Source organism: Mesorhizobium cantuariense (genome assembly GCF_042647205.1).
GTDB lineage: Bacteria > Pseudomonadota > Alphaproteobacteria > Rhizobiales > Rhizobiaceae > Mesorhizobium > Mesorhizobium cantuariense.
This window is the reverse complement of the sequence record NZ_JBHRVD010000001.1, coordinates 288,358-346,028: the sequence shown is the minus strand read 5'-3', so window position 1 is coordinate 346,028 and position 57,671 is coordinate 288,358. Positions and strand designations below refer to the sequence as shown.

The 57,671-nt window shown below is 59.9% G+C and carries 36 protein-coding genes and 15 pseudogenes (2 of these 51 only partly in view); 26 read left to right on the top strand and 25 right to left on the bottom strand.

Annotated features, from left to right (window positions below):
- Positions 1–817: pseudogene (locus ACFOJ9_RS01595) on the bottom strand (IS110 family transposase) (its annotated part extends 275 nt beyond the left edge of the window); the annotation flags it as partial.
- A gap of 227 nt (positions 818–1,044) precedes the next feature.
- On the opposite strand from ACFOJ9_RS01595, the gene ACFOJ9_RS01590 reads away from it, so the two are divergent.
- A complete protein-coding gene (locus tag ACFOJ9_RS01590; RefSeq protein ID WP_378976624.1) occupies positions 1,045–2,076 on the top strand; it encodes an IS110 family transposase in 1,032 nt (343 codons plus the stop codon).
- Between the two features lie 212 nt (positions 2,077–2,288).
- Here the strand turns inward: ACFOJ9_RS01590 and ACFOJ9_RS01585 are convergent.
- Positions 2,289–3,170: pseudogene (locus ACFOJ9_RS01585) on the bottom strand (IS701 family transposase); the annotation flags it as partial.
- 73 nt (positions 3,171–3,243) lie between these two features.
- Between ACFOJ9_RS01585 and ACFOJ9_RS01580 the strand changes: the two are divergent.
- Positions 3,244–4,323: an IS5 family transposase gene (locus ACFOJ9_RS01580; RefSeq protein WP_378976622.1), complete on the top strand. Its 1,080-nt coding sequence runs from the start codon at positions 3,244–3,246 to the stop codon at positions 4,321–4,323.
- A gap of 98 nt (positions 4,324–4,421) precedes the next feature.
- On the opposite strand, the pseudogene ACFOJ9_RS01575 reads toward ACFOJ9_RS01580, so the two are convergent.
- From ACFOJ9_RS01575 to ACFOJ9_RS01560, 4 genes and pseudogenes are all read right to left on the bottom strand, one after another.
- A pseudogene (locus ACFOJ9_RS01575) lies at positions 4,422–5,016 on the bottom strand (IS701 family transposase); the annotation flags it as partial.
- 8 nt (positions 5,017–5,024) lie between these two features.
- A complete protein-coding gene (gene tnpC, locus ACFOJ9_RS01570; protein ID WP_378976620.1) occupies positions 5,025–6,665 on the bottom strand; it encodes an IS66 family transposase in 1,641 nt (546 codons plus the stop codon).
- 75 nt (positions 6,666–6,740) lie between these two features.
- A complete protein-coding gene (gene tnpB, locus ACFOJ9_RS01565; RefSeq protein WP_378976391.1) occupies positions 6,741–7,085 on the bottom strand; it encodes an IS66 family insertion sequence element accessory protein TnpB in 345 nt (114 codons plus the stop codon).
- Entirely contained in the window at positions 7,082–7,252 is a 171-nt protein-coding gene (locus ACFOJ9_RS01560; protein ID WP_378976618.1) for an IS66 family insertion sequence element accessory protein TnpB, read from the bottom strand. The genes tnpB and ACFOJ9_RS01560 overlap by 4 nt, the downstream gene beginning before the upstream one ends.
- On the opposite strand from ACFOJ9_RS01560, the gene ACFOJ9_RS01555 reads away from it, so the two are divergent.
- A complete protein-coding gene (locus ACFOJ9_RS01555) occupies positions 7,240–7,530 on the top strand; it encodes a hypothetical protein (RefSeq protein ID WP_378976616.1) in 291 nt (96 codons plus the stop codon). The two genes, ACFOJ9_RS01560 and ACFOJ9_RS01555, sit on opposite strands and share 13 nt — an antisense overlap.
- Before the next feature lie 214 nt (positions 7,531–7,744).
- Positions 7,745–9,031, top strand: a complete 1,287-nt coding sequence (locus tag ACFOJ9_RS01550) for an ATP-grasp domain-containing protein (protein WP_378976614.1) — start codon at positions 7,745–7,747, stop codon at positions 9,029–9,031.
- A gap of 72 nt (positions 9,032–9,103) precedes the next feature.
- Here the strand turns inward: ACFOJ9_RS01550 and ACFOJ9_RS01545 are convergent.
- A pseudogene (locus ACFOJ9_RS01545) lies at positions 9,104–9,593 on the bottom strand (aspartate aminotransferase family protein); the annotation flags it as partial.
- A gap of 237 nt (positions 9,594–9,830) precedes the next feature.
- Here ACFOJ9_RS01545 and ACFOJ9_RS01540 point away from each other — a divergent pair.
- The 9 genes from ACFOJ9_RS01540 (at position 9,831) to ACFOJ9_RS01500 (ending at position 21,267) form a co-directional block, all read left to right on the top strand.
- Positions 9,831–10,814: an ABC transporter substrate-binding protein gene (locus tag ACFOJ9_RS01540; protein WP_378976612.1), complete on the top strand. Its 984-nt coding sequence runs from the start codon at positions 9,831–9,833 to the stop codon at positions 10,812–10,814.
- A 428-nt stretch (positions 10,815–11,242) separates the two neighbouring features.
- A complete protein-coding gene (locus ACFOJ9_RS01535) occupies positions 11,243–12,439 on the top strand; it encodes a serine hydrolase domain-containing protein (RefSeq protein WP_378976610.1) in 1,197 nt (398 codons plus the stop codon).
- Between the two features lie 416 nt (positions 12,440–12,855).
- Positions 12,856–13,971, top strand: coding sequence for an ABC transporter ATP-binding protein (locus tag ACFOJ9_RS01530; RefSeq protein ID WP_378976608.1), 1,116 nt, complete (start codon positions 12,856–12,858; stop codon positions 13,969–13,971).
- Positions 13,968–14,882, top strand: a complete 915-nt coding sequence (locus ACFOJ9_RS01525; RefSeq protein WP_378976606.1) for an ABC transporter permease — start codon at positions 13,968–13,970, stop codon at positions 14,880–14,882. The genes ACFOJ9_RS01530 and ACFOJ9_RS01525 overlap by 4 nt, the downstream gene beginning before the upstream one ends.
- A 1-nt stretch (position 14,883) precedes the next feature.
- Positions 14,884–15,699 (top strand): ABC transporter permease, encoded by an 816-nt coding sequence (locus ACFOJ9_RS01520; protein ID WP_378987493.1) that lies wholly within the window; start codon positions 14,884–14,886, stop codon positions 15,697–15,699.
- 337 nt (positions 15,700–16,036) lie between these two features.
- On the top strand, positions 16,037–17,104 hold the full coding sequence (locus ACFOJ9_RS01515; RefSeq protein ID WP_378976604.1) for an ABC transporter substrate-binding protein: 1,068 nt from the start codon (positions 16,037–16,039) through the stop codon (positions 17,102–17,104).
- A gap of 81 nt (positions 17,105–17,185) precedes the next feature.
- Positions 17,186–18,556, top strand: coding sequence for an MmgE/PrpD family protein (locus ACFOJ9_RS01510; RefSeq protein ID WP_378976602.1), 1,371 nt, complete (start codon positions 17,186–17,188; stop codon positions 18,554–18,556).
- Between the two features lie 84 nt (positions 18,557–18,640).
- Positions 18,641–20,014: an aminotransferase family protein gene (locus ACFOJ9_RS01505; protein WP_378976578.1), complete on the top strand. Its 1,374-nt coding sequence runs from the start codon at positions 18,641–18,643 to the stop codon at positions 20,012–20,014.
- A gap of 98 nt (positions 20,015–20,112) precedes the next feature.
- The gene (locus ACFOJ9_RS01500; protein ID WP_378976600.1) at positions 20,113–21,267 is read left to right on the top strand and encodes a M20 aminoacylase family protein; all 1,155 of its coding nucleotides are present in this window, start codon (positions 20,113–20,115) and stop codon (positions 21,265–21,267) included.
- A 1,104-nt stretch (positions 21,268–22,371) separates the two neighbouring features.
- Here the strand turns inward: ACFOJ9_RS01500 and ACFOJ9_RS01495 are convergent.
- The 5 genes and pseudogenes from ACFOJ9_RS01495 to ACFOJ9_RS01475 all read right to left on the bottom strand — a co-directional run bounded on the left by ACFOJ9_RS01495 (position 22,372) and on the right by ACFOJ9_RS01475 (position 28,685).
- The gene (locus ACFOJ9_RS01495) at positions 22,372–22,752 is read right to left on the bottom strand and encodes a PaaI family thioesterase (protein ID WP_378976598.1); all 381 of its coding nucleotides are present in this window, start codon (positions 22,750–22,752) and stop codon (positions 22,372–22,374) included.
- 367 nt (positions 22,753–23,119) lie between these two features.
- A complete protein-coding gene (locus ACFOJ9_RS01490; protein WP_378976596.1) occupies positions 23,120–24,055 on the bottom strand; it encodes a BKACE family enzyme in 936 nt (311 codons plus the stop codon).
- Positions 24,056–24,339: 284 nt separating this feature from the next.
- Positions 24,340–25,681, bottom strand: a pseudogene (locus ACFOJ9_RS01485) (IS1380 family transposase).
- 206 nt (positions 25,682–25,887) lie between these two features.
- Positions 25,888–27,210 (bottom strand): group II intron reverse transcriptase/maturase, encoded by a 1,323-nt coding sequence (gene ltrA, locus ACFOJ9_RS01480; RefSeq protein WP_206073813.1) that lies wholly within the window; start codon positions 27,208–27,210, stop codon positions 25,888–25,890.
- Positions 27,211–27,713: 503 nt separating this feature from the next.
- Complete coding sequence (locus ACFOJ9_RS01475) at positions 27,714–28,685, bottom strand: helix-turn-helix transcriptional regulator (protein WP_378976594.1); 972 nt, start codon at positions 28,683–28,685, stop codon at positions 27,714–27,716.
- Positions 28,686–29,903: 1,218 nt separating this feature from the next.
- On the opposite strand from ACFOJ9_RS01475, the gene ACFOJ9_RS01470 reads away from it, so the two are divergent.
- Complete coding sequence (locus ACFOJ9_RS01470) at positions 29,904–30,884, top strand: reverse transcriptase domain-containing protein (protein WP_378976592.1); 981 nt, start codon at positions 29,904–29,906, stop codon at positions 30,882–30,884.
- A gap of 206 nt (positions 30,885–31,090) precedes the next feature.
- Positions 31,091–31,640 (top strand): annotated as a pseudogene (locus ACFOJ9_RS01465) (transposase); the annotation flags it as partial.
- 331 nt (positions 31,641–31,971) lie between these two features.
- On the opposite strand, the pseudogene ACFOJ9_RS01460 reads toward ACFOJ9_RS01465, so the two are convergent.
- The 3 genes and pseudogenes from ACFOJ9_RS01460 to ACFOJ9_RS38780 all read right to left on the bottom strand — a co-directional run bounded on the left by ACFOJ9_RS01460 (position 31,972) and on the right by ACFOJ9_RS38780 (position 34,524).
- Positions 31,972–33,033, bottom strand: a pseudogene (locus tag ACFOJ9_RS01460) (IS110 family transposase).
- A gap of 16 nt (positions 33,034–33,049) precedes the next feature.
- Positions 33,050–33,952, bottom strand: coding sequence for a reverse transcriptase domain-containing protein (locus ACFOJ9_RS38785; protein WP_449288652.1), 903 nt, complete (start codon positions 33,950–33,952; stop codon positions 33,050–33,052).
- Positions 33,922–34,524 carry a maturase gene (locus ACFOJ9_RS38780; protein ID WP_449288642.1) on the bottom strand — a complete coding sequence of 201 codons (603 nt, stop codon included), beginning with the start codon at positions 34,522–34,524 and terminating at the stop codon, positions 33,922–33,924. The genes ACFOJ9_RS38785 and ACFOJ9_RS38780 overlap by 31 nt, the downstream gene beginning before the upstream one ends.
- Positions 34,525–35,154: 630 nt before the next feature.
- Here ACFOJ9_RS38780 and ACFOJ9_RS01450 point away from each other — a divergent pair.
- From ACFOJ9_RS01450 to ACFOJ9_RS01430, 5 genes and pseudogenes are all read left to right on the top strand, one after another.
- A pseudogene (locus ACFOJ9_RS01450) lies at positions 35,155–35,874 on the top strand (IS110 family transposase); the annotation flags it as partial.
- A 307-nt stretch (positions 35,875–36,181) separates the two neighbouring features.
- Positions 36,182–37,212 (top strand): annotated as a pseudogene (locus tag ACFOJ9_RS01445) (IS110 family transposase).
- Positions 37,213–38,282: 1,070 nt separating this feature from the next.
- The gene (istA, locus tag ACFOJ9_RS01440) at positions 38,283–39,782 is read left to right on the top strand and encodes an IS21 family transposase (RefSeq protein ID WP_095090781.1); all 1,500 of its coding nucleotides are present in this window, start codon (positions 38,283–38,285) and stop codon (positions 39,780–39,782) included.
- Entirely contained in the window at positions 39,772–40,548 is a 777-nt protein-coding gene (gene istB / locus ACFOJ9_RS01435; protein ID WP_206073656.1) for an IS21-like element helper ATPase IstB, read from the top strand. The genes istA (ACFOJ9_RS01440) and istB (ACFOJ9_RS01435) overlap by 11 nt, the downstream gene beginning before the upstream one ends.
- Positions 40,545–40,766, top strand: coding sequence for a hypothetical protein (locus ACFOJ9_RS01430; protein WP_095085189.1), 222 nt, complete (start codon positions 40,545–40,547; stop codon positions 40,764–40,766). Before istB (ACFOJ9_RS01435) ends, ACFOJ9_RS01430 begins: the two co-directional genes overlap by 4 nt.
- A 263-nt stretch (positions 40,767–41,029) precedes the next feature.
- Here ACFOJ9_RS01430 and ACFOJ9_RS01425 read toward each other — a convergent pair whose 3' ends face one another.
- From ACFOJ9_RS01425 to ACFOJ9_RS01410, 4 genes and pseudogenes are all read right to left on the bottom strand, one after another.
- Positions 41,030–42,370 carry an IS701 family transposase gene (locus tag ACFOJ9_RS01425; protein WP_378925689.1) on the bottom strand — a complete coding sequence of 447 codons (1,341 nt, stop codon included), beginning with the start codon at positions 42,368–42,370 and terminating at the stop codon, positions 41,030–41,032.
- Positions 42,371–42,776: 406 nt separating this feature from the next.
- A pseudogene (locus tag ACFOJ9_RS01420) lies at positions 42,777–43,116 on the bottom strand (transposase); the annotation flags it as partial.
- A 303-nt stretch (positions 43,117–43,419) separates the two neighbouring features.
- Positions 43,420–44,460, bottom strand: a complete 1,041-nt coding sequence (locus tag ACFOJ9_RS01415; protein ID WP_378976588.1) for an IS110 family transposase — start codon at positions 44,458–44,460, stop codon at positions 43,420–43,422.
- Positions 44,461–44,560: 100 nt separating this feature from the next.
- Positions 44,561–44,947 (bottom strand): annotated as a pseudogene (locus ACFOJ9_RS01410) (transposase); the annotation flags it as partial.
- Between the two features lie 325 nt (positions 44,948–45,272).
- Between ACFOJ9_RS01410 and ACFOJ9_RS01405 the strand changes: the two are divergent.
- The 3 genes from ACFOJ9_RS01405 (at position 45,273) to ACFOJ9_RS01395 (ending at position 49,591) form a co-directional block, all read left to right on the top strand.
- Positions 45,273–46,382 carry an ABC transporter substrate-binding protein gene (locus ACFOJ9_RS01405; protein ID WP_378976586.1) on the top strand — a complete coding sequence of 370 codons (1,110 nt, stop codon included), beginning with the start codon at positions 45,273–45,275 and terminating at the stop codon, positions 46,380–46,382.
- A 155-nt stretch (positions 46,383–46,537) separates the two neighbouring features.
- Positions 46,538–47,920 carry an amidohydrolase family protein gene (locus ACFOJ9_RS01400; protein ID WP_378976584.1) on the top strand — a complete coding sequence of 461 codons (1,383 nt, stop codon included), beginning with the start codon at positions 46,538–46,540 and terminating at the stop codon, positions 47,918–47,920.
- 66 nt (positions 47,921–47,986) lie between these two features.
- Positions 47,987–49,591 (top strand): phytoene desaturase family protein, encoded by a 1,605-nt coding sequence (locus tag ACFOJ9_RS01395; RefSeq protein ID WP_378976582.1) that lies wholly within the window; start codon positions 47,987–47,989, stop codon positions 49,589–49,591.
- A 78-nt stretch (positions 49,592–49,669) separates the two neighbouring features.
- On the opposite strand, the gene ACFOJ9_RS01390 is transcribed toward ACFOJ9_RS01395, so the two are convergent.
- Both ACFOJ9_RS01390 and ACFOJ9_RS01385 read right to left on the bottom strand, forming a co-directional pair.
- Positions 49,670–50,416 (bottom strand): class I SAM-dependent methyltransferase, encoded by a 747-nt coding sequence (locus ACFOJ9_RS01390; protein ID WP_378976581.1) that lies wholly within the window; start codon positions 50,414–50,416, stop codon positions 49,670–49,672.
- A gap of 149 nt (positions 50,417–50,565) precedes the next feature.
- Positions 50,566–50,817, bottom strand: a pseudogene (locus ACFOJ9_RS01385) (iron-sulfur cluster biosynthesis family protein); the annotation flags it as partial.
- A 648-nt stretch (positions 50,818–51,465) separates the two neighbouring features.
- On the opposite strand from ACFOJ9_RS01385, the gene ACFOJ9_RS01380 reads away from it, so the two are divergent.
- The 3 genes and pseudogenes from ACFOJ9_RS01380 to ACFOJ9_RS01370 form a co-directional block, all read left to right on the top strand.
- A complete protein-coding gene (locus ACFOJ9_RS01380; protein WP_378976580.1) occupies positions 51,466–51,675 on the top strand; it encodes a hypothetical protein in 210 nt (69 codons plus the stop codon).
- 141 nt (positions 51,676–51,816) lie between these two features.
- Positions 51,817–53,190, top strand: coding sequence for an aminotransferase family protein (locus ACFOJ9_RS01375; RefSeq protein ID WP_378976578.1), 1,374 nt, complete (start codon positions 51,817–51,819; stop codon positions 53,188–53,190).
- Positions 53,191–53,809: 619 nt separating this feature from the next.
- Positions 53,810–54,400, top strand: a pseudogene (locus ACFOJ9_RS01370) (transposase); the annotation flags it as partial.
- Between the two features lie 94 nt (positions 54,401–54,494).
- On the opposite strand, the pseudogene ACFOJ9_RS01365 reads toward ACFOJ9_RS01370, so the two are convergent.
- The 4 genes and pseudogenes from ACFOJ9_RS01365 to ACFOJ9_RS01350 all read right to left on the bottom strand — a co-directional run.
- Positions 54,495–54,764, bottom strand: a pseudogene (locus ACFOJ9_RS01365) (IS481 family transposase); the annotation flags it as partial.
- A gap of 70 nt (positions 54,765–54,834) precedes the next feature.
- The gene (gene istB / locus ACFOJ9_RS01360) at positions 54,835–55,605 is read right to left on the bottom strand and encodes an IS21-like element helper ATPase IstB (protein ID WP_378987490.1); all 771 of its coding nucleotides are present in this window, start codon (positions 55,603–55,605) and stop codon (positions 54,835–54,837) included.
- A gap of 22 nt (positions 55,606–55,627) precedes the next feature.
- Positions 55,628–57,169, bottom strand: coding sequence for an IS21 family transposase (gene istA, locus ACFOJ9_RS01355; RefSeq protein ID WP_378976576.1), 1,542 nt, complete (start codon positions 57,167–57,169; stop codon positions 55,628–55,630).
- Positions 57,170–57,292: 123 nt separating this feature from the next.
- Positions 57,293–57,671, bottom strand: a pseudogene (locus ACFOJ9_RS01350) (IS481 family transposase); its annotated part runs 89 nt beyond the window's last position; the annotation flags it as partial.

Genomic DNA, 57,671 nt, shown 5'->3' with positions numbered 1-57,671 from the left:
AGACGCTCTCGCCGCTCGATCGCTCGCCCGGGACCAAGCCGAAATAGGCCATGAGCTGACGTGGGTTTGAGAAGCGTGTGAAGTCACCGACCTCCGCGACCAGCACCACGGCATTGATCAGCGCGATCCCGCGCATCGCCTGCAAGGCGTCAACGACCGGGCGCTGGTCCCATTCCGGGAGAAGGCTGAGTATCTGTTCCTCGACCTGCCGCAGGCGCCGTTCCGCATCCATGACGGCATCGACGTAGTCCTGAAATGCGATCTGCTGAGCGGGATGTTCGAAGGCCAATGTCGAAAGCCATCGCCGATAAGCCATTCGCCAGGCGGTTCCCCGCTCGTGCTTGCGTCCGTGACGCAGCAGAAATCCTTGAAGATGTTGGCGCGCTCGCGTCACCACTTGTCGCACGACGCTGCGCAGCCGGATCAGGTCGCGCATGGCTTCATGATCGGCGTCGGGCACCCAGACCGGCGTCAACTCGCCGGCCCGGTGGAGGCGGGCGAGCATGGTCGCATCGCGACGGTTCGTCTTCACGCGATCGCCGGGCTTCTTCGGAATCAGTGACGGCGCCACCACGTCGCATCGATGGCCGAGGCTTGTCAGTTGGCGATGAACGCCATAGCCGCACGGTCCGGCCTCATAGCAAAACACCAGCGGTTTACCGGACTTCCCCAGACGATCGCACAGCTTGCTGATGGCATCAGGGTCATTCGCAATCTCGCCAAGATACTCCACCGAACCGGAGCGCCCGTTCTCCGCCACCGCGATTGAAATCCGTTCTTTGTGAATATCCAAACCGACAAATCGGGTATGTTCCATGTGGCCCGTCTCCTATGCATGAGGCTCTGTGCCGGCCCAGCCGGCTTAACCCTCGTACCGTTGCATATCGGATGACGGGCCGCCCTCAGGCCCAGCAATCATAGGGACTAGATGCCGTAATGGGCCGGCCTTCGCGAGCATAGCCAGGTTGGGTGGCTGTCCCTCAGAATGATGGTGTTGAAACGGAGTCCGAGCGATCGGCTCCAAACATCATGAGAGGAACAGCCATGGAACATTATGCGGGAATCGATGTCTCTCTGGAAGAGAGCAGCGTGTGCATTGTTGACGCGACCGGAACGATCATGCGCGAGGTCAAGATCGCCAGCGAGCCGGAGGCGCTGGTCCGCTATTTCGACGAACTGGAATTGTCTGTTAGTCGCATTGGGCTCGAGGCCGGGCCATTGTCGCAATGGCTGCATGCCGGGCTTGTGGCCGCCGGACGCGATGCGATTTTGCTCGAGACGCGGCACGTGAAGGCGGCGCTCTCGGCTATGACGGTGAAGACCGACCGGAAAGATGCACGCGGGATCGCCCAACTGCTGAGGATGGGATGGTACCGTCCGGTTCATGCCAAATCGGTGACTTGCAAGGATAGCCGAGCCCTTCTTGTTGGACGCAAGCTTCTGCAAGGCAAGCTTCTCGACGTCGAACTTAGCATCCGCGGGATCTTGCGCGGCTATGGGCTGAAGGTCGGAGAGGTCAGTCGTGGAAAGTTTGAGACGCGCATCCGGGAGCTGACAGCAGGCCACGTCACTTTGGAGACGGTGATTGGTGCGATGCTGGCGGCGCGGATGGCGTTGTGGTGCGAGTTCAGCAAGCTCCATCGCGAGATGCTGAAGATCGCGCGCGCTGATAAGGTCTGCCACAGATTGATGAGCACACCTGGCGTTGGGGCCTTGGTCGCCCTGACCTATCGCTCGGCGGTGGACGACCCGATGCGGTTTGGAAAATCCAGTACGGTCGGAGCCTACTTCGGGCTTACGCCCAAAAAATATCAATCCGGTGAGACCGATCGGGACGGTGGTGTCAGCAAGGTCGGCGACGCCATGGTGCGAACTGCGCTCTTTGAAGCTGCGCACGTCATGCTGACGCGGGCGATCCGCTTCTCGAGCCTGAAGCACTGGGCGCTCGACGTGGCGAAACGCCGGGGCATGAAGCGCGCCAAGGTGGCCCTTGCCCGCAAGTTGGGCGTCGTGCTCCATCGCATGTGGGTGGATGCGACCGATTTCCGCTGGAGTAAGGCCGCAGCGATGGCATAGGAGATAGAGCGTTCGGAGCGAGCCGAAACGGCAGCGCTCTCCTGAGGTCCCGTCGCCGGGACGAGGGCTTGGCAAGGTCGTGTGTAGTGCTGTGAATGCTTCGGCAAACCACGCTTCCTAGATTGACCTGTCAGCTCTGGATCTGATGGCATAGTGTGGCGGCCTTCGCGCTGACCACGGACAGAAGCATGATCCTGGCGACGAGATATCGTTCAGAGAGGACTTGACGAACGAAGGCCCATTACAGAAGCATTACTTTGGCAGTTTAGGTTTGAGGGCGTGTGCGAGCAGCTTCTGACAGTGAGGACATCTGCGGGGTGGCGACCGCGTGAAGAGGTCGAGAATGGCTTGTCTAACAGCTGGCATGCTCGGTTTGTGGCGGTGGTCCGCCGACTCTTTTTTTTCCGTCCCGCTGCTTTGAGGCGGCGGGCTTGGAGAAAGGCGTAGGCGATCATGGTCATCAAGGCGTGTCGATGTAATCCAGTCCATGATCGGCCTTCGAAGTGGTCGAGGCCGAGTTCCTCCTTCAATTGCTGATGTGCCTGCTCACAGACCCACCTGGCCTTGATCGTGGCGGCGAGCATCTTGAGGCTCGCATCGGCCGGTAAGTTCGACACATAGTATTTTTGCTCGCCAGTCGACCGGCGTTCGCCGACGAGCCAGACCTCCTCGCCTGGCATGCACTGCACGCGATTGTCGAGCATGCGGTGCTTATGACCATCCGCAACGCGGACACGGCGAGCCGCAAACAAACAAGTCAGCCGACCTTTAGTGCCGCGCCGCCAGCTTATCTTGTGCCATCTCTCACCAGACAGCATCACCTCGGCAGAGACCGGCGGCTGGTCCGGGATGTGATATTGGCGACGCCTGCCGGTGGTCGCGACCGGGAAGATCAGATCAACATCGGCCGGATAGACGTTTTGGCGCCGCGATAGTCCTACCGCCCACAGCAGACCGCGCTCACTCAAAGCCTGACGAAAAGAGCTGCTCGACCCGTAGCCCGCGTCGGCAAGCACACAGCCGAAACGCGCGCCGGAGGCGATGACACGATCGATCTCTTCGATGGCGATCTCCGGCTTTGTCAGAGCGACCTGGAGGTCTCGAAAAACCTCTCCATTTTGACCGGTTTGTGATTCACTGCCGTTGCGATTTGGAAGGAGGGATTGGATGCGGGGACAGGCCGGGTTCTGGGATATCGATGAGCGCTATGCTCGGCTAAGCGAAGCCGGCGATCCCCTGGAGAAGTTGAACGCCGTTGTGCCGTGGGAGGTTTTCCGCAAGCCTTTGGCCAAGGTGCTGAAGCGCTCGGACGGCGCCAGGGGCGGTCGTCCTGCCTACGCCCCGGTGATGATGTTCAAGATCATGGTGCTGCAGGCGCTCTACGGGCTGTCCGACGACCAGGCCGAGTTCCAGATCCAGGACCGGCTGTCCTTCATGCGCTTCCTCGGACTGGGGCTCGGCGACAGAGTGCCAGACGCCAAGACGATTTGGCTGTTTCGCGAGCATCTGACGCAGGCCTGCGCGGTGGAGAACCTGTTTGCCCGCTTCGACAAGCACCTCGCCAAGGCCGGCTATCTGGCGATGGGCGGGCAGATCGTCGACGCCACCATCGTGGCGGCGCCGAAGCAGCGCAACACCGACGCCGAGAAGGCCGACATCAAGGCGGGCAAGGTGCCGGACGCATGGAAGGAGAAGCCGGCCAAGCTGCGCCAGAAGGATCGCGATGCCCGCTGGACGGTGAAGTTCTCCAAGGCCAAGGTCGCCGAGGAGGGAAAGGCGCAGCAGCGCGACATCGCCATTCCCGCTTTCGGCTACAAGAACCATGCCGCCATCGACCGCCGGCACGGCTTCATCCGCGGCTGGAACGTCACGAGCGCATCCGCCTATGACGGCGCGCAGCTTCGCAACGTGCTCAACCGCGCCAATACCGGGTCTACGGTCTGGGCCGACACCGCCTATCGCTCGAAGAAGAACGAGGAGTGGCTCGACCGGAACGGATATGTCTCCGAAATCCACCACAAGAAGCCGAAGGGCCGGCCTATGAGCGAAGCGACGTCGCGGGCCAACGGCCGGCGCTCAAAGACCCGAGCCTTCGTCGAGCACGTCTTCGCCCGTCAGAAGGCGCAGATGAAACTCTTCATCCGCACGATCGGCATCGCCCGCGCCAGGACCAAGATCGGCATGACGAACCTCGCCTACAATCTGATGCGCTACGTCTGGCACCAGGGGCGAACTGCGCCTGCATGACGCCAAAAGCGGCGGAAAACGCCGCCGCGACGCCAAACTCGGCACCCAGCATCAACCTCAACGACCAAAACCGAAGCCACTTCCCGCCATCAGCCCGGGCCGAACCGCTTTGCCGCCCCACAGGTCTCGGAAATGCCGTAGTTCGAGGTGCCCACCTGTCGATCCTTCGGGACGCGCGCCCGCATCATCCGCTCGGGATCATTCGTCCAGGTGTCGGGCAGGAAGAGCCGAAGGCCCACCATCACCGGCACTTCGCGCGAGGCCAGGGTCACCGACACCAGTGACTGGCAATTGGACGTCTTGCCAAGCGACGAAGCGTATTGAGGCGCGACACCAACCGAATGTTGTCCCTTCTTCGGTAACGCTGTGTCGTCGATGACGAGAAAACCCGCCTCATCGCCGACCAGGCGATCTGCCTCCTTCAGCAGGGCGGCCTCGAGCGGAGCGCTGTCCCAAACCCCTGCCGCGACGAAATGATGAAGCTGATCGTAGCCGACCTCGCCAGTGCGCGCGGCCATCGGTTGTACGCTCTTACGGTCGCCCGGCCCGATCAGACCAGCAATGTACAGCGGACACATCCGGCGCCGAGCTGGATGCGAAAGACCTGCCAAAAACGGTTGAAGCCAGTGCTCGAGATCGGCTTGCCAGTCCACATCCATTGATCGGCCCTCCACAAGCCGACCTCCCATGAATGTAAGCGGTTAGCTGACGGCGTCTGGTTTGAAGTTCCAGGGCATGAGCATTTCGATTTTGGCTGCGGGCCAGCGCTGAGCGATGCGGGTCAAGGTCTGGGAGAGCCAGGCGAGTGGGTCGACGCCATTCATTTTACAGGTTTGCAGAAGTGTCGCGACGGTGGCCCAGGTGCGTCCACCGCCCTCGCTTCCAGCGAAGAGACTATTTTTTCTCGTAATTGTCTGGGGCCTGATTGCACGCTCGACGATATTGGAGTCGATCTCGATACGACCGTCCATCAGAAAGCGTTCCAGCGCCTCCCGCCGGGTGAGCGCGTAGCGGATCGCCTCGGCAGTCTTGGATTTTCCGGAGACCTTGTGCAGTTCTTTTTCCCACAGGTCGAAGAGGCTCGCGACAATGGCCGCGGACTTTTCCTGACGCAGCGCGGCGCGGCTCCCAGCATCCTTGCCGCGAACCTCGTCCTCGACCTTCCACAATTCGGTCATGGCGGTGATCGTTGCCGTCGCGGCCTGTGAGATCCCGCTGATGTGCAGATCGTAAAACTTGCGCCGCAGATGCGCCCAGCACCCTGCGAGCCGGATTGTTTCATTGCCGCCGGCTTTGGCCCGTGCCTTGACCAGGTTAGTATAGGCCGAGTAGCCATCCACTTGCAGGATGCCCCCGAATCCAGCGAGGTGACGCGCCACGCAATCGGCGCCCCTGCTATCTTCAAAGCGATAAGCAACCATCGGTGGGCTGGTCCCGCCGAACGGTCGATCATCACGCGCGTAGGCCCACAACCAGGCTTTCGTGGTTTTCCCGGACCCAGGGGCAAGGGTGGGCAAGGTCGTCTCGTCGGCGAAGACCCTTTCGCCCTCCTTCACACGCTCCAGGATATAATCGGCGAGCATCTGCAATTCAAAGCCCAGATGTCCCATCCACTGCGCCATCAGCGACCGGCTGATCTCGACACCGTCGCGCAGATAGATCGCCTCCTGCCGGTAAAGCGGGAGGCCATCGGCGTATTTCGAGACAGCGATATAGGCGAGCAACCGCTCCGTCGGCAGGCCGCTTTCAACGATGTGCGCCGGCGCCAGAGCCTGGACCACGCCGTCACGGCCCCGGAAGGCGTATTTGGGACGGCGCGTGACGATGACCCGGAACTTCGGCGGCACGACGTCCAGCCGTTCAGAGCGATCCTCACCGATCAGAACCTTTTCCAACTCCTCGCAGTCGGCCGGGATTTCCGGCTCGATAACGTCCTCGATGCGTTCGAGGTGGGCGGCAAAACCCTTGCGCGGGCGCGGGGCACGCTTCGGCTTTTCCCCGGCCGCGTGAGCAAGTTCGCTCCGGATCGCCGAAAGGCCGGTCTCGACCTCCTCGAAGACAAAGGAGGCCTGCTCGTCGTCGATGGCCAGGCGTAGCCGCTCGGAACGCGTGCCATGTTGCGTGCGCTGCAAAACTTTCAGGATCGACGTGAGGTTGGCAATACGCTCGTTGGCGCTTTTCTCGACGGCTTTCAGCCGGGTGACCTCCGTCTCAGATGCTGCGATCCGAGCTTCGGCGACTGCGATCCGGGCCTCGCTCGCAGCCTGCTCGCGAGCCATGGAAAGGATCATCGCCTTCAGCGCATCAACGTCGTCGGGAAGGGCAAGATCCGGTAGAACCATGGCAAGCAGCAGAGCACAAAAACAGCCGCTTTCCCAACCGTTACAGCCCCATGATTCATCTTGCCGCAGCCGGTTTCAGCCCGTCGATAACGGCCGCCTGACCCTGGCCGGACGGATCTTTTTCCAGTCTAGCCCGGCCAGAAGCGCCATCAACTGGGCGTGGTCGAGACGCATGCGCGCGGCCGATATCGCAGACCAGCAGAAGCTGTGCTCTTCCAACGTTTTCGAATAAAGGCACACCCCGCTGCCGTCCCACCACACGATGCGAACCCGGTCCGCACGCTTCGAACGGAATACGTGAAGCGCCCCCGAGAACGGGTCCAGGCCGCCGTCCCTGACCAGCGCCATCAAAGATGCCGCGCCCTTGCGGAAGTCGACCGGCTGGCACGACACGTAAACAACCACACCGGAAGCGATCATGCCTTGCGAACCGCGCGGATGATCCTCGCCAGGCGATCGGGATCAACATCGCCGCCGGCGCGCACCACGGCATCGCCAATGACGATTTCCACCGTGTCGCTGCCCACCGCTTCAAAGCGCGTGAACTTCGCCGGCTTGCTCGCTGCCTCCGTCAGTGGCGCAACCATGCCCGAAAGCGCCTTGCGGCGGACCCGCCACGATCACCATCAGGGCCGACAATAGTGGTGAGATCGCCTTTGGCGCTCTGCAAGCCGGCCTCGATCTGAGCTACAGCCCCTCGACGGTCTGCTTCACGTGGGCCGGCTTCGACGAAATGGACGAAGCCACAGGTGATGGCTCCGCCGAACTGCTCGACGACGGCTCCATCGAGATCGCATTCGCCTATCACAATGGCGATGAGGCCATCCTCAAAGCCAAGCGCGACACTTCTTCAACAGCCTGCTAGCGCAACCACCATCATCTTGAATGTACGGCGAGCATAATGGCCGCCAGTAAATCAACACATGGCAACACATCCTTCAAATAACTTCACAGAATCTTTGCGACCGCAGATTGCTGACAATGATATATCACCGCGGTGTCTGAGGTCCGGCACGCGTAAAAGACTGGTGCCGATTTATGTCCAGACGCCGGACAAAATGCAACGGAGGGCAACGCCCATGGCAAGAAGAGCGCTCATCATAGTTGAAGGCCATAGGCGTCTTGGTCTGCTGTTCGTCCAAGCGGCCCAGCGTCTTGGTCTTCATCCAATTACCCTGTCAGCTGATCCAGCTCAGTACGACTATCTTGCGGCGGTAGGCATTGAGGCAATCCGTGTTGATACGGATAACCTCGATGCGTTGATCCACGAATGTTCCCGGCTAAGCGCGAGCTATGACATTGCTGGCATTACGGGCGCCGAGGAGGAGGTCTATGCGACAGTTGGCAAGCTCTGCCGGTATTTTGATCTGCCGGGACCCAACCCGGAGTTGGTTGAACGATGCTGCGACAAATTCGCTCAACGTCAGCTCCTGGCGGAGGCCGGCGTGCCAATGCCTGCTTACCGTGTGGCAGCGAATGCGACGGAGGTTGAAAGCGCTGCCGTGGAAATCGGCCTGCCGGTAGTTCTTAAGCCAGCCGTGGGCACCGGCAGCAGCGGTGTCCGATTGTGCGGCAACATCGATGAATTAGCCGAACATAGGACCTATCTGTTGGGCGGGAAGCACATATGGCGGTCTTCGCCGAGGATACTGGTCGAAGAATTCGCGCAAGGCCCATTCTATAGCACCGATATAATAGGAAATGAGGTCATTGGGATTTGCACCGCTGACTTCGACCGACCACCGCATTTCATCTTCCGTGGGTGCACCCATCCGGCCCCGCTGACTGATGACGAGTATAAACGTATCGCCGATGTTTCGCTGAGCTGCTTGCAAGCTCTCGGCCTTGGCTGGGGGCCAACAACCGTTGAACTCCGATGGACGGAACGTGGCCCAGTCGTCATCGAAGTCAATCCGCGTCTTGCGGGTGGGACCAATCCTAAACTGGTTCAGCTGGCTTACGGCGTCGATCTCGTCACCGAACATCTCAAGCTTGTCATCGGCGACAGCTGCGATTTGCGCAGACGGCATTCCCACGCTGCTGCCATGCGGAACCTACTTCCTGATCGCGATGGCATCCTCGATTGGATCAGCGGCGACAGTCGGGCGGCTGCTGTACCAGGCGTCGCCGAGGTCGAATTGTTTGTTGAACCCAACACCCCAATCGTCAGGAAAGGAGATTACCGAGATACCATCGGATGTGTCATCGCCGCTTCACCCAACCCAGCTCGGACCGAGGCGATACTTCAGCGTGCCGTCGACTTGGTCGATTGGTCGATCACACCATTTCCGAGTCTTGGCGAAAAGGAACAATCAGCGCGCCATGACCTCCCCGCACCAGCGGACGTGCCGCCACGTAAGAGGTGATGTTCGCAGTCGCGCCGTTCGCCGCCGCTTTGCCACCGTACCGGTCCCTAAATGCGGGTAGTTCGAGGTATCCAGTTGATCGAGTTCGACGGCTCGTCCCGCGGAAAATTCGCCTTCGGTCTCCCCAGGGTTTGCGCCCCAGTAATGATGCGGAACACCGGTGTGGACGACCTGCGAAAGCGGGCGTCCATATTGTCGCAATAAAAGCTCATGCCCGTCATTGAACCAGATACGACAGAGCAACCGTGACACCCAACTCACCCGAGATGATCTTGTTCGGCTTGCCGCGGAGGTTGTTATAATATCAGACGAGCTTAGCCTGGGAGGCGATCGGAGAGGATCGCGAGTTCGTCCGTCGTCTGGGCAGCGTAAGAATGGTAATAAGCAAGACGATAAGCCTAGCGGACATCGCTTCAGCGACTTCGGCACGGCTGTAGCGGACATTCAGGCAACAAAGGCCGGCGAACCCGCCGATCAGTTGGTTGCCATGCGCGTCCTGGATGCGAATACCCTTGCCCGTTTCGACGATGGTTGGTTCACCCAGCCTGCCGGTAGCGACATCATAACAAAATAAGGTCCGAGCATAACAAATCTGGTCTAACCAACAGGCGTCGTAAGGTTGAAGTTCAACGCTAATAATCCATGTCAAAAGGGGAGCTTTCTCATGCCTAACAGACGCCGATTTATGAAAAGCGCCGCGGGGTTAGCGTTCATTTCGGCGACCCCTGGCCTCTGGCCTTCGCACGCCGCGGGCGCCTCCACTGACGACCTAGTTGCCGCGGCCAAGTCGGCGGGACAGATGAAGGTGGTCCTGACTGCCGGCACCGGGGTCTATTACGACGCGCTCAAGGAATTGTTCTACGACCCCTTCACCAAGGAGACCGGGATCGAGACAGTCCTTGTCAGCACCGGCGGCTATTCTGAGGTCCAAACAAAGGTGCGCGCCATGAGCGAAGCGAATAACATGGAATGGGACGTCTTCGCCACGACCTACGACACTGTGCGGTCGCCGGCGTTCGCGAACTATGTCGAGGATCTGGGCGATTGTTCGGAGTTGCCCAATGTTGAGTCCGAGGGAGTCGACGGGTCGTGCTTAGGGAAGGCGGTTCTCTGGGCCGCGACGGGCAACGGCATCGCCTACGATGAAAGCGAGTTTCCGAACGGAGGCATGAAGAACTGGCCCGATTTCTGGGACGTAAAGGCGTTTCCGGGTCCACGGGCCCTCCCCAATTTCGGCAGCCCTTGGTACGTGCTGAGCGCCGCATTGCTTGCGGACGGCGCCGACCCAAAGGATGTCTACCCACTGGACGTCGACCGCGCGTTCAGGAAGCTCGACGAACTCAGGCCGAACATCGCCGTATGGTGGACCAGCGGTGACCAAGCTCAGCAATTGCTGCGGACCCGAGAAGTGGTTGCAACAATGGTCTGGAATGGACGTGTCGCAACGCTTCGCAAAGAAGGATTCCCGATTTCCTTCGTGTGGAACGGTGCCATGCTCGACGCAGATGCGCTTGGTATCACAAAGGGCGCGCCGCATAAGATTGCCGCTATGGCACTGCTCAACTATATCTACGCGCGCCCAAAAGCAGCCGCGGAATTCGCCAAGCGGCTGAACTACGCGATACCTAACAAGCATGCCGACGATTTCCTGGATGCCGATGTGGCGTCGAATCTGCCGACCGCACCAGAGAATTGGTCCAAACTCGTGAAGTCGGATGCGGCTTGGCTGGCGGAAAACAGCCAAAAGCTTATCGAGCGCTGGACTGCGTGGATTAGCGGCTAGACAAAATTGCACTCTGTTCTCGAATCACCGCGGACGGCTGGAGTAAAAAATTCACGAGTTGCTCCGGTCGTTAGTTTGTAATTTTGGCGACCACTAATCGGCAGTTGAGCCTGCTATAATCGCAGTTTGAGGTTTGAGGCTGCGGGCTGGAAGTTGCAACGGAAACCGAACGTCTGTGATTTTACGAAATGTCTCGTTGCGGGATCATCTGTGCCTCGTCAGGTAAACCGCGCACCACCTATCTCGATCATAAACGTCCGTAACTCTGGTTGCTCATGCGCTGACGGTGATTCCGAGTAAGTTAGTCCACTCAATCTCGTCAGCACATCCGGCGTGAACGGGAAGGCGCGCCTCTGCGCCGGTCGCGAAAACGGCGAGGGTGGCCAGAATTGCCGGCATGATCCGGAATGGGATTGGAGGAGGAAAGCGTGAACGATACCAGCCCCGACTGGCAGCCCGATCCGATGGGTCCCGGCGCGCCGATCATTCCACCAACTGAGTGGGATCTTGCGCCCTACAACCGCTGGACGTTTCAGCGTGTTCGTGAGTTTATGCCGACCGCGTCGATCTGGCGTGGCCGGGGACCTGTCTTGCCGTTGCAGGAGCGGATCAAGGACATCGATGGCATCGAGTTTGAGGTTGGCAGACGGCGTTCCACCATTCGCGAATTTTTGGACAAGAGCCTTACCGACGGATTCCTCATCCTGTCCCGCGGCGAGGTCATAGCTGAAAGATATATGAACGGACTAAGGCCGCACTGCCAGCACCTCGCCATGTCGGTATCGAAGTCGATTACGGCTACCGTATGCGGCATACTTGTCCACAGGGGGCTCATCGACACGGAGAGCCGGGTGACACGGTATCTGCCGGAGTTGGAAGCGACAGCCTATCGCGGCGCCACGGTGCAGCAGGTGCTGGACATGACGACCGGTGTGGTGATCACCGGACCCTACACGAAGGCTTATACTCATCAACACATGCTCATGCAGGCTGCAGGATGGAGGCCGGTTGAATACCACGATTACCCACAGACCACATGGCAGCTCCTCCTGAGGCTGACCGAGCAGGAGAGCCCGCATGGCGAACGGTTCAATTACCGTTCGCCCGAGAACAACGTGTTGGGTTTCATCGTGCAGCGTGCGAGCGGAAAGCGGTTCCCGGAGCTCGTCAGTTCCGAACTTTGGGCGCCGATGGGAGCGGAGCAAGATGCCTATGTCACCGTCGACCGTGGCGGCTTTCCCTGCACCGACGGCGGCTTCAATGCGACTCTTCGTGATTATGCTCGCTTCGCGCTACTGCACCTGCGCGGCGGAAAGCTGAATGGAAAGCAAATCGTCCCGTCGGAATGGGTCGAGGAGACGCGAAGTGCTAGTCGCGATCTATTCCGAATGTTTCAGGGCGCTAGAGAATATTTGCCGAAAGGCGCCTACCACAACTCATTCTGGATCGAGGATCCCGAGCAACGGGCCTATATATGCAGCGGGAATGGCGGACAGCTCATCTACATCGACCCGCAAACCGATTTTGCGGCGGTGAAACTGTCGTCTTTGCCGGGACCCGAGATTGGTGGAATCGAGGCGCTGCAGGCTATCCGCGCCATCAGGGATGCGTGCTTGGCCCGCTGAGTTGGTGACCGGAACGACAGCTGCGTGGATCCGCCTGACCGGGCAGTCCAAGCTCAGTAAGACGACAGTTGGGAAAAGGCTACAATCTAAGAGGTGCATGGCGTTGCGGCTCGCACCCGTTGATTTCGACCCGCTTGTGATAGGTGGCGACCGGCGAAGGCGATCACACCCCGTTGAGGCGCTCAACTCCGCAATTCACACTTTTGCGCTACTCTGTCGCCAGCATGATCATTGATGCACCGTAGTGGAGCAAAGATCCTCCAGCCATAATCAATATGGCATTATCATAATGTGTGTGGGCTTTGTGCTGAGCGTCCCGATGTCTAGCATGATAAAATGGAAGACCATTCGGATCGGGATCAAGGCGAACTGTGATGACACAGGTCTGATTCAACTGAACATAAATGGGGAACGTAATGAAAGGTGAAAGGGTCACGGTCCGTGAAATCCTGAAACGCTACGGATCTGTCACCGCGGTCGAGGATGTGTCGGTCGATGTGGAAGCGGGAGAGTTTCTCTCGCTCCTCGGGCCCTCGGGTTCCGGCAAAACGACCCTCTTGATGATGATCGCGGGCTTTGATCTGCCGACAGCGGGGCTCATTGAAATCGGTGCGAGGGACCTGACCTACGTCGCGCCCAACAAGCGCAATGTAGGCATGGTCTTTCAGAAATATGCCCTCTTCCCCCACATGTCGGTGCACGACAACGTCGCATTCCCCCTGCGCATGCGTAAGATCGATCGCGCGCAGATCGCGCGCCGGGTCGGCGATGCCCTCGCCATGGTCCAGCTCGATGCCTATGGCGACCGGATGCCCACCCAATTGTCCGGGGGGCAGCAGCAGCGTGTTGCCCTCGCGCGGGCGCTGGTCTTTGAGCCCCCCGTGCTCCTGATGGACGAGCCGCTCGGCGCGCTCGACAAGAAACTGCGCGAACAGCTGCAGATCGAGATCAAGACTCTTCAGCAGCGTCTTGGCGTTACGGTCATATATGTGACCCACGATCAGGAAGAAGCCTTGACCATGTCGGACCGCATTGCGGTCATGAACGATGGTCACATTGTCCAGATCGGTAGTCCGGCCGATCTCTACAGTGAGCCCGCCTCCCCATTCGTCGCGGATTTCATCGGCAAGATGAACTTCCTGTCGGTCGAATATCTGGGATCCGAGAAGGCCGGCCACCAGATCAGGGTCGCCGACGCCTCGACGCTCAGCGTGACGCGTTCGGTCAACGGACGCGCCGTTGAGCTTTCTCCCGGACTGTCGCTGCAGGCTGCGATCAGGCCAGAGAACATCTCCCTTGCCGCACGCGGGTCCGGCGGTCCTCACGCCATCGCCGGAACCGTCGACACATCGATCTATCTCGGCACACACCAGATTCTTCTGGTTAACATCGATGGACGCAACGGCCCTCCACTGCATATCCAGACATCGGCAAGCCGAGACCTGTCGGCATTCGCGCGGGGCGATGCGGTCGACATCCTGTTCCAAGCCGATTCTATTCACCTGTTTTCAGGCAAGGACGGCGTTCAATGAACAGTCTGGACGTGTCTCCCGTCAGTCCCGCCCCCGCGTCACGTTTTGGGCGGCTCTTCGTGGTCACCGGAACCGGCGGCAGATATCCCCCGCTCTTGACGGCTTTGCTGCTGCTGCCCCTCCTTCTGCTTTTATTCTTTAGCTTTCTATACCCGGTTGGCCGCATGCTGGTCGGTAGCCTGTTCGACCCTGGCTTCACCTTCGACAACTATGTCCGCATGTTCATCGAACCACTTTATCTGAAGGTTCTGCTGCGTACGCTCTGGATCGCATTTGCGACGACGGTCGGCGCGTTCGTCCTTGGATATCCGGTTGCCTTCGCCATGGCGCGCGCGGGCGGCAAGCTCAGCCTCTGGATTGGAGCCTGCGTCCTGATCCCGTTGTGGACGTCGGTTCTTGTGCGCTCCTATGCCTGGATCATTCTGTTGCAGCGCAGGGGCGTCCTCAACGATATCCTTATTGGAACCGGCATCATCGAAGAACCGCTCAAGATGATCTATACCGTAGGCGCGGTGATCGTCGCCATGACACATGTGATGCTGCCATTCATGATCCTGCCGATCTATGGCGCCCTACGGACCATTCCAAAGGAACTGACCCAGGCCGCCGCAAACCTCGGCGCCGGCGTCTTCGCTACCTTCTTCAAGGTGACCTTGCCGCTCAGTCTGCCCGGCGTCTTTGCCGGCACGCTGATGACCTTCATCCTTGCACTCGGTTTCTACATCACGCCGGCCCTCGTAGGCGGCCCTCAGACCCTGATGATGGCGACATTGATCGGACAGCAGACGACGGTCTTGCTCAACTGGTCGTTTGCTGGCGCACTGGCTACGGTACTTCTTGTGGTTACCTTGGTGCTCACCTTCATGTTCCGCAGGGCCTTGGCCACCTCTAGAGGATTTGCCAATGTCTGAGATGATCGCCTGGAGCCAGACGCGCCAGTTTCGTCCCCTCGTGCTCGGCAAACTCGCCGCAGGCGCTGTTATTGGGCTAATCCTGTTCTTCCTGGTCCTGCCCACGCTGATCGTCATACCGATCTCGTTCGGCAGTGCCCCCTACATCGAGTTTCCGCCCTCGGGACTGACGCTGCATTGGTACGGCCAGTTCTTCAGCGACCCAGACTGGATCGCGGCGACGCTTTTCAGTCTGCGCATCGCCTTCTTCACCACCATTTCAGCGACGCTCGTCGGAACCCTTGCCGCGGTCGGCTTGGTCAGAGGCGATCTGCCGGGGAAATCGCTTGTTCTCGGTTTGGCGCTCAGCCCCCTGATCGTTCCCCATATCATCATAGCAATCGCACTTTATCTTTTCTTCGCGCCGCTTCAGCTGACGGGAAATTTCTTCGGATTTCTGTTAGCCCACACCATGCTGACCGTTCCTTATGTAGTAATTGCCGTCTCGGCGTCGCTGCAGCGTTTCGATCCCATTCTCGAAATGGCTGCCCTTAATTGCGGGGCCGGGCGCGGCCGCGCCTTCTTCGAGATCGTCCTGCCGCAAATCACCCCTGGCGTGATCACCGGCGCGGTTTTCGCCTTCGTCTCCTCGTTCGATGAGGCAACCATCGCCTTTTTCATCTCCGGCATTGGGGGTAAGACGATAACCAGGAAGCTGTTCGAGGACATCGACTTCAATCTCACCCCGGTCATCGCAGTCGTCTCCACGGTCATCGTTGCTATCTCAATCCTGCTGATGGGCACGATACGCCTATTCCTGAACAGAGCAAATCCCTGATCATCTTCCTGCCCAGCCTGCCCTTCAAGTGACATGAAAGCGGTTGCCGGGCCCCTCGCCGGCGCTGCGACGGCAAAACCTGGTGCTTGCGCGATCGTTGTCACCTCTGCCGTGTCTGGGGTCAGACGGCTCATAATTGGAATAACGAAGCCGCCGCGCTCATAACTGATGGGAAATTCTAAAGAAGCCCAAAAATTCTTACACTGCAGTTGTTGAGCCGCAACGATGAGCCGCACTCGCCGGGTACCAAGTGATCAGATTCAATGAAACGTGAGAGTGTAACGTGATCTCGATTCCGCTCTTGTATCGATGGTCAAAAAGCCCTCGGGGTAGAAAAATGAAGACCAAACTCGTGGTTGGACTTTATGGACTCGCGGCGTTCTCGCTGGTCGCTTGCGTGCCGCTCGCGATGGCGCAGGACCGCCAAGTCGTTTTAGCAGGCTTTGGGGGTGCCTACGACAAGGTCATCCGCGAATATTGGTTGAATCCATTCGAAGAGGCCACCGGCATTAAGGTTGTCGTAGTCCCGACCGCTAATTCTGCCGAACTGCGTGCCAAGGTGCAGGCGATGCTCGAAACCGGCAACGTCACACTGGATATCTTCGTTGACGGCGAAATGGACGCCGAGGCGCCGTCCCATGCCGAGCGAGCGGAGAACATTGACGACTTCTGCGCGCAGTTCAAGGGCCGAGCAGATCTACTGCCTGGCTCCTGCAAGGCATCAGGCGTCCTCTGGGGACGAGGTGCGACGCTGATGACCTACAACAAGGAGCATTTTCCCAACGGCGGTCCGAAAACTTGGGCGGAATTCTGGGACACCGAGGCCTTTCCCGGTATGCGTGCCATGCCAGCGCAGCCGGACGCCTGGCGGCAATTGACTGCGGCGCTTTTGGCCGACGGCGTGCCCATCCACGAGCTCTATCCGATGGATGTCGATCGCGCATTTAAGAAGCTCGACGAATTGCGGCCGCATGTGGGGCTGTGGTGGACGACCGGCGACCAGACGACACAGGGCTTCCGCAACGGGGAATATGATGCCGGCTTCATGTGGATGACCCGCACCACGGCGCTCAAGAACGAAGGTCAGCCCATCGAATGGTCATACGATGGAGCGCTTCTGGTGGGCGATCGCTACGCCATTGTGAAGGGCGCGCCCCACAAGGCAGAAGCGCTTGAACTGATGAAATTCTTCCTGGACTCGCCCGAAGTGCAGGGGAAGATTTGCGAAGCCCTTGCCTGTATGCCGCCTAGTACGGAGGCGCTCCAGTACATGACTGCGGAAGCGCGGGCCAAACTTCCAACCGCCGAGCAGATCAGTTCAAAAATGGTGGTTCCGGACGCCGAGTGGATCAACGCAAACAAGGCAATGCTTATCGACCGCTGGAACGACTGGATCCAGAATTAACCACCCTCCAAATGAGCGGGGCCTGCGGCCCACACGTCGAGCCCCACATTTTGCTTTGCATTCTTGACTAGGTTTGAAAACATGTCGCTGACACAAGACGTCGCCAATAAGGTCGCCAGCCTCACATATCACGAGCTGCCGCCACACATACGTCACAAGGCGAAGCTTCTCGTGCTCGATCATGTAGGCTGCATGATTGCGGGAAGCGCGTCGCGTGGGGCCAAGCAGATGACGCCTTGCCTCGGGCGGATAGATTCGGGTGGGGCCAGCACCGTTTTCGGCACGTCGCTGCGCTTCCATCCCGCCAATGCGGCCCATGCCAACGCACATAGCGCCAGCATGTTGAGCCTCGATGACTCCTACATCCTTTTCGGACATCCCGGCGCGTCGATTATCCCGGCCGCCCTCGCCGTAGCCGAAGAGGTCGACAGTTCCGGCAAGGAGGTGATTGCAGCGATTGTGGGCGGCTACGAAATGTCTCTGCGCCTTGGCACCGCCATGCGCCCCAGCGAGGAACGCGACTGCCAAGTCAAGGGCTACGCCACCTGGCAGATCTTCGGCGCCTGCACAGCGGCAAGCCTGTTGTACCGATTTACCGCCGCGCAGATCGCGGATGCCTACGGGTTGACCCCAATGCATGCCCCACTCCCCTTTCTGCGCAAGTTTCACTCGCGGCCGATGAGCCTTTTGAAGAACAACTATGGATGGGCGAACAAGGGCGCCATCACCGCGGTGGACCTTGTTCGTGTCGGCTTCCACGGCAATCGCACCATCTTTGACGGCGATGATGGGTTCTGGGTCATGGCCGGGTCCGACCGCTTTGAACCTCAGAATATGCTCGACCGGTGGGGCGAACGCTACTTCATCCTCGAGACCGGCTTCAAGCCGTATGGCGTCTGCCGCTGGATCCACACGGCAGTTGATTGCGTGCGCGCGTTGCTGAGCCGCCACCGTTTTGGCCGCGCCGACATCAAGAGCATTCACGTTGAGACGGTGAGCGAGTTCGTCCGCGACTTCAACGGCCCATGGCCACAATCGACGGTCGAGGCAGCGTTCCATATCCCCTATGCGCTCGCCCTCGAACTGCACGACAAGTCGTCCACGATAGGTCTGCGCGAAGACGACTTGGCGGACAAAAGCCTCCACGAGACTACGTCGCTAATAAGTCTTTCAACGCTCGCCGGCGCCGATGAGAAGTTCTACGCAAAAAAGCTCCTGCCTGCCCGCGTCAGCGTCACTCTTGAGAATGGCAAAACCGTTTCCGCCGAGGCCGAGATTCCGACCGGCGCGCCCGGCGGGCCGGCTTTTGGGCCGGCAGAGGTGGAAGCCAAGTTCCTCACTCTGACAAGCCCCATTATCGGGGAGGCGAATGCCGTGCATTTGAAGGAAGCTCTCCTCGAACTGGAATCTCTTTCCGTCCGCGACGCACTTAAACCATGCGCCGTGGCGTGAGCGTCGCGCATAGATGCGACGCCGCTGAAAGAGGCCGCCCTCCGCTTTCCGAAACCAATTAACAGCTCAGGAATAAGCAGCAAGATGTCCACACAGAGCACGCAGCCTAAACCCGTTCAAAAAGAGTCTTCCGGCGGGGCCTTCTACGCTGGGCGCGGCGTCACCAAAACGCCCATGATCTCGCATGCCAAAGGCATCTTCTTCTGGGATACCGACGGCAAGCGCTATCTCGACGGGTCGTCCGGCGCGGTCGCCGCCAATATCGGCCATGGCAACGAGCGCGTATGCGACGCCATGATCGAACAGGCCAAGCGCTTTAGCTATGTCGTCCGCACGGCGTTCACCAGCGAGGCGACCGAAACGCTGTGCAGGATGATCTCGGAGCTTGCAGGCCCAGGATTTGATCAGACTTTTCTTGTCTCCGGCGGTTCGGAGGCCATCGAATCTACCCTCAAACTTGCGCGTCAATACGCCGTGGTCACGGGTCAACCGAAGCGCTCGAAGATCCTTGCGCGTATACCAGGCTATCATGGTTCGACGCTCGGCGCCGCCGCGGTCACCGGAGATCCGGATCGGGACCAGATGTTCGGCCCGATTATGCGGGTAATGCCGAAGATTCCGGCACCATTGAGCTATCGCCTCCCTGAGGGCTACGACCTCCACTCATATGCTGACCACTGCGCGGACGAGCTCGAAAGACAGATTCTCGCGGAAGGTGAGGACACGGTACTCGCTTTCATCATGGAACCGGTCGGCGGCGTCGCCACCGGCGCATTGGTCGCGCCGAACAGTTACTATTCCAAGGTTCGGAAGATTTGCGACCGCTACGGCGTTCTGTTGATCTTCGACGAGGTCATGTGTGGCGCGGGCCGGACCGGAACTTTTTTGGCCGCTCATCACTGGCCCGACGCGCTGCCCGATCTTGTCGCTTGCGCGAAGGGCTTGAGCGCCGGATACACGCCGCTTGGCGCTATGATTGCGCCCAACAGGATCGTTGACAAGGTCGTCGAGTCTGGTGGCTTCTTGCATGGCCACACCTATTCCGGCAATCCCCTTTCCTCGGCGATCGGAGTTGCGGTTCTCAGTGAGTTGGTGAACCAGAATCTGATGGGAAATGCCCAGCGCATGGGCGTCATCCTTCGTCAAAAGCTAAACGCATTGAAGGACAGAAGCACAACTATTGGCGACGTGCGCGGCATAGGGCTTTTGAACGCAGTAGAGATCGTCGAGGACAAAGCCACCAAGGCTATTTTCCCCGCCGCTAGGCAGGCGTCTTACCGCGTCTCGGAAATCGCCCGCGATCTTGGCCTCCATATTTATTCTCGCCGCGCTGCGGGCGGAAAATTCGGAGAGTGGTTCATGGCAGCTCCACCGCTCATCATAACGGAGCCGGAAATCGACCTCTACATGGAGCTTCTCACAGAGACGTTCCGGATTTTTGAGAGTGAGATCCGATGACGCCCGCCTGTCTCCATCCTGAGCCGACACAATCAACGTTGGGTGACTCTGATATGCAAGGCCCGCTACCTCTGCCCTCACAGGCTCGCTTCGCCGGGATGACGCCGAACCAGGACCTCATAGCAGCAGCGACTGCTTGGCGTCGCGACTTTCATCGCTACCCTGAGCTTCTGTTTGACGTCGACCGCACGGCCGCACGCGTCGCCGACCTCCTCCGAAGCTTTGGGTGCGACGAGGTCGCGCCCGGCATCGGTCGAAGCGGAGTCGTTGCGGTCATCCGGGGTGGATCTGCACCGGCCAGTCGCACCATCGGCATCCGTGCCGACATGGACGCTCTGCCCATCATTGAGGCGACCAATCTGCCTTACGCCTCGGCGACTCGCGGACGCATGCACGCTTGTGGGCATGACGGGCATATGGCCATCCTGCTTGGCGCCGTAAAGCATCTCGCCGCGACGCGCGCCTTTTCCGGTACAATGGTCGCGATCTTCCAGCCTGCGGAGGAGGGGGGCGGCGGTGCCAAGATGATGGCCGAGGACGGCCTTTTCGAGCGTTTCGGCATCGAGGAAGTCTACGCTCTTCACAACATGCCAGGTATGAAGGTCGGGACTTTCGCCCTGTCGGGCGGTGTAATGCTCGCCGCATCCGACCGCTTCGACATCAAGATTCTCGGCAAAGGCGGACACGCGGCCCAGCCGCACGAAACCATCGATCCAATCCTAGTAGCAAACCACGTAGTCAGCGCACTGCAGAGTATAGTCTCACGGAGCGTCGACCCTCTTGACCCGGTAGTGCTCTCGGTCACATCCATCCACGCTGGCGACGCCTATAACGTCATCCCGTCTGAAGTCGTTCTGAAGGGCACTGTCCGGACCTTGTCAGACACCAGCCGCGACAAAGTCGAAAGCCACGTCGGCGCCTTGGCCACCTCCGTCGCCAAGGCGTTTGGCGCAGAGGCCGAACTCGACTACCGCCGTGGTTACCCGCCGACGGTAAATCATCCTATCCAGGCCCGCATTCTTGGCGACGCCGCGGCACGCTTTGCTGGAGATACCGCGGTGCAGCGCGACATGGCGCCCATAATGGCCGCGGAAGATTTCTCCTACATGCTGAAGGCCCGCCCCGGCGCCATCATCTTTATGGGAAACGGCATGACCGCCGCCCTTCATCATCCCGAATATGATTTCAACGACCGCGCTTTGCCCCTCGGCATTGCGCTATGGGTCGACCTAGTGACCAGAGAGCTGAATTAGAATCAACTTAAACGTGCGGTGAACAAAGGATTGGGACAACGAGCTATGTTGTGAGCAACGCCAATTATAGGCATGTCTCCGCGGGCTGCTACGGAAAGCCTGTCGGCACAGCCTGTGCCGACGCATGCGCAGGAAGCTAATAGACACACGTTCACCGTCATCGAGAACAATGGATTCCGCTCAAGGACGGAACTCGCTTGGCAGCCCGGATTTGGATGCACCCAAAAGAAATACGCATTCGCATGCCGTCAGGGTGTACGTCGATCAGGCGAACGATATTCGCCAGAAGACTGTCGCTCGAAAGGGCGAGCTTCAATGAGTACATCCCCGACAAACGCATTCTTCTTCCAGCACCTCACTCTCTAGGATCAGAGAACCCCGTCGTCTATTCGCTGGCCGCCCGTCATCTGGCCGCTCTCCGAACCCCACAGTTCACCGGCGGCGGTATCTGTATCAAGCATCAAGCGGCGAAGGCTACAGTACTTTTCTGCTCCTTTGTTGGAGATATGCTTATCTAGCGTGTAACGATAGTACGCTAATACTGGGCCTTGCCTACCTGTTCTTGGCAATCCAATAGCCCGGATGTCGCTCGCGCCGAACTGCAGGACGCCGCCCATCAAGGATGAAAGCTCGCATTTGCTGATCTCGTCGGCGTCACTTGGCTTGTCGCGTAGCCAATGATTCCAGGAGACTAGGCGATAGCTTTGGTCAGGTGGCCTGCACCTGGTCCCGGGGGCCCAATGGCATAAAGTGAAATATAGGTGCTTCGGAATTGCCATGAGGGGTGGCCCCAGCAAGAGCAGCACAGATCCGTAGGTGGGAAACAGAACGGCATGGAGAGAGAAGCCGGAGGTCGGGAACCTGCGTCAGGCAGAGATCGCGCTGGCGAATTGGCGGGGCCATCGCGATGCCCCCCATGCTGCCGCTTGGCGTCCCGTTAGTCCACGCAGTCCCGATCGCTAGCTGTGCCTTAAACCAGCTGGTGACCCAGGCCGCCCATGCTCCTGTTTGCCGATCCAACTCCTGCTGCCTGCGGCAGAGGAACGGCATGCATGAGTTAGGCCTTGAGGTCTTGACGCCAATCGTGAACCTGGTCTGAAGTGGTCAGGCCTTGGCATCGATGTGGATCTGCGTCTGCCAGACATATGCGCAGATCTTCCCGTTTTCATCCCGCACAACCGTTTGCCATACCGATGTCTGCCGGCCCAAGTGAAGCGGTCGGCATTCAGCGATAACTCTCGCCCCAGCGCAGGGGCGTACAAAATTCGTCTTGGATTCGAGCGTCGCCGTTCTCTGCGTCGCTCCGAGATTTTGCAGCGCTCCCATTGCGCCAAGGCTGTCCGCAAGTGACATAAGTATCCCGCCGTGCACCGCGCCGACGGAATTGATGTGTCGGTTTTCGATGTCGATATGCGCGGTGATGCGTTCCGGGGAGATCTCGTCGAGCATAATCCCAAGCGTCTTCTGAAACCCTCGGGTCGGCATACACCTGATTTCCTCGTCGCTCCAAGGCCCTGGTACAGTCCGGATGGGATTGAAAGTCGCTTTCTCGCTCATTACCCGCCTACCCTCACATTACTGCTCAGCATCGATTGCCGTGGCAAGGCCAGCCATGGCTATCGCTCGGCAGACGCTCCGAGTGCGTCGACCAAAGCTTCACAGCCACCGCCGTGCGGATCTGAAGGGAAAGATTGATCGGTCCCTGGCGGGGTTGCCGTTGACCCGATCAATAAAGAGGAGGAAGGGGTGGCCGGAGGCTGATAGGAATCGGGTGGGACTCTTGGCCGTGTCTGATGCCTCGGGGATTTCAACTGCGCTCCTGACCGTCACGCGCCCCACCACCTTTCGCGTCTCAACCATCGGCACGGCCCTGCCCTTTGAGCCCCAGCATCTCCCGGGCCTCGTCCGGTGTTGCGACGTCGAAGGACAAAAGGGTCAGGATGGACCGCATTCGCGCCACCTGCTCCGCATTGGACCTGGCGAGCCTGCCTTTCTCAAGGTAGAGGTTGTCTTCCATCCCCACCCGCACGTTCGAGCCCATAGTTGCCCCCATGGTACACAGCCGGAACTGATGTTTTCCCGGCGCAAGGACAGACCAGTGATAATCAGAGCCGAACAGCCGGTCGGCGACGTTGCGCATGTGAGTCATGTTGTCCGCATCGAGGCCGATCCCGCCGCTGAACCCGAATACTGTTTGGATGATGAAGGGCGGCGTCAGCAGGCCGATATCTGCGAAGTAGGCGACGTTGTACAAATGCCCCACGTCGTAGCATTCGCATTCGAAGCGTGTGCCGCCAGAACCGACTTCCTTGATTGTCCGTGTGATGATGTCTTCGGTATTCGGATAGACCCGGGACGGCGCTGCGACGAACAGTTCCTGCTCCCAAGCGTGCTGCCAATGCTCGAACTTCTCGAGAATCCTTTGCCGTCCGTAGGGAGAAATCGATCCCATATTCAGCGAGGCCATCTCCGGCTTGAATCGCAGGGCGGCCGCGATCCTGTCTTCGACGGTCGCCTTTGGCCCACCACTCGTCGTGATGTTGACGATCACGTTGGACTCGCGGCGCACTCGGTCGATTGCGGGCGCGTATACGTCCGGATCCGGTGTCGGACGGCCATCCTCCGGATTGCGGGCGTGGAAATGGACGATGGCTGCGCCCGCCTCCGCCGCACCTATCGCCTCCTCGGCGACCTGCTGCGGAGTGATCGGTAGATATGGTGACATTGTTGGCGTGTGCGCCGCACCCGTAACCGCGCACGTGATGATGACTTTGCGTCCAGCGGACATGAAATCGCTCCAGTGGTCTAACTGGATGATCTAGTCGGAATGCGATTCAGTGCGCGACACACGAGAGTTATTCCACGGAGCGAAGATTTATTATCTGGCTGCAATCACCTAGCCCGCTTGATGCACGGCGATCGGCTTTCGGCGGCCTGCATGGCGATCTGGCCGCCCTCGGAGTGCATTTTGACAAGCCTCGTCGGGCGCCGGCGATGATCCGTCGTGATGGAAGGCGGGGGTTTGCGGGTTGAGGTCGGCGGGTTTGTTTCGGGACGTCTGCGCCCCATCGTTTATGTCGCGAGTTGCGGGATGCGGCTGAGGACGATGCGCAGAATACACTGGTCGGGGCAGGATGTCGGCAGGTGCAGACGGATCTGGGTTTTCATCTCGACCACGCGGGCGGCGATCTTGATGAGGCGCAATCGCAGCGTGTCGAATTGGGCGACGGCAAAGCTCGAGCGTTTCGGCATCGCGGCGCGCAGGCCCCACATCAGCCAGTAGGCGCCGGCATGCAGGAACAGCCGGAACTGGTTGGCCGTCGCTCTTGTGCAGGAGGTGCGGTCGGCGGCGAGATGCGTCTTCCACGACTTGATGTGGTTCTCGGCAGCGCCGCGCCGGCAGTAGACATCCTCGTAGAGCGCCTTGGCCTTGCCACTTGCAAGGTTGGTGACGATGAAGCGGGTATCGGCACCTTGGGCGCCGACCTCGACGCGGGCGATGATGCGCTCGACGCGGCTCCAACTGGCGGCGCCGTCAAAAAACTCCTTGAAGCGGCGGACCTTGTTCGTCTTCGATGACACTTCAAAGCGCGCCATCGTGCTGGTTTCCAGGTCCGCGACATGCTTGCGCAGGGTCGTGGTGGGCGCCACGCCGAGGATGAAGTCGACATCGTTGGCGCGGCACCAGTCGATGACCTGCGGGCTGCAGTAATGCCCGTCGGCCCGGATAAGGATGCCGGTGTTCGGCCAGTTGCTCCGGATCGCCCGCACCAGGCGGCGCAGGTGGGGGCGGATTTCAGCCCCGCTCGGCCGCTTCGCTGGTCGCAGGACCGCACCGACGAACCGGCCGTCGCCATCGAACACAACAATCGGCTGGAAGCCGTATTCGTCGTGATGGGCGTTGAAGAGACGAAGCTGCTGGCCGCCATGCACGGCGTCAAAAGTGTCGTCAATGTCGAGCACGATCCGCTTCGGAACCTGGCGGAAGGAAGAGCAATAGAGGTCGACCATCGCACGGCCCATAACGACCAGTTCCCGCACGCCAGGCAGGTTCTCCAGCCGGCACATCGTCGATTGAGAGGCCAGATCCCAACCCGAAGGCAGCGCATCCTGGGCCATCTTGAAGACCGGATCGTAGCGCAGCCGGTTGGCGTCGTTGCTATCCTCATAACCGGCGGCGATCATCTTCATGCGAAAGCCGATCATATCGGCCACGCTATGGATGACCTGGTCCGGGCAGCGCGGATCATCGATGCAGCGCGCCAGACGGTCCGCCACCCGCAGCCGCTTCTCCACCTCGGCCAGAGCCAGAACGCCGCTGTTGGACGACAGGATGCCGCCGTCGAAACGGGCGACGACGGACTTTGCCGCCGACAGATGACAAACCGGCGAGCGGCAGCGTAAGATCATTCATGGTGGGTGTGGTCTCCGGGAAATGGTTCGAATCGGCTTCGACAACAAAATCCTACGTCATTTCAACGGCTTGCATCACATCCACCAACTCCCAGTAGAGTCGAGGAGGGGCGCGGTGGCTTGGGCCGTGTTGGCCTCGCTCCGTCTCCCTTCCCCGCTCATCAAACCGGACGTGCGGATTTCCCGCATCCGGCTTTCCGACTGGTTTCATCGTGAGGCACGCGGCGGCGGTCCAATGTGCACGCGTCGAAGACGCAGGACACCAAGTTTTCCGAAGACAATGTCGTCGGAGAAACGCTGTGTGCCGCGTCCTTGCACCTTGTGCCGTTTGCGCAGGAAGGCGCGAACACGGTCATAGACGTGGTTGTCGACCGCTCGATAGGCCGGCAAGCGTGTTCCATAGCCAAAGTAGCCTGACCAGCCGCGCAGAAGCCTGTTCAACTGGGTGCAGACCACGGGCCACGGCTCTTTGTTGCCGTTTACCAAGTGATCGCCAATCTTCGTTTTGATCCGTTGCACGCTCTTCTTGGATGGGCTCGCACCCAGGTACCAATGGCCGTCTTTCCGGTAGCGGTGAGGTCCGAACGTATAGCCAAGGAAGTCGAAAGGCTCCGTGCGGGCATCCTTCAGCGAGGTCTTCGCCTCGTTCAGCGTCAGCCCGAGTTTTGTCATCACCGAACGTGTCCACGCCAGCGCCTCGTCCGCGTGCCCGCGGCTGAGGATGACGAAGTCATCGGCATAGGAGATGACATGCGCACGGAACGCCTCGCCGCGTCCGGTGAGCCGCCAATGTTTCAGGAACCGGTTCATGTAGATGACCGAGAGCAGCGGACTTGCGACCCCACCTTGCGGCGTGCCGCGCGTGCTGCTCTTACCACCGCTCACGTGCCGTTTCCCGTCACCGTCCCGCTCTTCGATCGGCGCTTTCAGCCACAGCTTGATCAGCCGCAGCACGTGCCGGTCGACAATGCGCCGGGCCACCGATGTGAGGAGGTCCGAATGCGGAATCGTGTCGAAGTATTTCGACAAATCGGCGTCTACCACGTCCGTGTAGCCCCGGCAGACAAGCCGGTGCACTTCCTTGATTGCGTCGGTCCCACTGCGTCTGGGCCGATAGCCATAGGCACCATCCTCGAAGTCCGCCTCGAATATCGGTTCCAGCACCAGCTTGGCGGCGGTCTGAACCACCCGGTCCCGAATGGTCGGGATGCCGAGCGGACGTTCGCCGCCCCCCGGCTTCGGGATCATCACCCGTCGCACCGGCTGCGGCCGGTAGGTCTTCGAGACAAGTTCCTCGCGCAGGCCCGCCAGCCACCTCTCCGCGCCTTCCGCCTCGATCTTCGCGAATGTCACGCCGTCCACGCCCGGCGAACCCGCATTGGCGCGGGCCAGCGCATAGGCATGGCGCAGCATGTCCTCACGGCAGATCTTGTCGTAAAGCACGTAGAAGCGGAAAGCGGGCTCCGCCTTCGCCTTACGATACAGCTTCCTCTGCAGGTGCCTGATCTTTTCGGGTGTTTCGAGGCTCATCGCCAATCACCCCCTCCTAACCAACTTCGAAAGCACACCAGAAGTCAGGGCCCTTCCCTCCACCGGCATTACCCGGCTTCAGCGGTATTATGACCCTGTCCGACTCCCACCGGCACCGCCGCCCTGACGGCTGCGTTGAGGCCGCTACCCTCATGCCGAGCGGGTCTCCCCCGTTACCCGCATCACCCTTCCGACGTGCCGTGCCCATTACCCCGGCGGATCGAACGGGTGCACATGTCGATTGCTTCCCCGTTCGCGCGGCCTTCCCCGAAATTCAGGCGGGTCGGCATCCACATCATCACTTTCGAGGCCTGCTCAGGCTTCACTCACGTTACGGCCCATCGGATTGCTCAACCGCCCAAGGCGGCCTTTGTCACGAGGCTTCGACCCGGCCAGTTACCCGACCGAGCCGCTCGTCAGCTACCAGACCAATCGACTACTATCTGGGTGGAACCTTCCTCCACTGGTGATATGCGCCATCGGGGCGCACTGAATAAGACGGGCTAGCGCCCGCGTGCGCCTTTTGGCGTGGTCGCAAATTGTCGCTTGAAGGCGGTACAAAAATTTGAGGCGTGAGCGTAGCCGACCTCGTAGGCGACCCGTTTGAGAGGGCTACCGCCGCTCTCCAGTAGCAATTTTGCTCGCTTCATTCTGCGCTCTGTGATGTATTGGGCGTAACTAATACCCGTTTCTTTGCGCAACTCATCCGACAGATCCTGCGTGGACACGCCGAGTGTAGTGGCGAGCTCCGCCAGAGAGGGCGGGTTGCTCAGGTTTGCTTCGACCATGGTCTTGACGTGTTCAATGCGATTCAAGGCCAGGTCGGAACGGGAAAGGAGTTCGCCATCGGACAGGAGCGTGCTCAGGCTGAGACAGAGGAGCTCTTGGGACTTAATGGAGATATGGCTTTTGGACAGCAATGGATGAATGCTGGGATTCAGCAATTGCTCGGCCGCCGATATAAGCGCATACGGGAGCGGTCGTGAATACCAGAATGCCTCGGCCTTATTACCGTCAAGCCCTGAAAGATTCGGAAAGCAGATCGGATAAAAACCAAACAGCGAGGACAATTTATCTGGCCAAACGCCGACGGAGAGCGACAACTCGTTGGCGCCACGGGTCCAGACACTTCGCTTGTTGAGTCCCGGCGGCTGGTAATAAACGGCGAGCGTCGGCGTAGTCAATTCATACTGATGCGCGCTACCAAGCTCGATCCGTCGCGATCCGGACAGGTGGAGCAGAAACACCATGCGCCCAAGGCCTAGTTCGTCGTCGTAAAATTCGTCCTTGGCCTGCAGCTTGCGTATTGTCAGACAGGGCTTTTCATAGTCAAAATGGCCGACCACCTGACCCAGGGCATGCTCCGCGGGGGGCACGAGGCGGTAGGTGCCGGTCGCTTCTCTTCCGTCGGCACGCTCGATGCGGAAACGGCTTCCGTCATTCAGACGGCGAACAAATTCATCCGTGTTGATCAAGCGCCAGCCTCGTCGGATGACAACGCAACGCATGCGACGATCACCGACCAGTTCAGGAAGGCCGATGAAACCATCGCTGCATCCCCGTTACTCTAATTGCGATACTTCTACGGCTAAAGTGTGGGAGCGTCAACCAGACGTCACCGTACCAGGACCCATAAGGCCGCATATGCATTGCTACTGGGTGGTACAGACGGGGGCCCCTGCCGCTCGCCGAACATAGGCGAAGAGGGAAAGCGTCTCCCCTTCTTGTCGACACGACGATGTTTTTCATACCGTGCGAGCGCGGCCATGGTAAACTTGGTGCGCCTGCGGATGCACCCAGCGTCGGACGGCGGCGCCATTCTACTTGCAGGCTGCCGACGCGGCTAGCCCGGAAAATTCAGTGCGCCCCGATGGCGCGTATCACCAGTGGAGGAAGGTTCCACCCAGATAGTAGTCGATTGGTCTGGTAGCTGACGAGCGGCTCGGTCGGGTAACTGGCCGGGTCGAAGCCTCGTGACAAAGGCCGCCTTGGGCGGTTGAGCAATCCGATGGGCCGTAACGTGAGTGAAGCCTGAGCAGGCCTCGAAAGTGATGATGTGGATGCCGACCCGCCTGAATTTCGGGGAAGGCCGCGCGAACGGGGAAGCAATCGACATGTGCACCCGTTCGATCCGCCGGGGTAATGGGCACGGCACGTCGGAAGGGTGATGCGGGTAACGGGGGAGACCCGCTCGGCATGAGGGTAGCGGCCTCAACGCAGCCGTCAGGGCGGCGGTGCCGGTGGGAGTCGGACAGGGTCATAATACCGCTGAAGCCGGGTAATGCCGGTGGAGGGAAGGGCCCTGACTTCTGGTGTGCTTTCGAAGTTGGTTAGGAGGGGGTGATTGGCGATGAGCCTCGAAACACCCGAAAAGATCAGGCACCTGCAGAGGAAGCTGTATCGTAAGGCGAAGGCGGAGCCCGCTTTCCGCTTCTACGTGCTTTACGACAAGATCTGCCGTGAGGACATGCTGCGCCATGCCTATGCGCTGGCCCGCGCCAATGCGGGTTCGCCGGGCGTGGACGGCGTGACATTCGCGAAGATCGAGGCGGAAGGCGCGGAGAGGTGGCTGGCGGGCCTGCGCGAGGAACTTGTCTCGAAGACCTACCGGCCGCAGCCGGTGCGACGGGTGATGATCCCGAAGCCGGGGGGGCGGCGAACGTCCGCTCGGCATCCCGACCATTCGGGACCGGGTGGTTCAGACCGCCGCCAAGCTGGTGCTGGAACCGATATTCGAGGCGGACTTCGAGGATGGTGCCTATGGCTATCGGCCCAGACGCAGTGGGACCGACGCAATCAAGGAAGTGCACCGGCTTGTCTGCCGGGGCTACACGGACGTGGTAGACGCCGATTTGTCGAAATACTTCGACACGATTCCGCATTCGGACCTCCTCACATCGGTGGCCCGGCGCATTGTCGACCGGCACGTGCTGCGGCTGATCAAGCTGTGGCTGAAAGCGCCGATCGAAGAGCGGGACGGTGACGGGAAACGGCACGTGAGCGGTGGTAAGAGCAGCACGCGCGGCACGCCGCAAGGTGGGGTCGCAAGTCCGCTGCTCTCGGTCATCTACATGAACCGGTTCCTGAAACATTGGCGGCTCACCGGACGCGGCGAGGCGTTCCGTGCGCATGTCATCTCCTATGCCGATGACTTCGTCATCCTCAGCCGCGGGCACGCGGACGAGGCGCTGGCGTGGACACGTTCGGTGATGACAAAACTCGGGCTGACGCTGAACGAGGCGAAGACCTCGCTGAAGGATGCCCGCACGGAGCCTTTCGACTTCCTTGGCTATACGTTCGGACCTCACCGCTACCGGAAAGACGGCCATTGGTACCTGGGTGCGAGCCCATCCAAGAAGAGCGTGCAACGGATCAAAACGAAGATTGGCGATCACTTGGTAAACGGCAACAAAGAGCCGTGGCCCGTGGTCTGCACCCAGCTGAACAGGCTTCTGCGCGGCTGGTCAGGCTACTTTGGCTATGGAACACGCTTGCCGGCCTATCGAGCGGTCGACAACCACGTCTATGACCGTGTTCGCGCCTTCCTGCGCAAACGGCACAAGGTGCAAGGACGCGGCACACAGCGTTTCTCCGACGACATTGTCTTCGGAAAACTTGGTGTCCTGCGTCTTCGACGCGTGCACATTGGACCGCCGCCGCGTGCCTCACGATGAAACCAGTCGGAAAGCCGGATGCGGGAAATCCGCACGTCCGGTTTGATGAGCGGGGAAGGGAGACGGAGCGAGGCCAACACGGCCCAAGCCACCGCGCCCCTCCTCGACTCTACTGGGAGTTGGTGGATGTGATGCAAGCCGTTGAAATGACGTAGGATTTTGTTGTCGAAGCCGATTCGAACCATTTCCCGGAGACCACACCCACCATGAATGATCTTACGCTGCCGCTCGCCGGTTTGTCATCTGTCGGCGGCAAAGTCCGTCGTCGCCCGTTTCGACGGCGGCATCCTGTCGTCCAACAGCGGCGTTCTGGCTCTGGCCGAGGTGGAGAAGCGGCTGCGGGTGGCGGACCGTCTGGCGCGCTGCATCGATGATCCGCGCTGCCCGGACCAGGTCATCCATAGCGTGGCCGATATGATCGGCTTTCGCATGAAGATGATCGCCGCCGGTTATGAGGATAGCAACGACGCCAACCGGCTGCGCTACGATCCGGTCTTCAAGATGGCCCAGGATGCGCTGCCTTCGGGTTGGGATCTGGCCTCTCAATCGACGATGTGCCGGCTGGAGAACCTGCCTGGCGTGCGGGAACTGGTCGTTATGGGCCGTGCGATGGTCGACCTCTATTGCTCTTCCTTCCGCCAGGTTCCGAAGCGGATCGTGCTCGACATTGACGACACTTTTGACGCCGTGCATGGCGGCCAGCAGCTTCGTCTCTTCAACGCCCATATGTGGAACGTATATGGACCCCGCCCGATTGCAACAGGTCGGCTGGATCAAGATCGTCGGTCACAACTGCTGACGTATATCCGGCTTCCTCATGCGGCTGGACAACGTCTTCGCCGCGAGCCCCGATGGATTTTCGCGCGCTTCCACCTCATCGGCCCCTAGACATTGGCCGAAGCCAAGCCGGTCCACACACCAGGTTCGGCAAGCGACGGAATGACCGTATCACCATCTCCTGCCATTTTGCTGCAATTGCCGGGGTGAGACCTCCTTCTGTTGGTTTCCTTTCGTTTGCCGCTTCGCCTCAAGCCGGCACCAGCTCAGCACGGTAACAGTAGAGATGTTCCCCGTGTCTGGCCGATCTCTATGCGGCGCGCGCCAAGGCTGGCGGCATAGGCTTCGCTCTGTAGATCTCGCCGCTCGCCATTAGCTTCCAGGCGATGCGCGCGATCTTGTTCGCTAGCGCCACGGCAGCGAGTTTCGGCGGCTTGCGCTTGAGTAGGCCGACGAGCCAGGGTGAGACGGCGCCTCGACCGCGTCGGATATGCCGGATGACCGCAGTAGCCCCGGCCACCAGCACGCTGCGCAAGGCTTCGTCGCCGGCGTCGGGTGATCACGCCGAGCCTGACCCTGCCGGCAGTTGAATGATCCTTCGGCGTTAAGCCGAACCAGGCGGCAAAGTGTCGGGCCGATCGAAAGGTCTCAGGTGCCGGCGTCTTCATCACCAGCAGTGACGCGCCGATCGGACCGACGCCGGGGATTTGCGCCAGGCGGCGGCTACATTCATCGGCCCGATGCCAAGCCATCAATTTTGCGTCGACGTCTTTCAGATGTGTTTGCAGCTGCGCATACTCCTTGGCATGGACGCGAACAGCTCCCGCGCCAAATCCGGTAGCATCTTATCTGCCGCGATACGCTCGAGCAGCAGTTCGATCTTGCACATCCCTTTGCCAGCGATCAGCCCGTATTCTGCTGCATAGCCGCGGATCGCATTGGCGAGCTGCGTGCGATTGCGGATCAGCCGGTCGCGCAGGCCGACCAGCATCAATGCCGCCTGGTTGTCGGCTGTCTTGACCGGTACGAAGCGCATCGTCGGCCGGCTCATCGCCTCGCACAGCGCTTCGGCATCGGCCGCATCGTTCTTGCCGCGCTTGACGTACGGTTTGACATATTGCGGAGGGATCAGCTTCACTTCGTGCCCGAACGACTGCAGGAGACGCGCCCAGTGGTGCGATCCGCCGCACGCTTCGATCGCTACCACCGTCGGCGACAGCTTCTCGAACAACGCTACCACCTCCTTGCGCCGCAGCTTCTTGCGCAGCACCGGCTCCTCAGCCGCGTTTACGCCATGGAGTTGGAAGACGTGCTTTTCGCGGTAGGGACGCCCGTTACCGGGCGCCCCCCGCTCAGATCCCGGCGAGCCCAATTAAGGCACCGGGCTCCTACCTTGGGTGTGTGACGGCGAAGCGCACGTCGGGCCATGGATGAAGGATGCGTGGCTTCGGGAGCCAGTGTTCTGTCACTTTTGTGGTCCGGCCCCATGTGAATCCGTCCTTCTGGCTACGCCGCCGAAGCGTGCGCCTCCAGAGTTCTTCCACATGGTGCCGAAACGCGGCTAAAGCGCGCGCGTTTGTCGGCACCGCGAAGTAGGCGAAATGCCCGCTCACGATCTGCCTTAGCCATTTCCCCTGTTCGGGTATGGGCCAGTGCAGCCGACGCCACAGCTCCTCCTTTATGTTCCTGAGCTTCGTCCGCATGCGGTCGCCGCGGGTCTTCCGTTGAAGCTGGAAGCGCCCGCTGCGCGATTTGCCGCAGATGAACGTGAACCCGAGAAACATAAAGGTCTCCGGCTTCCCGAGGCCGCGCCGCTTGCGATTAGCCGCCGCGAAGCGACCAAACTCAATCAGGCGGGTCTTGTCCGGATGGAGCGACAGTTCGAACTCCTCAAGCCTCGCGCGCATCGCATCGAGGAATCGACGGGCGTCGTCCTCGCGCTCGAAGCCGACCACCAGGTCATCGGCATAGCGCACGATGACCATGTCGCCGGCGGCGTCGTGCTGTCGCCAGCGTTTCGCCCACAGATCGAGTACGTAGTGCAGGTAGATATTGCCGAGGAGCGGTGAGATCACCGAGCCTTGACCCGTCCCCTTGTCGTCTACGGTCACGACCCCGTCTTCGAGAATACCTGCCTTCAACCATTTCTGGATCAGGCGGATGATGCGCTTATCGCCGACCCGATGCTCCAGGAAGCGAACCAGCCATTTCTGACTGACCGCCCCGAAAAAGTTTTGGATGTCGGCGTCAATTATCCAGCTCACTTTCCGATGGTCGATCGCGACGCACAGCGCATCCAGCGCATCGTGCGGCCCTCTCCCCGGTCGAAACCCGTAGGAGAAGCCGCAGAAGTCGCCCCATAGATGGCGTTGAGCACCATGACGGTCGCCCCTTGGACAATCTTGTCTTCCAGAGCTGCGATTGCCAGCGGCCGCTGCTTCCCATCTGCCTTCGGTATAAACGTCCGGCGTGACGGTTGCGGGCGGTACGCTCCCCGTTGGACCCGGGCGTGCAGATCGATGAGCCGGGGCTCAAGCTCTGCCTCGTAGTCCTGCCATGTCATGCCATCCACCCCGGGGGCGGCCTTGCGCCTGAGCGCGTAGAACGCCGTCCGGAGTGCGTCGACAGTGATATGGTGGAAGAGCGCGGTGAACCTGTCCTTCTTCCTCAGCCTTGCGGCTTTCCGTACGCGATCCAGCGACTGGGACATGCGATCCCGGCCCTGTGTCCGGTGCATGCGTTGCTGTTCCGCGTTCCCCTTGGTCCCCGGCCTTCGCTCCACCAACTCCGCCACCGGTCGCCCGGCTTTGTTCGTCGGCTTCACAGCTACTATGCCGAAGTCAGACTTCTCTGGATCGTTCATCAGCGGCTACGACTCCTCGCCTTCCCACTGCGGACCCATCCACCCGCAGGACGGGTTGGGTGGCCAATCCAGAGATCTCCCGGTTCCCGTACAAGGAGCTTCCGTGCATGCCAGGGTCTCAGACCACGCCGGGTCGGCTGAGCGCTCGCGTAACGCGCTCAATCGTATTGCCTTCCGGAACGTCAACGCCGTCGGCACCCGGGATTTTGGACTTTCGCGGCTCAATGGCTGGCCTGCACGCTCCCCTACCGACGCTTCGCCGACATCCTCACGGTTGCCTGCGCACGGCTTGGGGCCGATATGGGTTGCTAGCCCTTCATCGTGGTGGACTTTCACCTCCTACTCCTTGCCAGTCTCCCGGCGCACTGACGTGTCGATGCCAATTCGAATAATTTGTTCCACGGACGGTCTCCTTTGCTTGAGATCTGCAACGACCTCATTCTGGCACATCGATGCCGTGCGGGGGCCGTCCACCCCAACATCATGCGGCGGCCTTACGTCGACCGCGAAGAGAAGCGAGTGACCCGCGGGACGGTCCTGAAAAAAATGCAGGAGTACCTTGACCTCAACGACCCCAATCAGAGAGGACTCTTATACTTATAACGACCGCACGTTTCATCACCAGATCAGACCCGCAAGACCATGCGCTTCGTTCAGATCAAAACGGCCGAACAGCAAGCAGCAGCGATGGTGTTGAAGACGCGTGGGCTTCTGGTCCGCCAGCAAACACAGGCAATCAATGCTCTTCGTGCGCATCTATCGGAATTGGGCATCATCGCCGGCGTTAGCTCGGCGAAAATTGCGGGGCTGATCGAGATCGTGCGCGATGAGACCGATACTCGCTTGCCGAAAGCTGCCCGTTTGGCTTTATCGGCCATCGCCGATCAGATCGAGGCGCTGATGCGACAGATCGATGATCTCGAGCGGGAGATTGTTCGTGAGGCAAGACGTGACGAGGATATGCGCCGGATGGCAACGATACCAGGTGTCGGAGCGATCACCGCGGCTTCGATCAAGGCGCTTGTTCCAGACCCCGGCGGGTTCAAATCCGGGCGTCACTTCGCCGCCTGGTTGGGATTGACGCCGAAATCCCATTCCAGCGGAGGCAAAGAGCGGCTGGGAGGAATATCGAAGATGGGCAATCCGGAGCTTCGCTCTCTGCTGGTGCTCGGTGCAACTTCTGTTTTGCGACACGCGCGGGGCAACGCCAAAGCGCCCAAATGGCTGAGCTCGCTTCTGGCGCGCCGGCCTTTTAAGGTCGTGGCCGTCGCGCTCGCCAACAAGATGGCGCGGATCGTCTGGGCGTTGATGATGACCGGCCGACGCTTTGAGGCTTCCGCCGCCCTTTGACAACTCGCGGAGGATGTAGGAATTGGTGAGGTGCTGATGGTGTGATGGCGAACGGGCGAGCCGGGATCGGACAAACCCGGTCAGTGGGTGCCGCTTGAAAGCGCGTTGACCTGTCTGGGATCCGATCAGCGGACTACATCAGGGCCAGCGGCATGAACACGCCGCAATCAAAGGCCGAATACATGCCTGCACCCGACCAATCGTCAGAACCGCCGAAAAGCCCTTGCCACGCGGAGGCCAATGGTATGGACCCCGCCCTCCAGGCGAGGTGAAATGTCGAACGTCAACTGCAACAAAGGAGGATGTCATGCAGGTCGTTCGAATAGGTCTGGATCTTGCGAAATATGTGTTCCAGGTTCACGGGGTCGACTGCCACGGAAAAGTCGTCGTGCGAAAGACGCTGCGTCGCGATGCGGTAGCCTGCTTCTTCGCCAATCTGCCCCGATGCCTGGTCGGCATGGAAGCCTCGAACGGCGCGCATTACTGGGCAAGGGTGCTCATCGAACTTGGCCATGAGGTTCGGCTGATCAGTCCTCAGTTCGTTACACCATATGTGAAGTCCAACAAGAACGACCGAAACGATGCGGAAGCCATCTGCGAAGCGGTCGGCCGGCCTTCGATGCGCTTTGTGCCGCCGAAATCGACTGATCAGCTGACGGTCCAGGCCGTTCATCGCATTCGTCGGCGTCTGGTCGCCGATCGAGTTCGGCTTGTGAACCAGATTCGCGGCCTTCTTTCCGAGCACGGGATCGTCATTCCCCGCGATATCTCGCAGCTGCGGCGCGGCCTCGCCGTCATCGTGGGGAATGATGATGTCGGACTCAGCGAGATGGTCCGGTCGCTGATGAGGGAGCTGCAGACGGAATTGGCCGAGCTCGACGATCGCATTGCAATTTATGATCGGCGGATACGGGAAATCTTCCGCACCAGCGAGCAGTGCCAACGGCTTGGGAAGATCGAAGGCATCGGCCCCGTGACGGCAACCGCCTTGATCGCTGCCGTAGGCGATAGAACCTGCTTCAAAAATGGCCGTCAGTTCGCGGCCTGGCTTGGCCTGGTACCCAAACAACGATCCAGTGGAGGGCGAGCCCGGCTATTCGGCATCAGCAGCGGGGCGATCGCTATCTGCGCACATTGATGATCCATGGGGCTCGTGCTGCGCTTGGCAAAGCAGCCGGCAAGCAGGATCCACGAAGCCTCTGGCTCAGTAAGCTGCGGCAAAGACGACACCCCAACGTCGCGGCTGTCGCGCTCGCCAACAAGAATGCGAGGGTCGTGTGGGCCATCCTCTCGGGTGGCACATTCTACGAGCCCGCACAGTCGGTGAAAGCAGCTTGAGGCGAAGCGGCGAGGAAAACAACAGAAGGAGGTCTCACCCCGGCAATTGCAGCAAAATGGCAGGAGATGGTGAAACGGTCATTCCGTCGCTTCCCGAACCTGGTGTGTGGACCGGCTTGGCTTCGGCCAATGTCTAGCAGGCTGTTGAAAAAGGTTTTTGACCCTCTCAAAACTACCGAGATCGCTCTTACGCGTGCCAGAAAACTCAATGTTTTCAGCGAGAGAAATTGAGACGACTGGCCCTGTGTCGAAGACGGTCGAAACCCGCTGATAAACGACGACAAGATCTGAAGCGCTGGAAGAGCAAAGGCGGCCGCCCGCGCGCTCTTCAACTAGCGCTGTAGCGGGCGGCCGCCTTTGCGGCGCGGTGCTGATCATGGGAGGTTGAAGGGATAGACGCGGGGCACGTCTCCAGCCGCCCTGAGGCGGCTTTCGACGTACCCCGCCATGCGCGTGCCTTGTGGTAGATCTGCGGGTAATCAGCGCCGCAGAAACAATCCGGCGTAACACCGATCTCAACTGGCAAGTCCGGGCTCGGTGTCACGCTCCACTGACGGTGCGCGACTGCATTATCGCATTGTCAGCGCATTCCGTCGACCTTTTCCCCGAACTCCCAGCGGCGCTCCGAAAGGATCGTCGCGGATGCTCACGGGCCGCTTCTTTCTGTGCGGCCGCTGCCGTTCGCAGGTAACGATCTGCCGCAGCTGCGACCGGGGACAGCGCTACTGCGGCCAGGACTGCGCCCGTGCTGCCCGCCGCGAGAGTGTGCGCGAGGCGGGGCGACGTTATCAGCGCAGCCGCCGGGGACGCCTGGCTCATGCGGTCCGGGCCCGACGATATCGGGCTCGGCACAATAAAGTGACGCATCATTCTCCACCTGCATCTCCTGCCGGTTCACTACTGGTCAGTCCCTCGAACGTCGCCGGGCGGGCGACGACATCGGTCATGCCCACGCCGTGCTGTCGGCGCTGCGACTGTCGACTGTCGCCGTTCGTTCGCACCGGCTTCGTGCGTCGCCGGGGGCCTCGTTATGCCCGTGAAGCTGACTACGCAGACGGAGAGCCCGTATCATGACCATCAGCCCCGAACTGGAAGCGCAGATCCTGCGCCTGTATCACGCCGAGAAGTGGCGCTGCGGCACCATCGCCAGGCAATTGCATGTCCATCACACGACGGTGCATCGCGTTCTGGCCCAGGCGGGATTGCCCCGGCACAAGCCGCTGCAGAGAGCCTCAATCATTGACCCGTATCTTCCATTCATTGAGCAGACGCTGGAAAAGTTCCCCTCGCTGACCGCCAGCCGCCTTTATGCGATGGTGCGCGAGCGCGGCTACCGGGGCTTGCCGACGCACTTTCGGCACCTGGTCGCCCTGCACCGTCCCCGCAAGCCGGCCGAGGCGTTCCTGCGGCTGCGCACATTGCCGGGCGAGCAGGGACAGGTCGACTGGGCCCACTTCGGTCACATCGAGATCGGCAACGCCCGCCGGCCGCTCATGGCGTTCGTGATGGTGCTTTCTTACTCACGCGACATCTACCTGCGCTTCTTCCTCGACGCGCGCATGGAAAACTTCCTGCGCGGTCACGTCGGCGCGTTCAACACATGGTGCGGGCTGCCCAGGGTCCTGCTCTACGACAATCTCAAGAGTGCGGTGCTCGAGCGCCAGGGCGATGCGATCCGCTTCCATCCGACGCTGCTTGCCTTCGCCGGCTTCTATCGGTTCGAGCCACGTCCTGTCGCGGTTGCCCGGGGCAACGAAAAAGGCCGCGTCGAGCGCGCCATACGGCATATAAGGGAAGCATTCTTCATCGCCCGCAAGTTCACCGATCTCGACGATCTGAACGCCCAGGCCGAACAGTGGTGCCGCAACCAGGCAGCCGACCGGCCATGCCCCGAGGACCGGACGATGACGGTCCGCCAGGCGTTTGCGCAAGAGCAGCCACTGCTTCTGCCGCTGCCCGCCAACCCATACCCCGTCGAGGAGCAGGTCGCCGCCAAGGTTGGCAAAACGCCCTATGTGCGCTTCGACCTCAACGATTACTCGGTACCGCATGCTCATGTCCGGCGCACGCTCAGCGTGCGCGCCGATCTCGGCCTGGTCCGCGTCTTCGACGGCGCAAAGATGATCGCCAGTCACCGTCGCAGCTATGATCGCGACCAGCAGATCGAGGACCCTCAGCACCTCAAGGCACTCGTCGCAATCAAGCGCGAGGCGCGCCAGCATCGCGGCCTCAACAGCCTGACCCGCGCCGTGCCGGCCTGCCAGACCCTGATGATCCGGGCCGCCGAGCGTGGCTCCAATATCGGTGCGATCACAAACGCGTTGCTGAAACTGCTTGACCTGTACGGCGCGCAGGAACTGCAGGCCGCCGTCGAGGAAGCTTTGCATGCCGGCGCCTCCCATTCGAGGTCGGTTCGCGACGCACTGGAACGCCGCCGGGTCGCCCGCGGTGCTCCGCCGCCGGTCGAAACGAGCCTGCCCGAACACGTGCGGCGCAAGGATACGACGGTACGGCCGCATCGCCTCGACAGCTACGACCAACTGACCCTTGGAGGCAAAGATGATGAATAATCCCGACATCCTGCTCAACCGGGCCAAGGCGTTGCGCCTCAATGGCCTGATCACCCATTGGGACGAAATCGCTGACGCGGACTGGCTGGCCGCCGTCCTTCAATGGGAAGAAGAGGAGCGCTCCGACCGTTCGATGCGGCGACGCACGCGTGCCGCCAGGCTCGGCCACTTCAAGCAACTGTCCGATTATGACTGGCACTGGCCTCGCCGCATCGACCGCGCCGCCGTCGAGGATCTGATGACCCTGTCCTTCATGAACGATGCCGCCAACATCGTCTTTATCGGCCCCAACGGCGTCGGGAAATCGACACTTGCTCGCAATGTCGCTCACCAGGCGCTCATCTGCGGTCACACCGTCGTCTTCCGAACCGCCAGCGAGATGCTCGGCGAACTCGCCGCCCTCGACAGCGACGCAGCCTTGCGCCGACGCCTTCACCACTACGCCGCCGCCGACGTTCTTGCGATCGACGAGGTCGGGTATCTGTCCTACTCGAACCGTCATGCGGACCTGCTGTTCGAACTCATCAGCCGGCGCTACGAAAAACGCTCAACCATCATCACCACCAACAGACCCTTCGCTGATTGGTCGGAGGTCTTTCCCAATGCCGCCTGCGTCGTCAGCCTCGTCGACCGCCTCATGCACCGATCCGAGGTGATCTCCATCGAAGGCGATTCCTACCGCTTCAAGGAAGCGGCCGAGCGATCAAAGGCACAGCGCGAAAAACGCACCAGCCGCTCCTCCGGCGAAAAGGTGCCCGCAGCATGAAACCAGATCCTCAACCGTCCGGCCTCAGTCGTGGTATCCACTTCCTCATCAATCCCGAATGGACACCCGAACAGGCGCTCGCTGTCTTCGAGCTCCTCAACGATCTCGCCGATAGCATCTGGTCTCACTACGGCGTCCAACTCCAGGAACTTATCCAGGAGCAGCAACGAACACCGACCGATCACAGCGATATCGAAAAAGCCCCGTCCTCGCTCTAAAGCACACATCCTCCACACTCGGCGGCCTGCAAAGGCCGCCTTTTTGTTCCGTCCACAAGCACCAAACGCTTGTCGTCGTTTAGACGCGCTTTTGAAAAGCCATCAACAGCCCTGCGAACCCAAAAAGCGGAAAATCGACGCTTGAACCCGACTTTTTCAACAGCCTGCTAGTCTTACTGCGTCATAAATTTGGATATTTCGGCTTCGACTGAGCGCAGCAGGGACATCGCATCAATCTGCGGGCAAGTGCGACGGTCAGTTTTCTATGCAGCGTCGCGATCGAATTTGAGGTGTGCCGTTCGGGGCGAATGGGCGGGCTCGCTGGATCGTGAACCGCGGGGAATAGGAGGTTTTTCGCTGCTTTTGGAACGGGCGATTGCTGAGGGGGGAATCGTCTCCCGTTCGGAGAGGAGAAACCCGTAAGCCGCGATGCAAAGACTGGCGTGATGATGGAATCCGCGCCAACCTCGACCCTCGTAGTGGCCAAGGCCCAGTTCCTGCTTGAGCTCGCGATAATCCCGTTCAATCCGCCACCTTAGCTTGGTCGTGGCAACAAGATCACGCAGCGCGGTCGTTTCCGGCAGGGTCGAAAGCCAGTATTTGAGCGGCTCTTTGTCACCTTCGGGCCATTCGACAAGCAACCATTCTTCGGCGTGCGGATGTCCGAGATTATAGTCTCTGGACGCGACACGAAGACGAACAGCGGTAAAGCGCGACGCAAGATCGGTATTGCTGCCCTCCCGCCATATGACGGTCTGCCACGCGTCTATCGGCAGACTTTCCGCAAGCGCCTTGGCTGAAAGAGGTTGATGATCCGCGCTTCGTTGCATCAGCGACGGCGGCCGACCCTTTCCGCTCCAGGTCTTGGGCGGTAGCGGTCCTTCGCCTGGGCGCCAAACACTGAGCGTCGGCTGGACACCCACGACATAGCTGAGGCCCAGCTCGGTCAATCCTCGGCGGAACCCGCCGTCTGCGCCGTAACCGGCGTCGGCAAGGATCACGCCCGCCGGCATCTGCGTCTCTAGCGCCGCACGTACTTGTTCAAGCGCGATCTGTGGCTTGGTTTGAAATAGGATCTCGTCCGGGATCTTCGCCTTCTTCCGGCGCTCTGGATCATTTGCCCAGATCTCAGGTAGATAAAGCTGCCAGGCAACCGGTAAGCTGGCCCCCTCATTCGCAATCGAAAGACTGACGGCAACCTGGCAATTGTCCTGCTTGCCGAGCTGGCCGCAATATTGGCGTGCGACACCGACGGAATGCTTCCCCTTCTTTGGAAAGCCAGTGTCGTCGACAATCCAGGCGGTGATCGCACCGCCACGCTCGATCATGCGCGGCAAGGCCCAATCACGAACGCGCGCCAGCAGTGCGTCATCCGACCAAGGCGCTTGTCCCACGAAATGCAAAAGCGATTGATGCTTGGCCGAAACACGTGATGGCGCCGTAACGGCGGCCAGGGGCTCCACGCTTTTGCGCGCCACCGGCATCATCAAACCCGTACAATAATCCCGCAGCGGCTCTGCCCGATCGGCATGGCCTATGACCTCGACCAGTGCTTCCAAATACCCATCAAACGCGGCTGCTTCGCAACCGTCCTCGCTGACCATGGCGCCCATCCATCGCTGTGAATCGCCAACCTATCACAACCAGGTCGCCTACGAATCCCCCTCCGCGCGCTTTCGTGACTCAGTAAGACTAGGGGCCGATGAGGTGGAAGCGCGCGAAAATCCATCGGGGCTCGCGGCGAAGACGTTGTCCAGCCGCATTCTCTTCAGCCGCCGGCAGACTTCTACATTGGCGGCAATCTCATCCGACCAAACGGACCATGTGCGCCTCCATCGGCCGGCTCGCAGCTCGGCCGTCGATGGCGCATTAAATCCCCAGTTGGCTCTGATTCGGCCGCGACAAATCGACTCGCATCCCAACCGCGGCGAACCTCAACAAGCGACCGCATACGGCGTGGACGCTCAATGCGCACCGACCACTCGAAACCAAACTTGGCAACATTGTACAGCGGACTACGACCCAGCGGCGGGGTAGGATCTGGAACCCCTTCTGGTCGTCGGATCGACGGATGATCTCGACCACGAAGTCGAGATAGGCGGCTTTGTCCATGAGCTTCAGCCGGTCATAGGCGCCGTCGGCGAACAGATGCTTCACCCAGGGCCAGCGCTTGCGGATACCATCCAGGATCGCCTGAGCGCCGGCACTGTCAGGGATATCGGCGGTGGTGAGGTTGACCATCAACAGCCGCCCATCCGTATCGACGGCAATGTGTCGCTTGCGGCCGACAATCTTCTTGCCGGTTGCCGGCGTCGTAACCCCTTGTTTCAGCTTGCGGAGCCTTGACCGACTAGCTTCTCTATTCGGCGGTTTGAAGTCAAGCGCCTTCTAGCTCTTTTCCACTTCACCGGCATTGGACGTCTTTCGCGGGCCTTGCTTCTCTCCGGGATCGGCGCGCTGGCCCTACCGTTTATGGGGATTCAGAAGAATGGGGTGGAACAATCTGTCGAGCGCCTTGATTGCCGATGATGGGCAATCCAGGCAAGCCAGTCGGCGAACTCACCTCATCCTCGTCCCGCGAAGGACATCTTTCCGCCGGTAGGTGGAAACTGGTGTCGTCCCCGTCTATCGGGGGGCGATGTTTATCAATTGTTCAGCCCGCGACCGGCATGATTTCCGTCCTGGTCCAGCGGAACTGTGTGCCGTCACTCCAGATGCGATGCATGATCACCGCCAGCCGGCGGGCGAGCGCCACGATGGCTTTCCTCTGGCCGCGCCGCTTGGCGACGCCCATCGCCCAGGCCTTCAGCCAGGACCATTTCGTCACCCGCGTCAGCAGGGTCTGCGCGGCCTCGTAGAGCAACGTTCGCATCATGCCGTCGCCGCATAACGAGATCCCGCCCACCCGGCGGCTTTCGCCCGATTCATGGAGCGCCGGCGTCAGGCCCAAAATCGGACCGACCGCCTTGGAGTTGCGGAAGCGAGCCGGGATATCGATCGTCGCGGTGTAGGCCAGCGACACGACGGGGCCGACACCAGGGATCGACATCAGCCGACGGCAAACCTCATCATCCCGGACGATCGCCAGAAGCTTGCGGTGCAGGGCGGCAAAATTCTGACGCAAATTGCGGCGCGCGTCGAGCGGCGGTTCGACGATCTCGGCCAGCTCGGGCATGCCTTCGGTGAGATCGCGGATCCGCTCCTCAAACTTGACCGCACCGACCTTGCCAACCTTGAGCCCGAAGTTGCGCAACAGCCCGCGGATGTCGTTCTCGATGGCAATCGTCTTTTCCTTTAAGAGCTTGCGCGCCGTCAGCAGCGCCCGACGCTTCTGGCTCGTCAGGGTCTTGACATGCACCGGGCGGAACAGATTGACCCGCATCATCTGCGCGATCCCGCGCGCATCATTGCGGTCGGTCTTGTTCGGCTGAGCCTTCAGGAATGCTTTGACGTGACGCGTCTCAATGCAAACCACTGGCAAGCCGGCTTTGGCAAGACCCTCGAACAGCCATTGCGACAACGGTCCGGCTTCAAGCCCGACGCGTTCCAACCGCCAGGCGGGATCCTTCAGCACCCGCGCAAGATCCTCGGGATGGCTCGGCACCTTCACCTCGCGGCACACCGTGCCTGTTTCCTCGACGATGCAAATTGCGGTCTCTTTCACCGAGACGTCCAATCCTGCATAATGTTTCATGCTGACCTCTCCTTCCTGATGCTTGTGGCTGTTCCAGGGAACCGACCACGTTTTATCATCAGCTCGAAGCGCAGCACCTTAATGGCATCACCGCCAAAAGATGAGGCTCAAGCCGAATACCCCATCTGTCGATAACGCCAGCCGTGGGACTGGCCTCGCGCCCGGCTCGTTCGCGATCCAGCATCAGCGCCACGTCGTGGATAGTTTGGAACAGAAAGCGCCGCGCCAACTCGCGGAACCAGCCGTAGACCGTCTGCCAGGGGCCGAAATGGATCGGCAGCATCCGCCAACCGCAACCGGAGCGGACCAGGTAGCGCACGGCGTTGACCACCTCCCGGAAATCAACCTCGCGCGGACGACCGCGACGCCCAGGCTTGGGCATCAGTGGTGCGAACAGCTCCCTCTCCTCGTCCGTCAAATCGGATGGGTAGCGCTTGGTCTTCTTGGCAATCCGGGCCAGCCGCCCACGGCTCTGCTTTGTCCACATCCACAGCTTGAATCATAACCAAGCCTCAGACGAAACCCATGGCAAGCCGATTTTCAAAACGGTCTCTAACAGTGAGGCGGTCGCCCAAAGTCCACCAAGAAGAGGATTTGCATCACCTGCGAGCGCAACGACGCCAGGTCTTGGAATGAGGCGAAGGCAAAGCTAAAGTGTGCCCCGCTAGTGTGTTACGAACGCAAAGGCTACGGAGCCCCAATCGTATCCCCCCGCAAAACGATGCGTGGCTGCTCATAACAGTTCTTGCCTTCCTTGACTCTTCGTTTCCTTGGATTGTAGCCCTGAGAACAAAAACGAAGGGAGTGTCCTGATGGCCAACAGACGTCAATTTATCAAAGGCGCCGCAGGATTGGCGCTCATGTCATCTGCATCCAGCCTTTGGTGTTCGCGCGCGGCGGCCGCCTCGGTCGATGAACTCGTTGCGGCGGCTAAAGCGGCAGGACAGACCAAGGTGGTGGTTGCCATCGGCGGTGGCGTCTACCTGGATACCCTAAAAGAGTTGTTCTTCGATCCCTTCGCCGCCGAGACCGGGATTGAGACAGCCTTTGTCAGCGGCAGTTATTCGGAGCGAATAGCAAGTCTGCGCGCCATGAGCGAAACGAACACGATGCAGTGGGACATCGTTGCGACGACCAACGATTCCGTGCGGTCGCCGGAGCTCGTGGATTATACTGAAGACTTGGGAGACTGTTCGGAGTTGTCCAACGTGGTGTCCGAGGGGATCGACGGGTCGTGTCTTGGGAACGCGGTTCTCTTCGACGCGGCGGGCTCGGTACTCGCGTACGACGAAAGCGCATTTCCGAAAGGCGGCATGAAGAGCTGGGCTGATTTCTGGGACGTAGAGGCGTTCCCTGGTCCCCGAGCGCTCCCAAACTACGGCAGCCCTTGGTACGTGCTGGGCGCCGCATTGCTCGCAGACGGCGTCGAGCCAAAGGACGTCTACCCACTCGACCTCGACCGCGCGTTCAAGAAGCTCGACGAGCTCAGGCCGAACATCGTCGCTTGGTGGACCAGCGGTGACCAGAGCCAGCAACTGTTCCGCACCAAGGAAGTGGTTGCAACAATGGTGTGGAATGGACGCGCCGTAAAGCTGCGCGAGGAAGGCTTCCCGATCTCCATCGTCTGGAACGGCGCCATGTTTGACGCGACCGCGCTCGCCGTCACCAAGGGCGCGCCACATGCGATCGCAGCCAAAGCGGTGCTAAACTACCTCTACACGCGCCCGCAGGCGCATGCGGAACACGCCAAGCGGCTAAATTACGCGCCGCCCAACAAGCATCTCGGCGATTTCTTGGACGACGATTTCGAATCGACACTCGTTACAGCGCATTTGCCCACAACCGTTAAGGCGGATCCGGTCTGGCTAGCGGAAAATCGACAGAAGCTCATTGAGCGCTGGACGGTGTGGATCAGCGGATAGCCCAGTAAATCGTGACGGCAGGAGCGTTGCGCTCCCGCCCAGTTCGCTTTGCTTAAATTGGTATTGCCGCCGCGGGAGCAATTCGCAGGCCGATACCGACCCGGCAATCGGACATGCGGCCCTGATAGAAAAAATAGCTGCCTAGGATTTACATCATGCATAAGCAGACCGTCGACACCCTCATCGTGAATGGGGACATTTTCACGGGTGACAGGAATCAGCCACATTATCGACCCGGTGCGATTGCCATTAAGGATGGCGTCATTGTGGGCGTTGGTCCTGAGTCCGAAGTATTGTCCTCGTACGAGAGTGTCCGAAAGATAGATGCTCGGGGCGCTTTGGTGCATCCCGGTTTCATTGAGACCCACCTACATATGACGGCCATGGCTTATCACGGCGCTCCTTTTTCACCGCAAAGTACAATCGCAACAAAGGTGAATTATTCCACCCTCAAGAGTGCGACCAACCCGACAATCACCGCTGCGTATACTGCTGCAGCCGCCAGTTCGCTGTTGCAACGGGGATTCACGCTATTCTTCGAAGCGGGCACAGTTTTCGAGACGGATGCTTTCGCCGAATCGATGACCAAGTGTGGAGTCCGAGCGATGGTCTCAACCCCTTTCGCCTGGGACGACTTGTCGACTTATGAAGAACTCTGGCCTCATATGATGCCCGATGCACTTAAAAAGCGCGCTCCCGCTGATGCCCGCCGCGTCATTGATCAGTGGAAGCACGAGATTGCCCGAAACAAGGACGAAAACGCTCTGGTGCGCGGATATGTCGGACTTTACGGAGAAGCCACAGCCACGGACGACCTCACGCGAGAAGCCGTCAAGGTGGCAGCTGAATCAAAAGTCATTTTTTGGCAACACCAGTCATTCAATGAGGAGTTCGACGTCGAAGAAAAGAAAAAGTGGGGCGATACTGGCGCAGTGCGTATGGATAGACTGGGTGCCCTGAATCCCAACACCACGTTAGCGCATATGAACGTTCTGCATGAAAACGACATCGAGCTCATTCTGCTAAAGAAGCCGGGCCTGTCGTGGTGTCCCAACAATGCGTTAGGTTATCGAATAACTCCGCCACATAAATGTTGGTTTCCTTACCTTTACAAGCAGGGTGTGAGCGTATCGCTTGGCGTCGATACAACGGTTATCCATCCGATCGGGATTGCTGGCCTTCTCAGTCTCTATCTTTCCGCGTCGTTCGGGGAACGTCTAAATGACTCAGATCCATTCTACATGCAGACGATAGACGCGGCTAACAACGTGGGCCTGGGGGATAAGCTTGGCAGCCTAGCGGTCGGCAAGCGCGCGGACGTGGTGATAAGGGAGGCTCGCGACATCACCCACCTGTCCTGGCGTGACGATACTGGAATCTTGTTGTCGCTCTCTTCTTCTATGATCCCAGTGGATACCGTCATAATCGACGGTAGGATTGTGATGGAAAAGGGCCGCCTCACGACAATGGATCAGGATGCGGTCCTTGCCGAGGCGGTCCGCCAGCGCGACCTTTTGGCAGCCAGTCTGTCTAGCTGAGCGCTATCGACTTCAGATCGGCTACAGTCAAAGAACTCAGCATCACTAGGAGCGCCGAAAGAATCCATGTCCAAAGTTTGTGATGCCATCGTTATTGGGGCCGGCAATAACGGTCTCGCTTGCAGCTGCTATCTGGCGAAAGCCGGGCTGAAAGTGCTGGTGCTTGAGCGTCGCCACATCGTTGGCGGCGCCGCCGTGTCCGAGGAGATCATTCCCGGCTTCACATTCTCCGTTTTCTCATATGTCGCCGCCCAGCTTCATCCCAAGGTGGTCTCCGATCTCGAACTCAAGAAATATGGACTTCGATCATTCAAGGCAGATTATCGCATCTTTCGGCCCGTAGATCGAAAGCGCTCCATGATGGTCGGAGGCGACATCGGACAAATGCAGGCGGTGCTGTCCCGGTTTTCCAAGGCCGATGCCGCTCGGTACCCGGAATTCCGCGAGTATCTCTCGGGCGTTTCCGAGTTCGTACATGGGCTGAAGCTACAGACGCCGATCGATCTCGTCGCCAATACTATGGGCGCCCGCTTGAAGACAGCGGGCTTTCTGTGGGAGCACCGCAATGTTGGGGAGAATTTCTACAAACTTGTAGATCTCTTCACTCAGAGTTCCGATGAATATCTGAGCCGCTGGTTCGAAAGCAGCGAAGTGAAGGCCGCGTTCGCATTTGCCGTGGGGGGGAGCTTGATTGGGCCGAAGAGCCCTGGCTCCGCTTGGCTTGCGCTGCACGGCGGCAGCACAGGCCAGGCGGATGAAGATGCCATTAGCGGTCAGATCGTCGGCGGAATGGGATCCATCACCAAGGCCATGGCTCGGTGCGCGGAGGAACATGGCGTCGAGATTCGCCTTAATAGCGATGTCACGGAGATCCAGACGCGCAATGGCCGCGTGCATTCCGTCATAACAAGTGGCGGAGACGAGTTCACCGCTCGAACTGTCGTAGGGAACCTGAACGCCAAGGTGCTATTCGGAAAGCTCGTAGCGACAAGTGACCTCCCGAGTGAATTCGTCTCGGACATCGCACAGTTCAAAACGAACGGTGCCGCGTTTAAGTTGAATATCGCATGTGAGCAGCCGCCACAGTTCACATCTTTCAACAAGCAAGACACGGGCATGGACGGCCCGCCGATCGTCCAGATCGCTCCAGACATGGGATATCTCGAACAAGCCTATGAAGAGGCGAAACCCGGCTGGTATTCTTCGCGACCGTCCATGATCATGACAATCCCAACCGTCCTCGAACCTGGCCTGGCTCCGAAAGGAAAGCATATTGTTCAGATATATGGTGGACATACATCATATGAATTGACGAACGGCTCTTGGGGACAGGAGCGCGGTAGATTCTTGAAGTCTGTGCTCGAAACCATCGACCAGTTCGCCCCCGGGTTTTCCGACGGTGTAATCGATACGCAGCTCCTCCTGCCCAAGGATATCGAGGAGCAGCTCAACATCCCTAACGGCCATATCAATCACGGCGACATGTCCCTTGACCAGATGTTCTTCATGCGGCCCGTGCCTCACTATTCGGACTATCGATCGCCGATCATAGGACTCTATCAATGCGGAGCATCGTGCCATCCCGGAGGTGGCGTCTCCGGCGTGCCCGGCCACAACGCGGCGCGGGAAATCCTGAAGGATCTTGGGAAACGTCCGGCGCGCGCCGCATAAATGCTGATTGTGCTTGCGGCAAGCATCGGCGGGCAAGTTCTTAGGAAGCGATCACTGTCCCTCGCCCTGAAGGGCCACTTACTTGTACGCGACAACCACGAGGCGCGGGCCATAGGGTGTGAACTCTCCGCCTTCCTGCCCATAGGCTTCAACAGTCTCGAACCCCGCGTTTTGTAACATGCGAACATATTCAGAAAATCCATAGTGTCTAACAGAAAGACGCGTTCGTCTAACGCATCCATTGCGGACGACGATCCTCTCGGAATTTCGGCGATCGGTTAACGCATCGTATTCTATTATATCGATTCTGAGATCGTCGTTACACTGCACCACCTCGTAGGTAGCCGACTTGTCGCGTAGCAAAGCGAAACGATTGAGTTGATCAATTAGCAGACGCCCGCCCTTTCGGAGTGAAGAAGCGGCTTCGCGAACAACTCTCTCATTATCCGCTTCATCGAAATAGCCAAACGTCGTGTACCACAGAAAAGCCGCGTCAAAGCGTTCTCGCCAGGGAAGTGAACGTATATCTCCACGAACATACTCAACATCTACCTGGCGTTCGGCCGCATCTTCTTCGGCCTTTCTTATGACGATCGGCGAGATATCCAATCCGGTCACCCGCGCGCCTTTTTCCGCCAATCGGTTCGTGATCCTCCCATAGCCGCATCCGAGTTCAAGAACTGAACTGCCTTGCTCAAGTGAAAGAAGTTTCCAGATTGCTTCTACTTCCCGGTCGCTTTTCTCCGGCGGATTGACCAAATCGCTAAAATGTAAGTAGTCTTCGCTGAAGTACCTTTCGAGTTCAACGCGCCAACCGTTTGCCATATTGTACCTACCTTTACTTATCTATGTCCGTTGAATCGGCCATCCCGCAGAATGAATGTGCATTAAGCGGACTTCGCGTCCGCGCGGATTGATGAGAAGTTCCTTGACCCTGCCGCAATAGTCTCACATGGTCTTTTTCTTTTAAGCATTCAGCCGAAGGATTTGCCGAAGGCGCACTTCTCCCGCGCTTTGGGATTGTCGAAGATAAAGCCGAAGGATTCGAAGCCCGTGACGAAATCGACGGTCACACCGGCGACGTGGGGTTGGGAGCCGAAGTCCACGAACACCTTGATTCGCCTGTCTCGACGACCGTATCGCCCTCGTGCGGCCTGGACCATGATGCGAATGCCTTCCGCCGGCTCGCAAGCGCGGGAAAGAGCCGTCTTGACGGCGGCAACAGCGCATGATCATGGGACGACTTCTCCTCGGTCCGCGACGTGTTTGTGGATGACCACGCACGTCTCGTGCCAAAGGAAAAAATCACGTCAAAACAATGCGGTCGCGCTAACGCCGCTATGTTTCATGTTCACCATTCGTCGGACATGAGACATCGCGGAACGCGCTCGAATGCCTTGCATTCCGTTTCCCGCGGAGGAATCCTGTCCGCCATTCCCCGGGGCGATGCCAGGCAATCGTAACTTCGTCGGGGTTGTCGAGTCTGCGACACGGTGGTGGTCATCGGCTTACTCCCCGCTGCACGCTGTAAGCCATTGGCCAACACGTAAAAACTCCTCTGAGGCCATTTCAGCGCAGTTGGCATGACTTTTGAAGGTATTTCGTCGCGGGGCGGCGGTGGGAGCGTGCCAAGCGATATTCATCCCGCAGGTGGCATGCGATCGATGGACAGAAGGAAGCACGCAGCAAGTCTCGCCTGCGTCAGATGTCCGCATTCCGAAGGACGTTTGTGTCGTTGGACCTCATCCCGTGATCACAACGCCATTTTGTATCGACAAACATCAAACCTTGGAGAGAAATTGAAATGAAGACCAAATTGGTGATTAGCCGATACGCGCTCGCGGCATTCGTGCTAGCCACGTCCGTGCCCCGCGATGACCCAGGACCGCGAGGTCGCCATAGGTTTCCGCGGCAGCGTCTATGACAAGATCATCCGTGAGTACTGGCTGGACCCCTTCGAAAACGCAACCGACATCAAAGTTGTCGCGGTCCCGACCGGCAACTCCGCTGGGCCGGCAGAGGTGGAAGCCAAGTTCCTCACTCTGACAAGCCCATTATCGGCGAGGCGAATGCCGTGCATTTGAAGGAAGCTCTCCTCGAACTGGGTCCGCGACGCACTTAAACCATGCGCCGTGGCGTGAGCGTCGCGCATAGGTGCGACGCCGCTGAAAGAGGCCGCCCTCCGCTTTCCGAAACCAATTAACAGCTCAGGAATAAGCAGCAAGATGTCCACACAGAGCACGCAGCCTAAACCCGTTCAAAAAGAGTCTTCCGGCGGGGCCTTCTACGCTGGGCGCGGCGTCACCAAAACGCCCATGATCTCGCATGCCAAAGGCATCTTCTTCTGGGATACCGACGGCAAGCGCTATCTCGACGGGTCGTCCGGCGCGGTCGCCGCCAATATCGGCCATGGCAACGAGCGCGTATGCGACGCCATGATCGAACAGGCCAAGCGCTTTAGCTATGTCGTCCGCACGGCGTTCACCAGCGAGGCGACCGAAACGCTGTGCAGGATGATCTCGGAGCTTGCAGGCCCAGGATTTGATCAGACTTTTCTTGTCTCCGGCGGTTCGGAGGCCATCGAATCTACCCTCAAACTTGCGCGTCAATACGCCGTGGTCACGGGTCAACCGAAGCGCTCGAAGATCCTTGCGCGTATACCAGGCTATCATGGTTCGACGCTCGGCGCCGCCGCGGTCACCGGAGATCCGGATCGGGACCAGATGTTCGGCCCGATTATGCGGGTAATGCCGAAGATTCCGGCACCATTGAGCTATCGCCTCCCTGAGGGCTACGACCTCCACTCATATGCTGACCACTGCGCGGACGAGCTCGAAAGACAGATTCTCGCGGAAGGTGAGGACACGGTACTCGCTTTCATCATGGAACCGGTCGGCGGCGTCGCCACCGGCGCATTGGTCGCGCCGAACAGTTACTATTCCAAGGTTCGGAAGATTTGCGACCGCTACGGCGTTCTGTTGATCTTCGACGAGGTCATGTGTGGCGCGGGCCGGACCGGAACTTTTTTGGCCGCTCATCACTGGCCCGACGCGCTGCCCGATCTTGTCGCTTGCGCGAAGGGCTTGAGCGCCGGATACACGCCGCTTGGCGCTATGATTGCGCCCAACAGGATCGTTGACAAGGTCGTCGAGTCTGGTGGCTTCTTGCATGGCCACACCTATTCCGGCAATCCCCTTTCCTCGGCGATCGGAGTTGCGGTTCTCAGTGAGTTGGTGAACCAGAATCTGATGGGAAATGCCCAGCGCATGGGCGTCATCCTTCGTCAAAAGCTAAACGCATTGAAGGACAGAAGCACAACTATTGGCGACGTGCGCGGCATAGGGCTTTTGAACGCAGTAGAGATCGTCGAGGACAAAGCCACCAAGGCTATTTTCCCCGCCGCTAGGCAGGCGTCTTACCGCGTCTCGGAAATCGCCCGCGATCTTGGCCTCCATATTTATTCTCGCCGCGCTGCGGGCGGAAAATTCGGAGAGTGGTTCATGGCAGCTCCACCGCTCATCATAACGGAGCCGGAAATCGACCTCTACATGGAGCTTCTCACAGAGACGTTCCGGATTTTTGAGAGTGAGATCCGATGACGCCCGCCTGTCTCCATCCTGAGCCGACACAATCAACGTTGGGTGACTCTGATATGCAAGGCCCGCTACCTCTGCCCTCACAGGCTCGCTTCGCCGGGATGACGCCGAACCAGGACCTCATAGCAGCAGCGACTGCTTGGCGTCGCGACTTTCATCGCTACCCTGAGCTTCTGTTTGACGTCGACCGCACGGCCGCACGCGTCGCCGACCTCCTCCGAAGCTTTGGGTGCGACGAGGTCGCGCCCGGCAGTTGGATACGGCATAGATTAGGACCCCTCCGTCGCCGTTGTCGTGAAGGAGACGACACATGAACGCAGTCTGCAAGCTCCAACGACGTCAGCCTCGTCACATATATGGCCGAAACTTTACAGGCCATGCTCAGCGGCCATCCACAGGCAAGATCGAAAATCTCGGATCAACAGGGCATCGGCTAAGCGCCCACGTGGGGTAAGCGGCCTTTTGCGAGATCCGACTTCGCAACCGCAGGACGAAACCGCCACTGGATGGCAGCACAAATAAGCTCACATGGGGATTACATGGTCAAGTGTGATTTTCCTCCTTCGCAGTTTCGATCCAAGGTCTGAGCCCGATCACGTGACGCGGCCCGATCGCCGGGCCCATGACCATTCCAGGCGTCGACATGACCGTCGCGCTTGCAATGAAGGCGGCGATTGGCGACGTGTCGCGCTTCGACGAACCGCAGAAGCTTGTGAGCTATCTCGGCCTGAATCCGAGCGTCAGGCAATCAGGGCCAGGCCCCGCCTATCACGGACGGATCACCAAGCAGGGTCGCGGACATGCCCGCGGCATGCTCGTGGAAGCAGCTTGGGCGGCAGCACGCGCACCGGGGCCACTCCGTGCCTTCTTCCTGCGTGTGCGGGCCCGGCGTGGCCAGCATGTCGCGGCCGTGGCAACCGCACGCAAACTCGCTGTCATAATCTGGCATCTGTTGACGAAGAGCGAGAGCTACGCCTGGGCGCGGCCATCGCTGCATGCCAAGAAGCTGCGCGACATGGAACTCAAGGCTGGAAGCAAGGCTGTGCGCGGCCAAAAGGGAGCCGCACACGCCTACAACATCAAAAGCCATCGAGATGAAGAGCGGCGCTGGGTTGAGCAAGCCGAGGGCGCCTATGCCCGCTTCGTTGCCGGCTGGAACCCGCGAGGTCCGAAGAAGGCGCGCACGGATGCCGCAAATGAGGTGCGACGATAAAGGCTGCGCGGCGGGACACTCACCTCTGATCCCGCTCTTCGCCACGCGGTCACCCATGCGCAACGGGAGAATATCGCAAATCCATCGAAAAGCTCTTGTCGATCACATCAGTTGTCCAAGGGTGCTTCACCTTGGTCGCACGATGCTCGGTGCCGTTGTCGCGGCAGGTGCGCCCGAAAATGTGCTCCATGGCGGTGCGATCTTGCTCGCGGTTTTTGAACTGGATGCCGTTGTCGGTGAGGATCGTGTGGATGTGGTAGGGAACCGCCTGGATGAGGTGGCACAGGAACTCGGCTGCGATCATTTTTGTTGCCCGCGCGTGGAGCTCGACATAGGCGAGCTTTGAGGTCCGATCGATGGCCACGTGCGCATTCCAGCGATCGTGGGCAGCCATTCCACGCCATGGTGGGCACGTGGAGCCTGACCGACGGTTGCTATGAGTTCACGGGATTCTTGTCGGCGTCAAGAGCCTGTTTGCCGGCGATTTTGCGCATGCTTTCGCCGGTCATGTTGAGGCGGTGAGCGTTGTGAACGAGCCGGTCGAGGATAGCGTCGGCGAGGGTGGGATCATCGCCGATGACTTCATGCCACTGATCGACCGGTACCTGGCTTGTGACGATGGTGGACGCCCGTCCGTTGCGGTCTTCGAGCATCTCCAGAAGATCGATGCGCTGGCTCTGGGTGAGGACCGAGATGCCCCAATCGTCCAAGATCAGGAGCTCGACGCGAGCGAGGGATTTGAGGAGGCGCGCGTGGCGACCATCGCCGCGTGCCAACGCCATGGCTTCGAACAGCCGCGGCACGCGCTGATAGGAGACCGAGCGTCCATCCCGGCAGGCCTTGTGGCCGAGGGCGCATGCAAGCCATGATTTTCCCACACCGCATGGGCCGCAGATCGCCAAGTTGTTGTGGCGAGCGATCCAGTCGCCGGCGATGAGCCTGGCCAGGAGGACCCGATCGATGCCGCGCGGGGTGCGCAGATCGATATCTTCGACGCAGGCATTCTGGCGCAGGGCGGCGAACTTGAGGCGGGTGGTCATGCGCTTGGTGTCGCGTTCCGCCGCTTCCCTGTCGGCCATGATGCCGACCCGCTCCTCGAAGGTCAGGGCCGCAAGATCGGGTGAGGTTCTCTGTTCCTCGAAGGCCTTGGCCATACCGGCCAGCCCCAGGGCGACGAGCCGTTCATGGGTGGGATGTACGAGCATTTTTCTCTCCTGTTGATGAGGGTCAGTGGAAGTAAGCGCGGCCACGAATGTTGGCGTGGCGCAGGGGCTTTGGTTCTGGCTCCGCGTCCGTGAAGGCACGATCCAGGCCGGTCTTGAGGATGGATCGGATGGAGCAGACAGAGCGGGCCTGGATGGTGTTGCCGCGTCGGCAGGCTGCTTCCAGCCGGACAGCGCCATAGGGCCTCTGCAGGGCCAGGATACCCATGCAGGTGCGGAAGCCCTGCTCGGGATGAGGCCGGGCGGCCATGATGGCCATGGTCAGGGCGGCCGTGGATGGGCCTATTTTCTCCGCGGCGGCGGTGCTCCGGGCCGGCGTCCAGAAGGCGTGCCGCCGATGGGCGCTGGGCATATGATCGGCAAGCGTGGTGTGGTTGCGACGACCGGGTGACTTGGCGTGGCTAGCAACCCGTTCGCCCTTGTAGAAGGCCTCCACGGTGCGATCGGCGATGCGGACATCGACGAGTTCGCGGATCAGGCGGTAAGGCACGGAATACCAATTGCCGCTGGCCTCGACATGATAGTCGGGCGCCACCCGGCAGCGCTTCCACACAGCGAAGGCATAGGGTTCGGCCGGCAGCGGTCTCAGCGCCGGGGCGTCCACGGAGGCAAACAGTTCAGCTCGGCTCATGCCATAGGCCCGCATGATCCGCCCATTGAGATCGGCGACCAGTTCACCAATCGCCTGGTTGAGCTCGACCAGGCTGAAGAAGCGGTGATTACGAAGGCGCGCCAGCACCCATCTCTGGGCGATTTGCACCGATACCTCGACTTTTGCCTTATCCCGAGCCCGATACGGCCTGGCTGCGAGGATGGTGGTGCCGTAGTGCCGGGCCATGTCCTGGTAGGTGCGGTTGATGCCGGGATCGTACCGATCTGGATTGGTCACAGCCGCTTTGAGATTGTCGCACACAGTGATGGCCGTCGCTCCGCCAAAAGAGGCGAACATGCCGACATGGCAGCCGATCCAGTCGGCGAGCCCTTCGCTGGGCCGGGCTTCAGCATATACATAGCTCGAGGCCCCCAACGCGCCGACGAACAGCTTCATCGCCTGGGCTTCACCCGTTATCGGGTCGATGACATCGATGGTGTCGCCAGCGTAATCGACGAAGACCTTCTCACCGGCGGCATGGCGCTGGCGCATCGTCGGCGACACACGCTGCTTCCAGGCCTCGTAGTGCTCGCAGAACCACGAATAACCGTAACCGCCCGGATGCTCGGTCCGATATTCCTGCCACAGCAAAGCGCGTGTCACCGCCGGGCGCCGCAGTTCACGATCGACATGGGCCCAGTCAGGCTCAGGGCTGCGATCCACTGCCGTCGCGGCTGGCTGGCCCGGAAACAGCCGTCGTTCCAGTGCTGTGTCGCTTATCGCCTCGGGCAACGGCCAGCCCAACCCAGCTGCCTGAGCCCGACGCAAGTAGTCGCCCACGGACCCTTTGCTGATGCCAAGCGAGGCAGAAATTACCCGGCTGCTCAGCCCACTCTCGTACTTCAGTCGCAATAGTTCGCGTATGCGGCGCATCGACAATCTTTCGGTCGGCATCTGGCTTCCTCGTTAAAAAACGAGACAAGCCATAGCTCGCTCAGACTGTCGGTCGAGGCCCCTTCACCCGCGCTTCAACGGTGCCCACGATCCCGTGGAATGGCTGCCCATGATGGCGTGGAATTCGCAGGCCACGAACAGATAGAGCTTGCCCTCGGCGGTTTGCACCTCGGCAATGTCGATATGGAAGTAGCCGATCGGATAGGCCTTGAACCTCTTTTTGGGCTGCTTGTCGCCTTCAACCTCGGGCAGCCTCGAAATGCCATGGCGCTGCAGGCAACGATGCATTGACGAGCGCGTCAGGTTCGGGATCGTCGGCTGGAGCGCGTAGAGACAATCATCCAGCGGCAATAATGTGTACTTGCGGAAAGCGACGATAACGGCCTCTTCCTCGATCGTCAGCACCGTCGACTTCGGGTCTTTGGGTCCAGTCGGCAGGTCGGCGACCGAAGTCCGGCCCTTCCACTTGGCAACCGTCTTCGGGTCGATCCCGTAGCGCTTG

Excerpts from the sequence above, each read along its gene's own strand:
- ACFOJ9_RS01390 (WP_378976581.1), bottom strand. The coding sequence starts at position 50,416 with ATGGCAAACGGTTGGCGCGTTGAACTCGAAAGGTACTTCAGCGAAGAC.
- istA (WP_378976576.1), bottom strand. The coding sequence starts at position 57,169 with ATGCCGACCGAAAGATTGTCGATGCGCCGCATACGCGAACTATTGCGA.
- ACFOJ9_RS01515 (WP_378976604.1), top strand. The coding sequence starts at position 16,037 with ATGAAGACCAAACTCGTGGTTGGACTTTATGGACTCGCGGCGTTCTCG.
- ACFOJ9_RS01525 (WP_378976606.1), top strand. The coding sequence starts at position 13,968 with ATGAACAGTCTGGACGTGTCTCCCGTCAGTCCCGCCCCCGCGTCACGT.
- ACFOJ9_RS01405 (WP_378976586.1), top strand. The coding sequence starts at position 45,273 with ATGGCCAACAGACGTCAATTTATCAAAGGCGCCGCAGGATTGGCGCTC.
- ACFOJ9_RS38780 (WP_449288642.1), bottom strand. The coding sequence starts at position 34,524 with ATGAACGATCCAGAGAAGTCTGACTTCGGCATAGTAGCTGTGAAGCCG.
- ACFOJ9_RS01590 (WP_378976624.1), top strand. The coding sequence starts at position 1,045 with ATGGAACATTATGCGGGAATCGATGTCTCTCTGGAAGAGAGCAGCGTG.
- ACFOJ9_RS01530 (WP_378976608.1), top strand. The coding sequence starts at position 12,856 with ATGAAAGGTGAAAGGGTCACGGTCCGTGAAATCCTGAAACGCTACGGA.
- ACFOJ9_RS01580 (WP_378976622.1), top strand. The coding sequence starts at position 3,244 with ATGCGGGGACAGGCCGGGTTCTGGGATATCGATGAGCGCTATGCTCGG.
- ltrA (WP_206073813.1), bottom strand. The coding sequence starts at position 27,210 with ATGAGCCTCGAAACACCCGAAAAGATCAGGCACCTGCAGAGGAAGCTG.
- ACFOJ9_RS01500 (WP_378976600.1), top strand. The coding sequence starts at position 20,113 with ATGACGCCGAACCAGGACCTCATAGCAGCAGCGACTGCTTGGCGTCGC.
- ACFOJ9_RS01395 (WP_378976582.1), top strand. The coding sequence starts at position 47,987 with ATGTCCAAAGTTTGTGATGCCATCGTTATTGGGGCCGGCAATAACGGT.
- ACFOJ9_RS01505 (WP_378976578.1), top strand. The coding sequence starts at position 18,641 with ATGTCCACACAGAGCACGCAGCCTAAACCCGTTCAAAAAGAGTCTTCC.
- istB (WP_378987490.1), bottom strand. The coding sequence starts at position 55,605 with ATGCTCGTACATCCCACCCATGAACGGCTCGTCGCCCTGGGGCTGGCC.
- ACFOJ9_RS01540 (WP_378976612.1), top strand. The coding sequence starts at position 9,831 with ATGAAGGTGGTCCTGACTGCCGGCACCGGGGTCTATTACGACGCGCTC.
- tnpB (WP_378976391.1), bottom strand. The coding sequence starts at position 7,085 with ATGATCGCTTCCGGTGTGGTTGTTTACGTGTCGTGCCAGCCGGTCGAC.
- ACFOJ9_RS01495 (WP_378976598.1), bottom strand. The coding sequence starts at position 22,752 with ATGCCGACCCGAGGGTTTCAGAAGACGCTTGGGATTATGCTCGACGAG.
- istB (WP_206073656.1), top strand. The coding sequence starts at position 39,772 with ATGATGAATAATCCCGACATCCTGCTCAACCGGGCCAAGGCGTTGCGC.
- ACFOJ9_RS01375 (WP_378976578.1), top strand. The coding sequence starts at position 51,817 with ATGTCCACACAGAGCACGCAGCCTAAACCCGTTCAAAAAGAGTCTTCC.
- ACFOJ9_RS01510 (WP_378976602.1), top strand. The coding sequence starts at position 17,186 with ATGTCGCTGACACAAGACGTCGCCAATAAGGTCGCCAGCCTCACATAT.
- ACFOJ9_RS01560 (WP_378976618.1), bottom strand. The coding sequence starts at position 7,252 with ATGGTTGCGCCACTGACGGAGGCAGCGAGCAAGCCGGCGAAGTTCACG.
- ACFOJ9_RS01520 (WP_378987493.1), top strand. The coding sequence starts at position 14,884 with ATGATCGCCTGGAGCCAGACGCGCCAGTTTCGTCCCCTCGTGCTCGGC.
- ACFOJ9_RS01380 (WP_378976580.1), top strand. The coding sequence starts at position 51,466 with ATGACCCAGGACCGCGAGGTCGCCATAGGTTTCCGCGGCAGCGTCTAT.
- ACFOJ9_RS01550 (WP_378976614.1), top strand. The coding sequence starts at position 7,745 with ATGGCAAGAAGAGCGCTCATCATAGTTGAAGGCCATAGGCGTCTTGGT.
- ACFOJ9_RS01400 (WP_378976584.1), top strand. The coding sequence starts at position 46,538 with ATGCATAAGCAGACCGTCGACACCCTCATCGTGAATGGGGACATTTTC.
- tnpC (WP_378976620.1), bottom strand. The coding sequence starts at position 6,665 with ATGGTTCTACCGGATCTTGCCCTTCCCGACGACGTTGATGCGCTGAAG.
- ACFOJ9_RS01490 (WP_378976596.1), bottom strand. The coding sequence starts at position 24,055 with ATGTCCGCTGGACGCAAAGTCATCATCACGTGCGCGGTTACGGGTGCG.
- ACFOJ9_RS01415 (WP_378976588.1), bottom strand. The coding sequence starts at position 44,460 with ATGAAACATTATGCAGGATTGGACGTCTCGGTGAAAGAGACCGCAATT.
- ACFOJ9_RS01425 (WP_378925689.1), bottom strand. The coding sequence starts at position 42,370 with ATGGTCAGCGAGGACGGTTGCGAAGCAGCCGCGTTTGATGGGTATTTG.
- ACFOJ9_RS01430 (WP_095085189.1), top strand. The coding sequence starts at position 40,545 with ATGAAACCAGATCCTCAACCGTCCGGCCTCAGTCGTGGTATCCACTTC.
- istA (WP_095090781.1), top strand. The coding sequence starts at position 38,283 with ATGACCATCAGCCCCGAACTGGAAGCGCAGATCCTGCGCCTGTATCAC.